At 67.2% G+C, this 45,761-nt stretch carries 40 protein-coding genes and 2 tRNA genes (1 of these 42 cut by a window edge); 26 read left to right on the top strand and 16 right to left on the bottom strand.

Annotation, left to right across the window (positions count from 1 at the left end; all coding sequences use genetic code 11):
- Positions 1-1,795 precede the first annotated feature (1,795 nt).
- The 9 genes from Ahu01nite_RS15865 to rpmH form a co-directional block, all read right to left on the bottom strand.
- Positions 1,796-2,863 carry a ParB/RepB/Spo0J family partition protein gene (locus Ahu01nite_RS15865; RefSeq protein ID WP_203837287.1) on the bottom strand — a complete coding sequence of 356 codons (1,068 nt, stop codon included), beginning with the start codon at positions 2,861-2,863 and terminating at the stop codon, positions 1,796-1,798.
- Positions 2,860-3,990, bottom strand: a complete 1,131-nt coding sequence (locus Ahu01nite_RS15860) for a ParA family protein (RefSeq protein ID WP_275411749.1) — start codon at positions 3,988-3,990, stop codon at positions 2,860-2,862. The genes Ahu01nite_RS15865 and Ahu01nite_RS15860 overlap by 4 nt, the downstream gene beginning before the upstream one ends.
- A gap of 1,272 nt (positions 3,991-5,262) precedes the next feature.
- Complete coding sequence (gene rsmG / locus Ahu01nite_RS15855; protein ID WP_203837286.1) at positions 5,263-6,066, bottom strand: 16S rRNA (guanine(527)-N(7))-methyltransferase RsmG; 804 nt, start codon at positions 6,064-6,066, stop codon at positions 5,263-5,265.
- On the bottom strand, positions 6,045-6,458 hold the full coding sequence (locus Ahu01nite_RS15850) for a hypothetical protein (protein ID WP_203837285.1): 414 nt from the start codon (positions 6,456-6,458) through the stop codon (positions 6,045-6,047). Before Ahu01nite_RS15850 ends, rsmG begins: the two co-directional genes overlap by 22 nt.
- A gap of 469 nt (positions 6,459-6,927) precedes the next feature.
- Entirely contained in the window at positions 6,928-7,491 is a 564-nt protein-coding gene (locus tag Ahu01nite_RS15845) for a Jag family protein (protein WP_203837284.1), read from the bottom strand.
- A 149-nt stretch (positions 7,492-7,640) separates the two neighbouring features.
- The gene (yidC, locus tag Ahu01nite_RS15840) at positions 7,641-8,675 is read right to left on the bottom strand and encodes a membrane protein insertase YidC (RefSeq protein WP_203837283.1); all 1,035 of its coding nucleotides are present in this window, start codon (positions 8,673-8,675) and stop codon (positions 7,641-7,643) included.
- A gap of 1 nt (position 8,676) precedes the next feature.
- On the bottom strand, positions 8,677-8,934 hold the full coding sequence (gene yidD / locus Ahu01nite_RS15835; RefSeq protein WP_203837282.1) for a membrane protein insertion efficiency factor YidD: 258 nt from the start codon (positions 8,932-8,934) through the stop codon (positions 8,677-8,679).
- Positions 8,931-9,287: a ribonuclease P protein component gene (gene rnpA / locus Ahu01nite_RS15830; protein WP_203837281.1), complete on the bottom strand. Its 357-nt coding sequence runs from the start codon at positions 9,285-9,287 to the stop codon at positions 8,931-8,933. Before rnpA ends, yidD begins: the two co-directional genes overlap by 4 nt.
- Positions 9,288-9,322: 35 nt before the next feature.
- Positions 9,323-9,460, bottom strand: a complete 138-nt coding sequence (gene rpmH, locus Ahu01nite_RS15825; RefSeq protein ID WP_203837280.1) for a 50S ribosomal protein L34 — start codon at positions 9,458-9,460, stop codon at positions 9,323-9,325.
- Between the two features lie 623 nt (positions 9,461-10,083).
- Here rpmH and dnaA point away from each other — a divergent pair.
- The 5 genes from dnaA to Ahu01nite_RS15800 all read left to right on the top strand — a co-directional run bounded on the left by dnaA (position 10,084) and on the right by Ahu01nite_RS15800 (position 18,460).
- The gene (gene dnaA / locus Ahu01nite_RS15820) at positions 10,084-11,904 is read left to right on the top strand and encodes a chromosomal replication initiator protein DnaA (protein WP_203837279.1); all 1,821 of its coding nucleotides are present in this window, start codon (positions 10,084-10,086) and stop codon (positions 11,902-11,904) included.
- Between the two features lie 2,827 nt (positions 11,905-14,731).
- On the top strand, positions 14,732-15,865 hold the full coding sequence (gene dnaN, locus Ahu01nite_RS15815) for a DNA polymerase III subunit beta (protein WP_203837278.1): 1,134 nt from the start codon (positions 14,732-14,734) through the stop codon (positions 15,863-15,865).
- A 38-nt stretch (positions 15,866-15,903) separates the two neighbouring features.
- Positions 15,904-16,776 (top strand): phosphogluconate dehydrogenase (NAD(+)-dependent, decarboxylating), encoded by an 873-nt coding sequence (gnd, locus tag Ahu01nite_RS15810; RefSeq protein WP_203837277.1) that lies wholly within the window; start codon positions 15,904-15,906, stop codon positions 16,774-16,776.
- Positions 16,777-16,779: 3 nt separating this feature from the next.
- Positions 16,780-17,907 (top strand): DNA replication/repair protein RecF, encoded by a 1,128-nt coding sequence (recF, locus tag Ahu01nite_RS15805; protein WP_203837276.1) that lies wholly within the window; start codon positions 16,780-16,782, stop codon positions 17,905-17,907.
- Positions 17,900-18,460, top strand: a complete 561-nt coding sequence (locus Ahu01nite_RS15800; RefSeq protein WP_203837275.1) for a DciA family protein — start codon at positions 17,900-17,902, stop codon at positions 18,458-18,460. Before recF ends, Ahu01nite_RS15800 begins: the two co-directional genes overlap by 8 nt.
- A 137-nt stretch (positions 18,461-18,597) precedes the next feature.
- Here the strand turns inward: Ahu01nite_RS15800 and Ahu01nite_RS15795 are convergent, their stop codons facing one another.
- Positions 18,598-19,164, bottom strand: a complete 567-nt coding sequence (locus tag Ahu01nite_RS15795; RefSeq protein ID WP_203837274.1) for a hypothetical protein — start codon at positions 19,162-19,164, stop codon at positions 18,598-18,600.
- 647 nt (positions 19,165-19,811) lie between these two features.
- Here Ahu01nite_RS15795 and gyrB point away from each other — a divergent pair.
- The 6 genes from gyrB to Ahu01nite_RS15770 all read left to right on the top strand — a co-directional run bounded on the left by gyrB (position 19,812) and on the right by Ahu01nite_RS15770 (position 25,889).
- The gene (gene gyrB, locus Ahu01nite_RS15790) at positions 19,812-21,764 is read left to right on the top strand and encodes a DNA topoisomerase (ATP-hydrolyzing) subunit B (protein ID WP_203837273.1); all 1,953 of its coding nucleotides are present in this window, start codon (positions 19,812-19,814) and stop codon (positions 21,762-21,764) included.
- 138 nt (positions 21,765-21,902) lie between these two features.
- Positions 21,903-24,413 (top strand): DNA gyrase subunit A, encoded by a 2,511-nt coding sequence (gene gyrA / locus Ahu01nite_RS15785; protein ID WP_203837272.1) that lies wholly within the window; start codon positions 21,903-21,905, stop codon positions 24,411-24,413.
- Positions 24,414-24,416: 3 nt separating this feature from the next.
- Positions 24,417-25,286, top strand: a complete 870-nt coding sequence (locus Ahu01nite_RS15780) for a DUF3566 domain-containing protein (protein WP_203837271.1) — start codon at positions 24,417-24,419, stop codon at positions 25,284-25,286.
- A gap of 100 nt (positions 25,287-25,386) precedes the next feature.
- A tRNA-Ile gene (locus tag Ahu01nite_RS15775) sits at positions 25,387-25,463 on the top strand.
- 35 nt (positions 25,464-25,498) lie between these two features.
- Positions 25,499-25,627, top strand: a complete 129-nt coding sequence (locus tag Ahu01nite_RS50385; protein WP_239158870.1) for a DLW-39 family protein — start codon at positions 25,499-25,501, stop codon at positions 25,625-25,627.
- A gap of 189 nt (positions 25,628-25,816) precedes the next feature.
- Positions 25,817-25,889, top strand: a tRNA-Ala gene (locus Ahu01nite_RS15770).
- Between the two features lie 640 nt (positions 25,890-26,529).
- Here the strand turns inward: Ahu01nite_RS15770 and Ahu01nite_RS15765 are convergent.
- The gene (locus Ahu01nite_RS15765; protein ID WP_203837270.1) at positions 26,530-27,123 is read right to left on the bottom strand and encodes a TetR/AcrR family transcriptional regulator; all 594 of its coding nucleotides are present in this window, start codon (positions 27,121-27,123) and stop codon (positions 26,530-26,532) included.
- Positions 27,124-27,257: 134 nt separating this feature from the next.
- Here Ahu01nite_RS15765 and Ahu01nite_RS15760 point away from each other — a divergent pair, with 134 nt between their 5' ends.
- From Ahu01nite_RS15760 to Ahu01nite_RS15745, 4 genes are all read left to right on the top strand, one after another.
- Positions 27,258-28,367 (top strand): FAD-dependent monooxygenase, encoded by a 1,110-nt coding sequence (locus tag Ahu01nite_RS15760; protein WP_203837269.1) that lies wholly within the window; start codon positions 27,258-27,260, stop codon positions 28,365-28,367.
- 36 nt (positions 28,368-28,403) lie between these two features.
- On the top strand, positions 28,404-28,955 hold the full coding sequence (locus Ahu01nite_RS15755) for a GNAT family N-acetyltransferase (RefSeq protein ID WP_203837268.1): 552 nt from the start codon (positions 28,404-28,406) through the stop codon (positions 28,953-28,955).
- Positions 28,956-29,204: 249 nt separating this feature from the next.
- The gene (locus tag Ahu01nite_RS15750; RefSeq protein ID WP_239158869.1) at positions 29,205-30,335 is read left to right on the top strand and encodes a class I SAM-dependent methyltransferase; all 1,131 of its coding nucleotides are present in this window, start codon (positions 29,205-29,207) and stop codon (positions 30,333-30,335) included.
- Between the two features lie 65 nt (positions 30,336-30,400).
- Positions 30,401-30,799: an NUDIX domain-containing protein gene (locus Ahu01nite_RS15745; protein WP_203837266.1), complete on the top strand. Its 399-nt coding sequence runs from the start codon at positions 30,401-30,403 to the stop codon at positions 30,797-30,799.
- Between the two features lie 56 nt (positions 30,800-30,855).
- On the opposite strand, the gene Ahu01nite_RS15740 is transcribed toward Ahu01nite_RS15745, so the two are convergent.
- Positions 30,856-31,644 (bottom strand): hypothetical protein, encoded by a 789-nt coding sequence (locus Ahu01nite_RS15740; protein WP_203837265.1) that lies wholly within the window; start codon positions 31,642-31,644, stop codon positions 30,856-30,858.
- Positions 31,645-31,853: 209 nt separating this feature from the next.
- On the opposite strand from Ahu01nite_RS15740, the gene Ahu01nite_RS15735 reads away from it, so the two are divergent.
- Positions 31,854-32,414, top strand: a complete 561-nt coding sequence (locus tag Ahu01nite_RS15735) for a YbaK/EbsC family protein (protein ID WP_203837264.1) — start codon at positions 31,854-31,856, stop codon at positions 32,412-32,414.
- A gap of 46 nt (positions 32,415-32,460) precedes the next feature.
- Complete coding sequence (locus Ahu01nite_RS15730) at positions 32,461-33,015, top strand: GNAT family N-acetyltransferase (protein ID WP_239158868.1); 555 nt, start codon at positions 32,461-32,463, stop codon at positions 33,013-33,015.
- Between the two features lie 32 nt (positions 33,016-33,047).
- Here the strand turns inward: Ahu01nite_RS15730 and Ahu01nite_RS15725 are convergent, their stop codons facing one another.
- The 4 genes from Ahu01nite_RS15725 to Ahu01nite_RS15710 form a co-directional block, all read right to left on the bottom strand.
- Complete coding sequence (locus tag Ahu01nite_RS15725) at positions 33,048-33,683, bottom strand: DsbA family oxidoreductase (RefSeq protein ID WP_203837263.1); 636 nt, start codon at positions 33,681-33,683, stop codon at positions 33,048-33,050.
- Entirely contained in the window at positions 33,680-34,114 is a 435-nt protein-coding gene (locus tag Ahu01nite_RS15720) for a SufE family protein (RefSeq protein ID WP_203837262.1), read from the bottom strand. The genes Ahu01nite_RS15725 and Ahu01nite_RS15720 overlap by 4 nt, the downstream gene beginning before the upstream one ends.
- Positions 34,115-34,123: 9 nt before the next feature.
- Positions 34,124-34,525 (bottom strand): CBS domain-containing protein, encoded by a 402-nt coding sequence (locus tag Ahu01nite_RS15715; protein ID WP_203837261.1) that lies wholly within the window; start codon positions 34,523-34,525, stop codon positions 34,124-34,126.
- Between the two features lie 121 nt (positions 34,526-34,646).
- Complete coding sequence (locus Ahu01nite_RS15710) at positions 34,647-36,371, bottom strand: proline--tRNA ligase (protein ID WP_203837260.1); 1,725 nt, start codon at positions 36,369-36,371, stop codon at positions 34,647-34,649.
- A 147-nt stretch (positions 36,372-36,518) separates the two neighbouring features.
- On the opposite strand from Ahu01nite_RS15710, the gene Ahu01nite_RS15705 reads away from it, so the two are divergent.
- The 9 genes from Ahu01nite_RS15705 to Ahu01nite_RS15665 all read left to right on the top strand — a co-directional run.
- Entirely contained in the window at positions 36,519-37,292 is a 774-nt protein-coding gene (locus tag Ahu01nite_RS15705; RefSeq protein WP_203837259.1) for an SGNH/GDSL hydrolase family protein, read from the top strand.
- Positions 37,293-37,297: 5 nt separating this feature from the next.
- Positions 37,298-38,197: a sulfurtransferase gene (locus Ahu01nite_RS15700; protein WP_203837258.1), complete on the top strand. Its 900-nt coding sequence runs from the start codon at positions 37,298-37,300 to the stop codon at positions 38,195-38,197.
- Positions 38,198-38,338: 141 nt separating this feature from the next.
- A complete protein-coding gene (locus tag Ahu01nite_RS15695) occupies positions 38,339-38,863 on the top strand; it encodes a VanZ family protein (protein WP_203837257.1) in 525 nt (174 codons plus the stop codon).
- A gap of 33 nt (positions 38,864-38,896) precedes the next feature.
- Positions 38,897-39,499, top strand: a complete 603-nt coding sequence (locus Ahu01nite_RS15690) for a TetR/AcrR family transcriptional regulator (protein WP_203837256.1) — start codon at positions 38,897-38,899, stop codon at positions 39,497-39,499.
- A gap of 3 nt (positions 39,500-39,502) precedes the next feature.
- Positions 39,503-40,837: an acetyl-CoA carboxylase biotin carboxylase subunit gene (locus Ahu01nite_RS15685; RefSeq protein WP_203837255.1), complete on the top strand. Its 1,335-nt coding sequence runs from the start codon at positions 39,503-39,505 to the stop codon at positions 40,835-40,837.
- A gap of 4 nt (positions 40,838-40,841) precedes the next feature.
- Complete coding sequence (locus tag Ahu01nite_RS15680; protein ID WP_203837254.1) at positions 40,842-41,720, top strand: hydroxymethylglutaryl-CoA lyase; 879 nt, start codon at positions 40,842-40,844, stop codon at positions 41,718-41,720.
- Between the two features lie 260 nt (positions 41,721-41,980).
- Positions 41,981-43,507: an acyl-CoA carboxylase subunit beta gene (locus tag Ahu01nite_RS15675; RefSeq protein ID WP_203837253.1), complete on the top strand. Its 1,527-nt coding sequence runs from the start codon at positions 41,981-41,983 to the stop codon at positions 43,505-43,507.
- A gap of 12 nt (positions 43,508-43,519) precedes the next feature.
- The gene (locus tag Ahu01nite_RS15670) at positions 43,520-44,677 is read left to right on the top strand and encodes an acyl-CoA dehydrogenase family protein (protein ID WP_203837252.1); all 1,158 of its coding nucleotides are present in this window, start codon (positions 43,520-43,522) and stop codon (positions 44,675-44,677) included.
- 136 nt (positions 44,678-44,813) lie between these two features.
- Positions 44,814-45,761, top strand: the start of a protein-coding gene (locus Ahu01nite_RS15665) for an ATP-binding protein (RefSeq protein WP_203837251.1). The gene runs 1,485 nt beyond the window's last position; 948 of the gene's 2,433 nt are visible here — the first part of the coding sequence; the start codon lies at positions 44,814-44,816; its stop codon lies beyond the right edge, outside the window.

Here is a 45,761-nt window from a genome sequence, read left to right as displayed (position 1 = left end):
GGGGCTCCGGGCTCCGGGCTCCGGGCTCCGGGCTCCGGGCTCCGGGCTCCGGGCTCCGGGCTCCGGGCTCCGGGCTCCGGGCTCCGGGCTCCGGGCAATTATCGGCGCATCCGTTTCACGTGAAACGAAGCGTGGGCCTACCCCCCAAGCAGCGACACAAACTCGCGCACGAAGAGGTCGCAGAAGGACCCGATCTCCGCATCTTCAAACGCCGGCAGGACTGGACTTCGCCACGTGCCGACCCAGACAAGCGGATTTGTACTCCGATGGCAAAACCTTGGCGAGCACCGACCGACCAAGCCGCCCGCATCGTATGCATCACCCAACGCACCCCACTACCTGAGTGACCTAGACAGGAATATCGACAAGCTCGGCCAGCGCAGCGCAATGCCGAACCCACGACGCGGGCTCCGTTAGAGGAGAAACCGTCCGTGCGTCAGCCCCAGCTGTCGACGCGAGTAGCAGGGTCCTTCGGTGACTCGGTGAGGAATTCCAAGCAGCCGACAAATGCGCACGGTGCCAAGACCCGCCACGCGAGCCCATGACGACAGGGAGCCCGCCCGAGAGAGCCCGCCAAAGGCGGCTAATAGGAGAGACGCAGTGCGGGCCTGAGCCCACGGGCAACGGAAGGCTGCGCACCAAGAAGGTTCAGACAACGGCTGAGCGCCACAACTGCCAAAGGTGCTCTTACGTAACGCAAGGCTTCGTGGCACCTGAGCTCGCCCACTGAACGGATCGCCTCGGGAGTGATAGCCGGCATTGCGCGAAGTCTCTCAGAGCTAAGCCACTCCGCGGCGAGAAGCTTTCTGCGCAAAGCGACCCACCGGATGGCAGGCGTCGAAAGATCTCGCCGTGTACAGGACCGACCCGCGATCACGTAGACCGTGTCAGACAACGACCGCCGACCACAAAGACCGCCGAGAAATCACGACCCTCAACATCGACGTATTGAGCGGGAAGCCGCGCGGCTGCAACAGAGATGCGCAGGGACCCGATCAGCGCGCGCAACGGGAATGCCGTCTAACACAGCGGCGCCCGAAGACGCGACACACCGATGCTCAAGCGGCGTTCATGGTGGATCCTCGGCGTTAGGTTCTGGGCGTTACCAGCGCACCATACCTTCAGGTCTACCTAGCAAGGGCTCATTGTTCCAATGCCTCTAAGTAACAACGAGAGTCGACCGGAATTCATGTTTTGACCGACAGAAGGCGTCCACAAGAACCTGGAACCCAAAAACTGGGCAAATCGGGCGTCAGATTTGGCCCGGTTCGGCAGAAGGGGAAGATCGGAAATCCCAGGAGAATCGTTCTGACAGAACCGGATTTGGTGGATCGAGCGCCTCTCGCCCCAGCCAAGTCGATCACCGATGTCCACTCCGGCAACCAAGTTCAGGCGAACACAATCTCCGGCCTTTCCCAACCGATCAAAGCTCAGTGCGCCGAAGGAGCGCGAGAGCGGACACCGCCACACCCGCACCCTGCTGTGGAAGACCTCAACTGCACGACGAAGCTCCAACCCCATGACGCTCGCGGGATAAAGGAAGTGACCGCGAAGGAAGAACACCAAAGCGAAGTCGACAAGCACCGTACAACTCGGAGGGCTCATGCCAACCTCGCAAGAGGACCGCCATGCGAGCACGCCAACCCACGCCGATCACCGGGGCCGGCCAATCAACTGAACTTAGGCAAGGTGGTGGCCACATCAGACCCCGGACATGAAGAAGGCACGTGATCCGCCGAATCACGTGCCCGTCGTCTCCTTCAGATAGCGACCCCGCCGCCGCCACCCGTACCGCTCACTCTGCTGTAGAGCCCGCGCCTTCTTCCTCCACGCCGATCATTCCGACGATCCGTTCGAGGTCATCCACCGTGGCGAACTCGATCGTGATCTTGCCCTTGTTACGGCCGATGTCGACCTTTACCCGGGTGTCGAAACGGTCCGAGAGGCGGTCGGCCAAGTCGTTAAGGGCCGGCGCGTGGACCTTGGCACGGCGGGCCGGCGTGGACTTCTTGGCCGGACCGTCCGCGATTGCCAGGGAGACGAGCTCCTCGGTTGAGCGTACGGAGAGGCCTTCGGCCACGATGCGCTTTGCGAGGTCTTCCTGGGTGTCGCTGTCGTCCAAGCTGAGGAGCGCTCGGGCGTGGCCTGCCGAAATCACGCCCGCGGCGACCCGGCGCTGGACCGGGGCCGGCAGGTTGAGGAGCCTTATTGTGTTCGAGATCTGCGGGCGGCTACGGCCTATGCGGCGCGCCAGCTCCTCGTGCGTTGCGCCGAACTCCTCGAGCAACTGCTGGTACGCGGCCGCCTCTTCCAACGGGTTCAGGTTCGCCCGGTGGATGTTTTCGAGGAGGGCGTCGCGCAGCATCGCGTCGTCGCGGGTTTCACGGATGATGGCCGGGATGGAATCCTTGCCGACCGCCTGTGCCGCGCGCCAACGACGTTCGCCCATGACCAGCTCGTACGTGCCGTCGCCGATGTCCCGGACAACGATGGGCTGGAGGAAGCCAACTTCCTGGATCGAGGTTTTGAGCTCGTCCAGGGCCTCGTCGTCGAAGACGTGGCGCGGCTGCTTCGGGTTGGGCACGATCGACGTGACCGCAAGCTCCGCAAAGCGCGCACCCGGCACCGGTGCGAGGCTGACCCCGTCGTCAACAGGGGGAGCGACGGGCTCTGCTGCCGGCGCGGAAACGGGCGGCCCCGAAACGGGCGCGCCGGATACAGGCGGTGCCGAGACCGGAACCTCGGACGGCGCTGAATACTGCGGGGGAGGAGTCGTAGCGGCAGGTGGCGCCTCCGCCGGCGGCGCTGTGGGAATCAGCGCGCCCAGGCCGCGGCCGAGGCCACCCCGTGGACGGTTCTTCATGCCGTGCCTCCCGTGTTGACCCCGCGGTTCGCAATCTCCAGAGCCGCCTCGAAGTAGCTCGTGGCGCCCCGCGATCCCGGATCGTAGGTCATCACCGATTGGCCGTAGCTGGGAGCCTCCGACACTCGGACGTTGCGAGGAATCACCGCCTCGAGCACCTTCGATCCGAAGTGGTTCCGCACGTCCTGCTCAACGGCGTCGGCGAGGCGGGTGCGACGGTCGTACATGGTCAACAGGATCGTGGAGACATCCAGCGTCGGGTTGAGGTGCTGGCGTACCAAATTGATGTTGTTGATCAGTTGGTTGAGGCCTTCCAGCGCGTAGTACTCGCACTGGATCGGGATCAGCACCTCCTGCGCCGCGCAGAGTGCGTTGACCGTGAGCAGGCCAAGCGAGGGCGGGCAGTCGATGAAGACATAGTCGAACTTCTCGGGGTGGGCGCTGATCGCCCGGGCGAGGCGGGACTCGCGCGCGACGACCGAGACGAGTTCGATCTCCGCGCCGGCCAGGTCGATTGTGGCCGGAACACAGAACAGGTTCGGGATGCCCTCAACCGCCTGCGCAACCTCCGCAAGCGGCACGTTGTCGATTAGGCAGTCATAAACGTCGGGAACGCCCGCGTGGTGCGGCACGTTCAGGCCGGTCGAGGCGTTCCCCTGTGGGTCCAGGTCCACCACCAGGACACGGTTACCGTGCAGCGCGAGCGCCACAGCAAGGTTGACCGTCGTAGTGGTTTTGCCGACGCCGCCCTTCTGGTTCGCGACGGCGAGCACCCGGGGATGAGCGGGCCGCGGCATCGTGATCTCGCCGCTCGGGTTGAGGATCTGCACAGCTCGCAACGCTTCCATGGCAAGGGGCGGATCGTCCTCATCCGGGGTCGGCGTTTCACGTGAAACATGCTCGGCTGCTTCCTGGGGAGCAGCCGGCGGGGCCGAAACCGGCGGGGCCGAGGTGGGATGTGTTGCATAGACAGCGGCACCCGAGGTGGGCTCGGGCGCAAGACCGGCCGCGCCCGATGTGGGCTGCACGGCGAAACCGGCAGCACCCGAGGTCGACTGCGAGGCAAAGCCTTCATGGGGATGAGTAGCGTATTCGCCAGTCGGCGAGGAGGACAGCTCGCTGGGCACAGACGCCGAGCCCGAGGCTGATACGCCAGCCGGGACAGCAGCAGGGGGCGCCGAACGCGGTGCCGGAGCGGAACGTCGGGAGTCGGACGGAGTTGGTTCGGGGGCGCTAACCGGGGTGCCGTACACCTGTCCCTGGCCCGCACGTGGCTGCGGGACGCCCTGGTCTCCACTGTTGAAAGTCACGGTCAAGCTCACACTCCGATCGGGCTCGGCGTTAGGCTCGGTTTCACGTGAAACACCGTCCCAGCCGGGGTCGCCGTCGGGCCCCCTGCCATACTCATGCACCGTTTTATCCCTGCCTGGTTGGATGGAGTCGGCACCGCGAGCGTGCGGTCCGGCAGGAAGCGGCGGCGCGTCTACTACGCCAGCCGTCCGGTCCACACTATCGACGCGCGGCCAGCCTACGGCCGTCGGGCGACGCGTGCCACGCCTGTCCGTCTGATGAGTCGAGACCGATAGATTCGCGGCCGCCTCGAAAACCACAAATCCGGCAACGCGCCGCAACTTCCCCCCGTACAAACGCACACTTCCACAGGGCCACCCCAACCCCGAAAACCTCATATATGTACGCGCTGGGAGCCCCGCAACCGCAACCCCGACGCGGGCAGAATCTCCCGCCCCGCCCCGCATCCCCCCAAGCCCAACGCCCGTACCAGCCCGCGCCGACTCCCCGGTCTTCGGATCAGCCCCCTGAATCCGTGGCGAACCAAAACCGTCGCTCCCCGAAACAGACGCATCGCCACGCGAACCAGCCGACCCGACCACGTCCGAAACGCCGACCTCGGCCGTACGCAGGCTCACCATCGAAGTAGCCGCCCCAAAAGCGACCAACGTCCCATGTTCCAGCACACGGTCAGCCATCGATCCGACATCCGACAAACCAATGCCAGTCAGCTCACCTGACGCCGCCCCCGCCGAGGAACTACCAACCTCGTCGGAACGGGCCGACCTAGAGCTGACCGGCCTGGAGCTAACCGGGCTGAAGCTGACCTCGCTAGAGCTGACTTCACTGAAGCTGCCCTGCCTAGAGCTGACCTCGCTGGAGCTGACCGAGCTGGAACTGCGGCGAACGGCGACCGAACGGCGACCAACAGCATCAACAGCGACCGGGTCCGCAGCGCCAACCCGCATCGACTCAAGGAGCCCCGCCTCGGACAACCCGGAGTCAAATCCGAAGTCAGGGGAGCGCGAATCCGAATGCTGATGCTGTCCAGGCGGGGGCGTAGGTCTTGGGATCTTTCCTGTTTTCTTTCGCGCGCCCCGCCTGGCCATTTAACCCCTCCGCGATCTCCTCTTCCCGGGGCTGCGGCCACCGGCGGCGCCGGAGGAACGGCCCTGGGCGGCCGTCCGCTGGGACGACCTTGGCCCTGGTGCCACGACGGGTCGCTCGCGCACGATCTCGACAACCGTGGCCGGCGGATCGATCAGTCCTGCCCCGCAGAGCCGGACGGTCGGTTCGCCGCCGCCCAGGCGCGCGATCTCGTCGCGGTGCTCCGCTATCTCCTCCTCGGCCGAGGCACCCTTGAGCGCCAGAAGCCGGCCACCGATGGCGGCGAGCGGAAGGCACCAGCCGGCAAGCCGGTCCAGTGGCGCTACCGCCCGGGCGGTGACAACGTCGGCGGGGGCGGGGGGTCCACCAGCAACGTCTTCCGCCCGGCCTCTCAGGACCGTGACGGTCGAGTCGAGGCCGAGCGCTGTCACCGCTTCGGAGAGGAAAGCGGTTCGTCGTGCCAGCGGCTCAACCAGCGTGATCGTGAGATCAGGCCGAGCCACTGCCAGCACGATACCGGGCAAACCGGCACCAGACCCCACGTCAATCACCGAAGCGCCGAGCGGGATCATCTCGGACATAACACCACAGTTGATCAGATGCCGTTCCCACACCCGCGGCGCCTCCCGCGGCCCGATCAACCCTCGAACAACGCCCTCGGTCACAAGCAGCTCAGCAAACCGCCCCGCCAACTCCAACCGATCCCCGAAAACCCGCCCCGCAGCCGCCAGATGCTCAACAGGCGGCCTGAGAACATCCCCACCAGAAGAACCCGCAGAGGCCGCTACAACACCACCAGAGCCCACCCCAGACACAGAGCCCGAGCCCTCCACAGCGCCAGACTCAGTCCCACGCCCCCCAACAGACCCAAGGTCCGACCCGCCAGCAGAGGCAGGGTCACGCCTCGCGGCAGACGCAAGGTCAGACACGGGATCAGGTCCACCAGCAAACGCAGAGTCCGCCTCAGAGCCAACGGCAGGCGCAAGGTCAGGTTCAACGCCAGGACCAGCCGCAGAACCAGGAGCAGCGGCCCGATCAGAGGCAGCGGCTGGGACAACGGCAGCGGCCCGACGAACAGAATCAGCGTCAGGTCCGGCAACAGGTGCAGCATCAGGTCCGGCAACAGGTGCAGCATCAGGTCCGGCAACAGGTGCAGTGGCAGAAGCGCCGACAGAATCAAGGCCAGACGCGGAGTCATCGGAAGCAGGACCCGAGGCAACCGAAGGCACCGGCTCAGCGACAGGACCAGCGTCAGCGGCCGGCTTCCGAACGGTCGAGCCAGCCGTCCGTCCAGGAAACCCCCGAACCGGAACCCGCCGCGAAGAAGACGCCTGCCGCGACGACCCCGACCTCGACTCCGAGGACAGCGAAGACGGCGAAGACCCCGACGAAGACGCAGACCCCGAAGACGACGAAGACCCCGTCAAGGGCGAAAATCCCGACGAACGCGCGGCCGCGAAAGCAGGCCCAGACGCAGACGCAGGCCCAGGCCCAGGCCCAGACGCAGGCTCAGGCACGGACGCAAGCTCAGGCACGGACGCAGGGGAGAGTTCGGGATTGGTGGGCTCGGGGCGTACTGAAATAGGGGCGGGAGAAGAAGACGGCCCGGGCGGAGAACCCGGGCCGTGCTTTCCCGCGCCGGAGCGTGGGTCTGTCATGAGATCAGATCAGCCGGCCGCGCTGATAACGATGCGCCGGTTGGGCTCGACGCCCTCGGACTCGCTCTCGACGCCCGAGATCGCGTTGACGACGTCGTGGACGCACTTGCGCTCGAAGGCCGACATCGGCTCGAGGCGGACATCGTCGCCGTGTTCCTTGACCTTCTCGACGGCGTTGCGGGCGACGGCTGCGAGCTCCTTGCGCCGCGTGGCGCGGTAGCCGCCGATGTCGAGGAGGAGGCGGCTGGGGGAGCCGGTGGCTCGGAAGATCGCGAGGCGGGTGAGTTCCTGGAGGGCTTCCAGGGTGGCGCCGCGCTGGCCGACCAGGGACTGGAGGCCGCCGCCGACGACCTCGACCATGGGGCGGCCGGCGGATACGAGCTCGTCGATGTCACCGTCGGCGTCGAGGACGTCGAGGAGGCCTTCGATGTAGTCGGCGGCGACCTCGCTCTGCTTGAACAGATCCGAGTCGGTCGTCACGTTCTCCGACTTCTTGGGCTCCTCGGTACCGGCCGGCTCCGTGGTGACGGCTGCCGTCGTCTCCTCGGTGCTGGGAGTGCTGGTGTCGGTCACGGTCTCATCTCCGTACTCTCGGGCCGGACCTGCTCGGTCCGCTGTTTCCCGCTCCGGCGGAGTCCATCGCCGACGCGGGGAGGTCTGTGTCGCCGCACCTCACCAGGGTCGCGCGCGGCCCGGCCTGATGTGGCCGGGCCGTCGCTGCGTCATCCCTTGGGTTTGGTGGCGGGCCGCGTGCCCTTCTTCGGGTTCATCGGCTTGGCGCCCGGCTTGGGCGCGAGGGCCTTCGTGTCGACGACCGGGGTCGCCGCTTCGGGCTCTGCCTGCTTGCGGCCGAAGAGGCCACGGCCGGCGGACTGCACCGGGCTCTTGGAACCGTTCTTCGCCACGGTCGTGCTGCTCGCGGGGCGGGCCGATGAGGTGCCGGCCTTCGCGTTGGCCATGGCCGGCGGCGGGAACTTGCGGAGCACCCACTGCTGCTGGGCGAGGCTGAACAGGTTGTTCGTGACCCAGTAGATGACCACGCCGATCGGGAACAGCGAACCGGAGACGAGCAGCGACAGCGGGATGCCGTACAGCATCAGGCGCTGGATCATCTTCTGCTGCGGGTCCTCGGCCCAGCCGGTCTTGAGGATCATCTGACGGCTGGTCAGGTAGGTGGTCGCCATCATCGTCAGCACCAGGATGCCGGCGATGATCTTCACCGTGACGCCGGCGCCCGTGTAGCCCAGCTGGGTCAGCTCGGCCGCTGAGGAGCCGAACTTGGCCGGGAGCGGAACCGTGAACAGCGCCGAGTGGGTCGCGTCACGGAACTGGTCGGCCGTCCAGCCGTACAGAGTGGGTCGCGGGTTGTCCGGGTTGAGCCGGCGCAACACGTGGAACAGGCCCAGGAAGACCGGGATCTGCAGGAACATCGGGAGGCAACCCATGAGCGGGTTGGCCTTCTCGACCTTGTAGAGCTCCATCATTTCTTTCTGGAGCGTCTCCCGGTCACCCTTGTGCTTCTCCTGCAGCTCCTTGACCTTGGGCTGCAATGCCTGCATGGCCCGCTGGGACTTGATCTGCTTGACGAAGACGGGGAAGAGGATGACGCGCAGCGTCACCACCAGGAAGACGATCGAGAGGATCCAGGCCCAGTTGGTGCCCAGTACCCGACCGTCGGAGATGCCGATCGCGTCCCAGAGTGCATGCCAGCGCAGGAGGATCCACGAAATGGCGTAGTAGATCCAGTCGAGACTCAATTCATGCTCCAGTCACATCGGCAGGACGGTGACGGATCGGGTCGGGCACGGGGTCGTACCCACCGGGGTGGAAGGGGTGACACCGCAACAGCCGCCAGATCGCGAGGCCGGTTCCGTGGAGCGCGCCGTGCTTCGCGAGCGCCTCCTGGGCGTACGCGCTGCACGAGGGGTAGAACCGACAGCGGGCCGGCAGCGCCGGGCTTATATACCGACGGTACGCGACGATCGGCGCGGTCAGCAGGCGGGCAACGGGTGTCATCGCCGCCGCCTGGGCGACCGAGCAGCGGCAATCGCCGCGTCCAGGTCGGTGCCGAGCGTCTCGAAGGACGCTGCGGCCGAGGAAGGTAAGGCCCGCACGACCAGCGAGGCGCCCTCGGGCAACTCGCCGAGCCGGGGTCGGACAAGGTGACGCAACCGTCGGCGGACCTTGTTACGGACCACTGCGTTGCCCACTGCTTTGGATACGACAAAGCCGGCGCGCGCCTCGGAGGCTTGCGCCGGCTCGTCGAGAAGCAGGTGGACGACCACGGTGCCACGGCCGGCACGGCGGCCATTACGGACCGCTGCGGCGAAGTCGCTGCTACGCCGCAGTCGTTGCGCTGCGGCCAGCACGACTACCTGGGCATCCGGCCCGTCAGCTGTCGGCTCTAGGCCGACAGCTTGGCGCGGCCCTTGGTGCGACGCGTCGAAAGGATGGCGCGGCCGGCACGGGTGCGCATGCGCAGCCGGAAGCCGTGGGTCTTGGCACGCCGGCGGTTGTTCGGCTGATAGGTGCGCTTGCTCACGTCAGAACTCCGTCTTCGTACTACGTCCAGGGGGCATCAAGCTGCAAGACGCCACTTTAGCAGAGCGCGGCGGAGCAACCGCCCGAGACTACGCAGGGCCGATGTCGCGGTCAACTGTTTCGACCGCGAACGCGGCGCGTGCGGTACCGTCCGTCACCCAGGTCGGTGGCGGCGCGCACGGAGTGAATCTTTTCGTGCCAAGCCTGCCCCGGGGTGGGTACCGCCGGTTGATGCAGGGGTGGCAGCGCTGTTAGCGTGCCCGTTTGCTGGTCTTCAGCGCCGCCGGTCGCACCGGCCTCATCAGTGACACCGATCTCATCGGTGGCACCCGAGGCAGGAACCGGACGAGGCGGTGAATCGTTCGGCACGGTGAGCCTGTTTTCCCGCGCCAGCACAGGCTCCGGGAAGTCTGCCGACCATCCGGCCGGGGAGCGAATACCGACGAGTGCACAGGTTGTGGATAACCTGTGGACAAGCCGGTGCGCCGTGCACGTTCAGCACGTTGGATGTGCTGGCTTGGGGGGTCAAGCCGGTCCGTCGCCCACAAGGGTGACGTAGCGGCAGAGGCGGAAGCCGAACAAGGCCACCGGGTAATTCCGGTTGGCGATGGGGGTGGCGCGGCGGTGGCCGACACGGTCGACCTTGGCGGGGTCTGGGCTGCGGCTACGGACGAGTTGGCGGACGAGATCGCGTCCGCTCAGCAGCGCGCCTACCTGCGGCTTACCCGTCTACGCGCCATCGTCGAGGACACTGCGCTCCTCTCGGTCCCGGACACGTACACCCGCGACGTGATCGAGTCGCGGCTGCGTCTCGCGATCACCGAAGCTCTCTCCCGGCGACTCGGCCGGCCCATCCAGGTGGCCGTCACGGTCCGCCCGCCGGAGGACGGTTCGGGACGTCCCGGCACGGTCTACGGCACCCCGCCGCCGGAGCCGCCCACGCAGCCTCCGGCGCATTACGCGGACCCTCAGCCCCCGGCGTACCCGGATCGTTATCCACAGCCTTCGGCCTATGACGCGCAGGCCTACGACGACGGCCCGACCGGCTCTGCCCAGGTGCCCTTCGCCCACGGTGTGCCGCAGGCGCGCGACGGCCAGGAGGCCCTCTTCGCCGCGCCGCTGCCCATGGGCCAGCCGGAGCAGGCCAAAAACACCCTCGCCGAGGAAAAGCCGAAGGCCGACCCTCCGCGTCAGGTCCCGCACTACCAGGACAGCCAGAACGACGCCGTCGGCCACCGGATGGCCGGCGAGCAGTCCCAGCTGCGTGACAACCAGCGCCGCTCCGACGACCGCATGGGAATGCAGGGTCAGGACCGCCGCGACGACACCCTGCAGATGCGTCACGGCGGCGACAACGGTCCCGGCCGCTCGCCGCTCGGCAACCAGCAGGGCGGTCAGCGCCCCGGCGGCAACGACGGCAACCGGCTCAACCCGAAGTACATGTTCGAGACGTTCGTCATCGGCTCGTCCAACCGTTTCGCCCACGCGGCGGCGGTCGCGGTCGCGGAGTCGCCGGCGAAGGCGTACAACCCGCTCTTCATCTATGGCAGCTCCGGCCTGGGGAAAACCCACCTGCTGCACGCCATCGGTCACTACGCCACGACGCTCGGTCACGCCCGCAGCGTCCGCTACGTCTCGACCGAGGAATTCACCAACGACTTCATCAACAGCCTGCGCGACGACAAAACGCAGGCCTTCCAGCGCCGCTACCGCGACGTCGACATCCTGCTGATCGACGACATCCAGTTCCTGGAAAACCGCGAGCGCACCCAGGAAGAGTTCTTCCACACTTTCAACACGCTCCACAACGCGAACAAGCAGATCGTGATCAGCTCGGACCGCTCCCCGCGCCAGCTGGCCACCCTCGAAGACCGCATGCGAACCCGTTTCGAATGGGGCCTGCTCGCGGACATCCAGCCCCCCGACCTGGAAACCCGCATCGCAATCCTGCAGAAAAAGGCCGCCCAGGAGCGCATGTACGCGCCCGACGACGTCCTCGAATTCATCGCCTCCCGGGTCTCGAGCTCCATCCGCGAACTCGAAGGCGCCCTCATCCGGGTAACAGCTTTCGCCAGCCTCACCCGTTCCACGGTGCAACTCTCCCTGGCCGAAGAAGTCCTCCGCGACTTCATGCCCGACGGCGGCGGCCCAGAAATCACCGCGGACCAGATCATGGTCTCCACAGCGGACTATTTCGGCGTGAGCCTCGAAGACCTCCGAGGCCACTCCCGCTCAAGAGTCCTGGTCAACGCCCGCCAGGTCGCCATGTACCTGTGCCGAGAACTCACCGACCTCTCCCTGCCAAGAATCGGCCAAGCCTTCGGCGGCCGAGACCACACCACAGTCATGCACGCCGACCGCAAAATCCGCCAGCACATGGCCGAACGCCGTTCCCTCTACAACCAGATCGCAGAACTAACAAACCGCATCAAACAAAACACCTGACACCTATAAGTACGCCCAACGACACCCCCAACCGCACCCCCACGAACCCACATCCCGGCCCAGGCCGTAACCACTCCATGCCGTCCCCCGCCGCCGGGCATCCCTGCAACACCGTCTCGCCTGCAACAAGGCCTCACCTGCAGCGCCGTCGTGACTAGAGCGCCGTCGTGCCTACAGCTCCGCTCCACCAGGCTGCCCACTCAGCACCCACGCCATCCGCGCGAGCAAATAGGCTGACGGCCGCCAATTGATCGTGTCCTGCCCCGATCTGGATGACGCCCCTGTTAGCACTCGCCCAGGCGAATCCCCGTGTCAATAAAGTCGACACTCATCCACATTGGTACTAAATCACCACTACACATCCACGCACGGCGCTGCCACTCACCGACGCCCCTGTGCACAACCGGCCCAAGCCACCACCCCCGCGTCGCCAGCACTTGATCCAGCGAACCCCTTGGCCTCGCGCTCCGTTCAGCACACCTAGCGTCACGCTCCGAACAGCACACCGGCATCGCAGTCCAGCCAGCATCACAACAAAATGCCTATCCCTAGCCGGAATGCCTGCTATCCCTAGCCGGTCGGTCCCCAGCCCAAAGCCCCCGCCACGCAGCCAACGGTTGCCGACCACAGCCACAACCAGCGCCGCGAAGGCTCAAACCAGCGGTATTGGCCAAAGTGATGCAAACCAACGGCAGCACAAGGGTCCCGGTCCCACCCAAAGCTAAAGACCGCATCGAGTTCGCAACCGTCCGACGGTTTCAGCTCCCCGGCGAGGATCCGCAGCAGAGTGGTCTTCCCCTCCGCCACTCGCTCCCAACGTAAGCAGCACCACAACCCAAACCAGCCAAATGCGAGCCACCGCACCGAACCACCCCCGGTCCAACCCGGCCATCGCGCTTCCAAGGCCAACAGATTGACGGCCTAACAACCTGCCGAGCCAAGAAACTGCCGAGCAGGGGGCGTGTGACAGGCCAGGGGGCGTGTGACAGGCCAGGGAACTTGCTGGCCGTGGGCCTGGCTGGCCGAGGGGCTGACAGGACGAGGGGCTGACGAGCTGACCGGCTCCCACCAGGCCGGCTTACCGTGGCGGGCAGCAACCACCGCACCACCGCACCACCGCGCCGCCGACACCGCCGACACCGCCGACAGGAGACTGCCGGGCCAAGGGGTTGACCGCCCGGAAACTGCCGGGCCGAGAAGTTGACCGGCCGGAGAATGCCGGGCCGACGAGCCAACAAGCTGCCCAGCCGACGGGTACTACGTCCTTGATGGTCTGAAGCCTGAGCATCTACGCGCCAACCTGCGCGCAACCGCCAGTCCGAAATCCACACCACCCGCGCCCCGCAGCAAAGCTCACCCCACCACCGCTCGCACCACCACCACGCGCTCACCAATTACTCGCGCACACCATCGCGCTCAACTCACTACCGCGCACACCACCACGCGCAACTCGCTACGGCGCGTTCCCCGTGGCAAGCAACACCGCCGCGCGTTCCCCGTAACAAAGCAACCACCACCGCGCGCTCACTCTCTACCGCGCGTTCCCGCAGTAAGCGCCCACCACTCCCGCGCTCACCCACCACCCGCGCACTCACTCACCACCGCGTGTTCCCCCCGCGGCAACCCGACGCCCCAGGCACTCGCCGCAGCATTAACACAAGGCCGCCCCCATGACCGCCACCCCGCCACAACGGCCAACCCGCCGGCCAGTAACCCCACGCCGGATCCCCGACCACTTCCACAGCCGCCCCGTCACCCCGCCGCGCTCCGCGCAACCCCGGCCCGCAACCCCGGCCCGTCGCCCCGGCCCGTCGCCCGGCCCGCAACCAAGAACGCGTCACCCAATCCCCGCCCCCAGCCGGCTCAGTCCAAAGCGGACCCACCCACAACAACGCCCCTCCGGCATCCCCAGGCAGCAAATCGGCCACCCACCGCCGAAATCCGCAGTCCTTCCCCTCCTCGCCAGAAAATTCCCCTCCCGCCGCCCTCAGCCGCCCTGGGGACAAAGGCCGGCATCGGCCTGAACTGCGCAGACGCAAAGTTGTGCACCGGTTATCCACATCCCGGTCCACAGCGGTGGCCGAAATGTCTGTCCAAGGGGGAGGTTCGCCGAGCCGTCGGAAGGGCTGGTCACAGGCACTTTGATCCTGGTTTTGTCAACGGTAGGACGGGACCGTTTCGTGCCAACGTTATCCACACTAATTCACAGGCATCCACAGGTTGTTGTCCCCAACGGTGGATAACTTTGGGGCCGGTTACCCACAGATGTGGACCGACCCTGGGGAAATCGATGTGGATAATCACTGAGCGTCACAAAGTTTTCCACCTACCCCCACTGGATGTGGAAACCCTGTTGAAGGTTCTGTGGACGACGTGTCGGTAGCGTCCCGGCGTCATCCACAGGTCGGGGGACAAACCCGGTGGATATCCGGTGGATAACCGGTGGACAACGGTGGACAACTTCGGTCGGGTCGCCGACTGTGGACAACCAGCTCGGTTCGTACCCTGGTTACCCACATGTGAATCACCGGTGGATAACTCTCTGACCTGCGACAACACGAGATATCCACACTATGCACAGGACCGATGATTACGACTGTTCTCTCTCCCGGAAAATTTGAAGATCAATCATCAAGGCTGGGGAAGGTGTGGATGAGTTGCTTGAGGCTCGATCCGGGCTCGGGTCAACTTCTCAGCACCGGGGGGCGGGCGGACGCATGACCACCGCTCGCCATAGAGTCAGAGGGCTCCATCAGCACATCCGAAGCTGGCTCGTTGAGCAGACGAGCAGTCAGAGAAGTCAAGAAAGTGACGCGGAGGGCATGGCATGAAGTTCCGGGTGGAGCGTGACGTACTCGCCGACGCCGTGGCGTGGACGGCTAAGAGCCTCCCCAGCCGACCGTCGGTGCCGGTTCTGGCGGGCGTCATGCTCCGCGTGACCGACGGCAAGCTGCAGGTCTCCGGCTTCGATTACGAGGTCTCGAGTCAGGTCTCCGTGGAGGTGCAGGCCGACGCCGACGGCGCCGCCCTCGTCTCCGGTCGCCTGCTCGCCGAAATCACCAAGGCACTGCCGGCCAAGCCGGTGGACATCGCGGCGGTCGGCTCCCACCTGGAGCTCGTCTGCGGCAGTGCCCGCTTCACCCTCCCGGTGATGCCTGTGGAGGATTACCCGTCGCTGCCGGACATGCCCTCCAGCGCGGGCACGGTCGACGCGCAGACGTTCGCTGTCGCCGTTGCCCAGGTCGCCATCGCGGCCGGTCGGGACGAGACGCTGCCGATGCTCACGGGTGTGCGGGTCGAGCTCGACGGTTCGACGATGACGATGCTCGCCACCGACCGTTACCGGCTGGCCATGCGCGAGCTCGAGTGGAACCCGGACGACCCCGAGATCAGCCTCAACGCGCTCATCCCGGCGAAGACGCTGAATGACACCGCGAAGGCCATGGGTCCCGTCGGTGGCGCTGTGACGCTCGCCCTATCTCAGGGCAACGCCGGGGAGGGCATGGTCGGCTTCGCCGGCGGCGCACGGCGCACCACGAGCCGCTTGCTGGACGGAGCCAACTACCCGCCGGTGCGCTCGATCTTCCCGTCGACGCAGAACGCGCACGCGAACGTCAGCGTCGCCGGTCTCGTCGAGGTAGTTCGCCGGGTCGCCCTGGTGGCCGAGCGCACGACCCCTGTGCTGCTGAGTTTCAGCGAGGATGGCCTGGTCGTCGAGGCTGGTGGCACCGAGGAAGCACGGGCCAGCGAGGCCATGGAGGCAGCCTTCACCGGTGAGCCGCTGACCATCGGCTTCAACCCGCAGTACCTGATCGACGGTTTGCAGAACCTCGGCGCGTCGACCGCCGTACTCTCATTTGTCGACGCTTTCAAGCCCGCTGTGATCTCCCCCGCAGATGAAGACGGCGAAATCAAGCCCGGATACCGCTATCTGATCATGCCTATTCGGGTAACTCGCTGATACTGGGCCTGAAGAAACACTCACCTAGGGGGAACACCATGCAGCTCGGCCTAATCGGGCTCGGCCGGATGGGCGGCAACATGCGCGATCGCCTGCGCGCCGCCGGCCACGAAGTGGTCGGCTTCGACCACCACCCGGATGTCACTGACGTCGCGAGCCTCGAGGAGCTTGTCAGCAAGCTCGCCGCGCCGCGCGTCGTCTGGACGATGGTTCCGGCCGGTCAGATCACCGAAGACACGATCAACGAGCTCGCGGGCCTGCTGTCCGAGGGCGACGTGATCGTCGACGGTGGCAACTCGAAGTTCACCGATGACGGCCCGCGTGCCGAGCGTCTCGCCGTCAAGGGCATCGGCTACCTGGACTGCGGCGTCTCCGGTGGCGTGTGGGGCGCGACCAACGGTTACGCACTGATGGTCGGCGGCGACGCCGACAACGTCGCGAAGGCGCAGCCGATCTTCGACGCGCTCAAGCCGGCCGGCCCGTACGGCTTCGCGCACGCCGGTCAGGTCGGTTCCGGCCACTACTCGAAGATGATCCACAACGGCATCGAGTACGCGATGATGCAGTCGTACGCCGAGGGTTACGAGATCCTCAAGGCGGCCGAGCTCGTCGACGACGTACCCGCCGTCATCAAGAGCTGGCGGGAGGGCAGCGTCGTCAAGTCGTGGCTGCTCGACCTGCTGGACCGGGCCCTCGACGAGGACCCGGAGCTGGCGAACATCCGCGGCTACGCGGAGGACACCGGTGAGGGCCGCTGGACCGTCGACGAGGCCGTGCGTCTCGCCGTGCCGGCCAACGCCATCGCGGCGTCGCTGTTCGCCCGGTTCCAGTCGCGCCAGGAGGACTCGCCGGCAATGAAGGCGATCGCCGCTCTGCGCAACCAGTTCGGCGGCCACGCCGTCAAGCGCTGATCCATGTACGTGCGCCGGGTCGAGCTCACCGACTTTCGTTCGTACGAGCGGGTGGCGGTCGATCTCGACCCCGGCGTCGCCGTTCTGGTTGGCCAGAACGGCATGGGTAAGACGAACCTGATCGAGGCCCTCGGGTATGTGGCCACCTTGGACAGTCACCGGGTGGCCACCGACGCGCCGCTGGTCCGGGCGGGCGCGACCTCGGCCGTGATCCGGTGCGAGATCGTCCACGATGGACGTCAGCTCCTGGTGGAGCTCGAGATCGTGCCGGGCAGGGCCAACAGGGCAAGGCTCAACAGATCGCCGGTACGCCGTTCGCGCGAGATCATCGGCGCCCTGCGCATGGTGCTTTTCGCCCCGGAGGACCTCGAGCTCGTCCGCGGTGACCCCTCGGAGCGCCGCCGCTACCTAGACGACCTGCTCGTCGCACGTCAGCCCCGCTACGCCGGGGTGCGCGCCGACTACGACCGTGTCGTGAAGCAACGTAACGCGCTGCTGCGGACCGCGTACCTCACTCGCAAGGTCGGTGGGACGCGCGGGCAGGACCTCTCGACGCTCGCCGTCTGGGACCAGCACCTCGCCCAGCACGGTGCGGAGCTGCTGGCCGGCCGGATCGAGCTGGTGGCGGCGCTCGGCCCGCATCTGACCAAGGCGTACGACGCGGTCGCGGCCGGACGAACGTCAGCTTCCATCGCGTACACCTCAAGGTTGGGTGACGGCCTGGCGCCGGACCGCCCGGCCCTGCAGGAAGCCATCCTCGCCTCGCTCGAAGAGCGACGCTCCGCGGAGATCGAGCGGGGGGTCACCCTGGTCGGACCGCACCGCGACGATCTCACCCTGGCCCTGGGAGAACTTCCGGCCAAGGGGTACGCGAGCCACGGCGAATCCTGGTCGTTCGCGCTCGGCCTGCGACTGGCGGCGTACGACCTCCTGCGCACCGACGGCATCGAACCGGTCCTGATCCTCGACGACGTCTTCGCCGAGTTGGACGCCGGTCGCCGGGAACGCCTTGCGGCCCTGGTCGCGGACGCCGCACAGTTGCTGGTGACGTGCGCGGTGCCGGAGGATGTGCCGGCGACCCTCCAGGGGGCCCGCTACGACGTCGGACCAGGAACGGTGACCCGTGTCTGAGGAGAGCGGCAAAAAGCCACCAGCGGCCGCCACAGAGGGCGCGGAGGCCCCCAAGGTCGCCGGGCCTGAGCTTGCGCGCGCCGTGCTGGACGCCGCGCTCGCCAAGCGGCGGGTGTCACAGCAGCACCGCCGGCGTACAGAAATCGATCAAGCCAGCGGCAAACGCCTGCGCGGCTACTCAGGTCCGGGCCCCGACCCCCGCGACCCGCAGCTCTTCGGCTCGGTCCTGGCAAACATCATGAAACAGCGAGGCTGGCAAAAGCCGGCCGCAGAAGCCACAGTCTTCGGCGCCTGGGAAAAGGTCGTCGGCGAGGACATCGCCAAACACAGCCGCCCCCTGAAACTCGAGGACGGCATCCTGGAGGTCGAGGCCGAGTCCACAGCCTGGGCCACCCAACTGCGCCTACTAACGGCCCGCCTGCTCAAGAGCATCGCCGCAGAAGTCGGCCACAACGTCGTAAAACGCCTCAACATCCACGGCCCAGCAGCCCCCTCCTGGAACAAGGGCCCCCGCCGAGTCCAAGGCCGAGGCCCCCGCGACACCTACGGCTGAGGCACCCCACGGCTCCTGTTGGTGAGGAGCGAATTGCCGCGCTGATGAGTTCGGGCCCAAAATCGGCCAGGCGAAGCCGACGTCGATTTTGGGCCCGAACTCATCAGCTCCCAGCGGCGCATGAGCGATCGAACTAATTAATAGTCAGCGAATACCGCGTAGCCTCGGTCGGCGCAGCGGCGGTAGAAGCCGGAGAGGATTGCCAGCTCGGTGCGGGCGAAACTCCAGTGGGGGGCATTTCCCGCTTCGTCGCGCAAGGCGGTCAGGCGCTGGTCGAGCCAGCGCAGTTGCTGCTCGGCGAGCCGGCCGCCGGCGACGGCCTCGCGCATGACGGTGGCGACGCTGTCGAAGGTGACGAGGTCGCCGTAGGGCTGGTGGCCCTCGACGAAGCGCTCGACGCCGCCCGCGATCCAGGCGCAGCCGTCCGGGTCGATGACCGGGTCCTCGTCCTCAGCCGCGGCGTCAGTGGCGTAGAGCACACCTTCAAGCCCGAACAGAAGATCAACTAGCTCTGTGTACGCGGTAGCGCGCACCGTGCCGGTCTTGGCGATGTGCAACGCCAGGGCGGCAGTGGGCGCGGCGATGTCCGGTGCGTCCGCGACGGCGCCGAAGTCGACGAACTCCGCCGGGGCCACCGGGTCGTAGAACCGGTTTGTCCGTGGCCAGAGCACAGCCACGTTGTCCAGCCCCTTGTCGTGCGCCATGGGGCCCCACCCTTCCTCGACCTGCCGGCTGTGACCGCCCGGAGGGAACCTACCCACCGGTTTGCGGGCCGTCCGGCCTTGCCCCCGGCCCGCGCGGGCGAGGTTACGACACTGCCGTACGCCTTCGCGAGGCAGTGTCGAGGACGACTGACTGTCGTCAAGCAGTGTCGCAGCGCGTGGCGTTCGGCCGCGGCAGGCGCGCCCCGGCCGCCGTCTGCCCGATGGTTCGCCGTTGCGGAGGGGCCGCAATCCGTGTAGGGGGACCCGTGGGAGCGGCCCTTCTCCGCGCTACGGCAATCTGAGGTGCCCGCACGAGGGTGCCGGACCCCCAATAGCTGGCCCCGACGGAGTAGAATCGACGGAGACCGGGAAAGTCACTCCCGTGTCGGAGATTCCATGTCGATAAACCCGGCGTCTATGTCGGCAAACCCGGCTCGGGCAACCTTCGTCACGCTACGCGATTTTTCCAGCCGATCACGATCCGCGGGACGTCCGCGGCGACCGGCGCGCTCGGCTCCACCGGTGGTCCGCCTGCTCTCCGCGGCTCGCTCGACTGTGGCAAGCCCTGCCCGCCGGCTCTCCGCCGGCCGCTCCGCCAACCCCGTGACCGGGCCCTTCAGGGGACCGGTGCGAGAAAGTGGCCGAGGGTGGCAGAGAACAAGCAGGAATACGGTGCCGGTTCCATCACCGTGCTCGAGGGTCTCGAGGCGGTCCGCAAGCGCCCCGGTATGTACATCGGATCGACGGGCGAGCGTGGCCTGCACCACCTGGTCTGGGAAGTCGTGGACAACGCCGTCGACGAGGCGCTCGCGGGCTACTGCGACACCATCGACGTGCGGCTGCTGGCCGACGGTGGTGTCTCGGTCACCGACAACGGCCGCGGTTTCCCGGTCGACCTGCACCCGAAGCTGAAGAAGCCCGGTGTCGAGGTCGCGCTGACCGTCCTGCACGCCGGTGGCAAGTTCGACGGCAAGGCGTATGCCGTCTCCGGTGGTCTGCACGGTGTCGGTGTCTCCGTGGTCAACGCGCTGTCCACGAAGATGTTCCTGGAGATCAACAAGTCGGGCAACGTCTACCGGCAGCACTACACCGCGTCCAAGCCGGGCCCGCTGGAGAAGGGCGAGGCGACCGACAAGACCGGTTCGATGGTGCAGTTCTGGCCCGACCCGACGATCTTCGAGACCATCGAGTTCGACTGGCAGACGATCTACCGCCGCATCCAGGAATACGCGTTCCTCAACAAGCGGCTGACGATCCACCTGGCCGACGAGCGCACCGACCACCTGGACGAGAACGGCAAGGGCCGCGAGGTCACCTTCATGTACGAGAACGGCATCGCCGACTTCGTACGTCACCTGAACGCCACCAAGACCCCGATCCACAAGTCCGTGATCGAGTTCGAGGCCGAGGCGAACGACGAGGGCATGGCTCTCGAGATCGCCATGCAGTGGAACGAGTCGTACGGCGAGTCGGTCTACACGTTCGCCAACACGATCAACACCCACGAGGGTGGCACCCACGAGGAGGGCTTCCGGGCCGCGCTGACGAGCATCGTCAACCGTTACGGCGTGGAGAAGAAGTTCCTCAAGGGTGACGAGAAGCTCTCCGGCGAGGACATCCGCGAGGGTCTCGCCGCGATCATCTCGGTGAAGCTGGCGAACCCGCAGTTCGAGGGTCAGACGAAGACGAAGCTCGGCAACACCGACATGAAGAGCTTCGTGCAGAAGATCGCCAACGAGCGGATCGCCGACTGGTTCGACCGCAACCCGGCCGACGCGAAGCAGATCATCACCAAGGCCTCGCAGGCGGCCCGCGCGCGGATCGCCGCCCAGCAGGCCCGCAAGCTGGCCCGGCGCAAGTCGCTGCTCGAGTCCGGCTCGATGCCGGGCAAGCTGGCCGACTGCCAGTCGACCGACCCGCGGGTGTCGGAGCTGTTCATCGTCGAGGGCGACTCGGCCGGCGGTTCGGCCAAGCAGGGCCGCGACAGCCAGATCCAGGCGATCCTGCCGATCCGCGGAAAGATCCTCAACGTGGAGAAGGCCCGGATCGACCGGGTCCTGAAGAACAACGAGGTCCAGGCGCTGATCACCGCACTGGGCACCGGCATCCACGAGGAATTCGACGTCGCCAAGCTGCGCTACCACAAGGTCGTGCTGATGGCGGACGCCGACGTCGACGGCCAGCACATCCAGACGCTGCTGCTGACCCTGCTGTTCCGCTTCATGCGGCCGCTGGTCGAGCTGGGCCACGTCTACCTGGCAGCCCCGCCGCTCTACAAGATCAAGTGGAACAAGCGCGGAGACGACGCCCAGTACGCGTATTCCGACGCCGAGCGCGACGGACTGATCGCCCTGCGTCAGCAGAAGAAGGCGAACGCCAAGCCGGACGACATCCAGCGGTTCAAGGGTCTCGGCGAGATGAACTTCCACGAGCTGTGGGACACGACGATGGACCCGTCGACCCGCACGCTGCGTCAGGTGACTCTCGACGACGCTGCAACGGCGGACGAGTTGTTCAGCGTCCTTATGGGTGAGGACGTCGAAGCCCGCCGCTCATTCATCCAGCGCAACGCCAAGGATGTTCGCTTCCTGGACATCTGATCCTGGAGTGAGCGGCGTCTCACGACGTCGCTCACCTCGGGTTATGCACAGCGTTTCACTGATTTCCACAGCGTTATCCACAGCGAGATGCGTGTTTCAAGCCCGTTTGTCGGGTTTGACCGTGAGTAAGGGTTAACTGTGACGGATACTCCCGAGAACCCCGCCGAGGAACCACAGGACGTCGTCGGCGGCGGTGTCGGCCAGCGGGTCGAGCCGGTCGGCCTCGAGGTCGAGATGCAGCGCTCGTACCTCGACTACGCCATGAGCGTCATCGTCGGGCGCGCGTTGCCGGACGTCCGCGACGGACTCAAACCGGTGCACCGCAAGATCCTGTTCGCGATGTACGACTCCGGGTTCCGCCCGGACCGCGGCTACGTCAAGTGCGCGCGTGTCGTCGGCGACGTGATGGGCAACTACCACCCGCACGGTGACTCGTCGATCTACGACGCACTCGTCCGGATGGGCCAGCCCTGGTCCCTGCGGTACCCGCTGATCGACGGCAACGGCAACTTCGGCTCGGCGGGTAACGACCCGCCGGCCGCCATGCGCTACACCGAGTCGAAGCTCTCGCCGCTCGCCATGGAGATGCTGCGGGATATCGACGAGGACACCGTCGACATGCAGGACAACTACGACGGCCGGGCCAAGGAGCCCACGATCCTGCCGGCGCGGTTCCCCAACCTGCTCGTCAACGGCTCCGAGGGCATCGCGGTCGGCATGGCCACCAAGATCCCGCCGCACAACCTGCGCGAGATCGCCGCGGCCGTGCAGTGGCGCCTCGACAACCCCGAGACCGACGAGGCCACGACGCTCGAAGCGCTGCTGGAGATCGTCAAGGGTCCCGACTTCCCGACCAAGGGCCTGATCGTCGGTCAGCAGGCGATTCAGGACGCCTACCGCACGGGTCGCGGGTCGATCCGGATGCGCGCGGTGGTCGAGGTCGAGGAGGACGCCCGGGGCCGGCCGTGCCTGGTCGTCACCGAGCTGCCCTACCAGGTCAACCCGGACAACCTCGCCGAGCGGGTCGCCGAGCTGGTCAAGGAGGGCAAGCTCACCGGGATCGCGGACATCCGGGACGAGTCGTCCGGGCGTACGGGCATGCGGTTGATCCTGGTCCTGAAGCGCGACGCGGTCGCCAAGGTGGTCCTCAACAACCTGTACAAGCACACGCAGCTGCAGGAGACGTTCGGCGCCAACATGCTGGCGCTGGTCGACGGTGTGCCGCGCACGCTCAACCTCGCGCAGTTCATCACGTACTACGTGGACCACCAGATCGAGGTCATCCGCCGGCGGACCGCATACCGCCTGCGCAAGGCCGAGGAGCGCGCGCACATCCTGCGCGGCCTGGTCAAGGCGCTGGACATGCTCGACGAGGTCATCGCCCTGATCCGGCGCTCGCCGACGGTCGACGACTCGCGCCAGGGCCTGATGCAGCTGCTCGAGGTCGACGAGATCCAGGCCAACGCCATCCTGGACATGCAGCTTCGCCGGCTGGCCGCTCTCGAGCGCCAGAAGATCGTCGACGAGCTCGGCCGCATCGAGCTGGAGATCGCGGATCTGCAGGACATCCTCGCCAAGCCGGAGCGGCAGCGGGCGATCGTCTCCGAGGAGCTCGCCGAGATCGTCAACCGGTTCGGCGACGACCGCAAGACCCAGATCATCCCGTTCGACGGCGAGGTCTCGATGGAGGACCTCATCGCGCGCGAGGACGTTGTGGTGACGATCACACGGACCGGTTATGCGAAGCGTACGAAGGTCGACCTCTACCGGTCGCAGAAGCGCGGCGGCAAGGGCGTGAGCGGCGCAACCCTGCGCCAGGACGACATCGTCAGCCACTTCTTCGTCATCTCGACGCACTCCTGGATCCTGTTCTTCACGAACAAGGGCCGGGTTTACCGGGCGAAGGCGTACGAACTGCCCGAAGCCAACCGGACGGCGAAGGGTCAGCACGTCGCCAACCTGCTCGCCTTCCTGCCGGACGAGCACATCGCGCAGATCATCCAGATCCCGAATTACCAGGTCGAGCCGTACCTTGTGCTCGCCACCAAGAATGGCCTCGTGAAGAAGACCCGACTCGAGGAATTTGACTCCAACCGCAGCGGTGGCATCATCGCCGTGAACCTGCGGGAGGATGACGAGTTGGTGGGCGCTGCACTGGCGGCACCGGAGAACGATCTTCTCCTGGTGTCCAAGAAAGCCCAGGCCATCCGCTTCAACGCGACCGACGAGGCGCTGCGGCCGATGGGACGGGCGACGTCCGGTGTCATCGGCATGCGCTTCGGCGACAACGACGAGCTACTCGCGATGGAGGTGGTTCGTGATGGCATGGACGTTTTGGTCGCCACCAATGGCGGGTATGCCAAGCGGACGCCGATCGAGGAGTATCCCGTGCAGGGACGGGGCGGCAAGGGCGTGCTGACCGCCAAGATCACAGAGCGTCGTGGTGGTCTGGTCGGAGCGCTCGTGATCGATCCTGAGGATGAATTGTTTGCCATCACCAGCAATGGTGGTGTCATCCGGACTCCCGTGAAGCCTGTACGGCGCACACGGGATCGGAACACAATGGGGGTCAAGCTGATGGACCTCCCAGAAGGTGTAACCATCGTGGCGCTTGCTCGCAATGCCGACGAGCCTGACGAACAGGACTAGTTGATGCCGGAGACACAGGCGAAGTCGGGGGGTCCGGGGTCCTCGGCGACACCCGGCGATGCGGAGCCGAAGAAAGACGGCGCCGCATCGAGCGGGCGCGCGACGGTCCCCGCGGACCCTTCGTCCACGCCGAAGTTCACTCGCGCCCCGGGGATGCCCCCGCCGCCGGGTGAACCTGCCGCCGACAGCGAAAGCCCGGCCGATGGCAAACGGCCGGGCGGCCCTGCGGGTGCGAAAGGATCGGCCAGTGTGCCGATCGTCACCAAGGGCAAGAGCGGCGGCACCGGAACGCAGGGCACCCAGCCCGGACGCGCGTCGGTAACCCCGCCCCCCGCCCAGCCCGCAACGGCCCCGCAGCGACCCGGAGAGGCCCCCAAACGCCCCTCCGGCGCGGCAACGGTCAGCGCCGGCGGTGGTGCTGGTGCCGTGGGCGCCGCCCGGGTGTCCGAGGCTGTCCGCTCGGCCCGCTCGACGGTCTCCTCGGCCGCCGCCCGCGGGCCCCGCCGGGCCCGCCTGAACCTCAAACGGATCGACCCCTGGTCCGTCATGAAGTTCGCCTTCGCCGTCTCCGTCGTCCTGTTCATCGTCGTGGTCGTGGCCACCTCGGTGCTCTACCTGGCCCTCGACGCCATGGGTGTCTGGGGCGAGGTCAACACCAGCCTCGAATCCCTCGTCAACGCCAGCGGCGGCACCGACGCGGCAACCGGCGGCGGCTTCCGCATCACCGCCTGGGGCGTCATCGGCACCTCGATGCTCATCGGCGCGGTCAATGTGGTCCTCTTCACCGCACTGGCCACGCTCGGCGCGTTCATCTACAACGTCTGCGCCGACCTGGTCGGCGGCGTCGAGCTCACGCTCGCCGAACGCGACTAAAGCCGCAGGTCAAACGGGTAGCGGTCGCCGCCTTCGCGCGGCGGCCGCCCCCGATTTGGGTACGGCGAGGCGGTTACGGTAATCTTCGTATCGCTGTTGAGGGGCTATAGCTCAGTCGGTTAGAGCGCAGAGCTGATAACTCTGAGGTCGATGGTTCGATTCCATCTAGCCCCACCACACAGTCCTCCACCGCACAGCCAAGGGGACCGGCCATGCTGAAGAAGCTCTTGATCGTCGCCGGCGTTATCGGCGCGACGGCCCTGGTCGTCAAGAAGGCCAAGGCCTCCAGCGACGAGCGAGCCCTCTGGCATGAAGCCACCACGGCACCCGACCTGCGATAAGGCCACCTCGGTCGGGCCAGCTTCGACAGGGCAGATATTGTCGGAGCCAGCTGGGGTGACGTCAGCCTGGGTGAAGTCAGCCTGGGTCAGGCCAGCCCCACCGGGTCAGCCTAATTGCGCCAGCTCGGCGAGGTCGGCGCAGTCAGGATGAGGGCGAACGGTCTTCACTGACAAAGAGCAGCACAACTTGGGGCCCTAGCTCAATTGGCAGAGCACCGCCTTTGCAAGGCGGGGGTTAGGAGTTCGATTCTCCTGGGCTCCACGAGACATCCTGGCATCCCTCTACCCGCTGAGTTCGCGGGTGGGGGGATGTCTCGTTTTGTCTGCTACCGGGGGCCGAGCCCCCGGACGCCCCCACGGTGCGGTGGTGCTGCCTGGTGGGTTGCTTGCGCTTCAGCCCGCGGACTTAGCGGGTTGCTTGCGCTTCAGCCCGCGGACTTAGCGGTTGCTTGCGCTTGGGATCGCGGACTTGGCGGTTGCTTGCGCTTGGGATCGCGGTGGTGACGTCGTTCTCGACTCCTGGCGGGCAACTTCGGCCAACCGGCTGGGTGGGATCGTGGCCGTTCACGGCATTCTCACTTTGATCTAGAGCCTTGCCGATTTAGCAGGTCTTGCCGCGCGACTCCGCCTGACCGTGTCGCGCTGACCGTGTCGCGCTGACCGTGTCGCGCCGGCCGTGTCGCGCTGACCGACCGGGCGCGGCCTTTAGAGGCTGCGGGTGAGCGGTGCCTGTTGCCCTCGTTGGTGCCGCACGTGATGACGGGTGTCACATTCTTCCGCGATAAGAAACTTTGCGTATCTTATGAGCGCTCAGTAGGCTGGCTTTAGATACGAAAAGTTTCTTAGTGAGGGTGCGGTTCGTGGTTCTTGGGGCGCAGGCACCGGGCGGCTGAGCGGCTGGGTCAGGTGGGTTGGCTGGTGGCTAGGGGGAGGAAGATTGTGTCGACGATCTCGATGATGTCCTCGTCGGGTACGGCCTGCGACGTCATGAGGAGTTCGTGCCGGAAGAGATCCTCCGGAAGTCGAACGATGCGCCAGGTGAGTTTTGCCGGGTTGACCTCGCCGCGGGCGACGGCTCGGGCGACGATTTCCTCCATCGCGGATCGTTGGCCGGTCGTCAGGGATGTGCGCAGGTCGTCGATGGTGGTGCCGGTCGCGCGGTGGAGGTCGCTGAGTTGGGCGATCAGGGCCGAGGCGAGGGCGACGCGACGTGTGTTGACTTGGCGCAGCAGCGCGATGACGTCGTCGCGCAGACCGCCGGTGTCCGGGGCGGTGATCGGGTCTCGTCCGGCGATGTGCAGCAGTGCTGCACGCACCAGGTCGCCCTTGGTCGGCCAGCGGCGGTAGACCACGGATTTGCTGGTCCCCGCCCGCTCGGCGACGCTCTCCGGGCTGAGGAGCTCATAGCCGCGATCCGTCAGCTCTGCCCAGGTTGCGTCGAGTAGTGCGTCGTCGAGCGCGGCACCTCGCCGGCGTCTCGCTGGTGTGGGTTCCATCGCGAGCCTCCGCCTCACCGTCAGCGCGGCGAATCGTACCGACGTCTGAAAAAGATACTTCCAGTTTCTTACAGCTGCGACGGTGGAGCACGTCGATCGCGAGTGACCACCATCCGTACCGAAAGAGGCATGTCATGCGCATCCTCGTCTCCGGAGCCGGAATGGCCGGGCTTGCCGCCGGTATCAACCTCGGCGCCACCGGCAACGACGTCACCATCGTCGAGCGCGCCGGCCACCTGCGGGTCAACGGCTCACCCGTCGACGTGCGCGGCGACGCTCTCGGCATCGCCCGCTCGATGGGCATCCTTGAGCAGATCCACGCCCGCCGGGTGACCATGACCGAGCGGGCCCAATTCATCGACGCTTCCGGGGATGTGGTCGCCGAACTGCCCGTCAGCGAGATCAGCGACTCCGACCAGGACATCGAGATCCCTCGTGAGGACCTCGCCCACGTTCTGCATGAGGCGCTGACCGGCACGACGTCGCTCATATTCGCCGAATCCATCGCCGAGCTTCATGACGACGGCGCCGGCGTCGAGGTCACCTTCACCTCCGGCAAACGGGACCGCTTCGACCTGGTCGTCGGCGCCGACGGACTGCACTCGCTGACCCGGCGGCTCACCTTCGGGCCTGAGTGCGACTTCCTCAAACACCTCGGCTTCTACGTCGCCCTCACCGAGCTGCCCAGCCAGCAGGACAGCGGTCGTACCAGCCCGTTCCTCTCCTGGCCCGGTCACCTGATCGGCATCGCCCACTACAACGACACCGCGCTCGGCGTCCTGAACTTCCGCTCCGACTGGATCGAGTACGACTACCGCGACCTCGACGCTCAGAAACGCATCCTGCTCGACGCCTTCGCCGGGCACGAGGAATGGCGCGTACCCGAGATCCTTGATGCCGTGCGCAGCGACCCGGAACTGTATTTCGACTCCGTCAGCCAGATTCACATGCCGACCTGGCACAAGGGCCGCGTCGTGCTGGTCGGCGACGCCGCGCACTGCGCCTCCAACCTGTCCGGCCGCGGTGCCTCCCTGGCGATCACGGGCACCTGGCTGCTCGCTCAGGCTCTGCTCAAACACCCGGAAAACCTCAAAGCGGCATTCGACGAGTACGAGCACAGCCAGCGTCCCTACGTCACCCGCGCCCAGGACAGCGCCGGGCCCGGCGGCGACCTCCTCATGCCCGCCACCCAGCAGGCGCTGGACGAACGCAACGAACGACTCCGTGCCATGACTCGAGGATGAACTGCTGCCGGAGGCCGGGGCTCGTAGGGTGTGGGGATGTTTTTTGTTGATCTGGGGGGTGGGGGCGAGCTTCGTCCCCTGGAGCCTTGGCAGGGCGCGGAGTTTCTGGCTCACATGGATCGGGCTCGGGAGAGTGTTGATCCTTGGATTCCCTGGGCCTCGCTGAGCCACGATCTTGAGTCGGCGACGGCGCGGTTGCAGCGGTATGCGGATCTGGCTGCCCGGGATGCTGGGCGGCTGTACGGGATCTGGCTCGACGGGGTGCTGGTGGGCGGGACGATGTTTGTGTCGTTCGATGTGGCCAACGGGGTTTGTGAGGTCGGGTGCTGGACCGAGCCTGCGGGGAGTGGGCGGGGGCTGGTGACCAGGGCTGTGCGGGTGCTGATCGAGTGGGCGTTCGTGGAGCGCGGGATGTACCGCGTGGAGTGGCACTGCCGGCCCGACAACACGGCGAGCAGTGCGGTGGCTCGGCGGGTGGGGATGACCCTGGACGGCGTTATCAGACAGAACTATCCGTATCGCGGTGTTCGGTACGACAGCGAAGTTTGGTCGGTTCTGGCTCCTGAGTGGAAGTCGGGGGCGGTCTGAGGCGAGTCCTCGATCACAAAGCGGGATTCAGGTCTTCTGCAGAGAAGGTTGCCGGGTGGATATTTAGCAGGTCTAACCATTCGGGGAGGTGCGATGTCTACTTCCACCGCGACCAAGCTTCTTGGCCTGCTTGAGAGCCTGCTGCAGGCCCCGCTACCCGTCCGGCTCCGTGCCTGGGACGGCTCTGAGGCGGGACCGCCAGAGGCACCAGTTCTGATCGTTCGGCACCGTCGGGCACTGCGTCGATTGATGTGGCAGCCCAACGAACTCGGGCTCGCCCGGGCGTACGTGTCGGGGGATCTTGATGTAGAGGGTGACCTCTATGACGCGCTTCACCGGCTTGCGTCCCTGATCTGGGGGTCTGCTCCGGAGCCGCGATCCCTGCCGAAGGCCGAGGTCGCCGCTGACCTGCTGCGCCTGGGAATTGTCGGGCCGCAGCCCAAGCCGCCCGCCGAAGAGATCGCGATGCAGGGCACCCGGCACAGCAAACGTCGCGACCGGCAGGCGATCAGTCATCACTACGACGTCGGCAACAATTTCTACGAGATCGTGCTGGGCGAGAGCATGGTCTACTCCTGCGCCTACTGGACCGGTGATTCGCCCGATTACGGCCTGGCCGATGCGCAGCGCGACAAACTCGATCTGATCTGTCGCAAGCTTGAGCTCAAACCCGGGATGCGGCTGTTGGATGTCGGCTGCGGCTGGGGAAGTCTCGCCCTGCACGCTGCCCTGGAGTACGGCGTTGATGTGGTCGGCGTCACCCTCTCGACCGAGCAGGCCGAATACGCCCGCAAGCAGATCGCCGAAGCCGGGCTGACCGCGCACGTCGAGATCCGGGTGCAGGACTACCGGGACATCGAGGACGGACCTTTCGACGCCATCTCCAGCGTGGGGATGGCCGAGCACGTCGGAACCGGACCGTACGCGGAGTACGCCGGGATTCTCTACCGCCTGCTCAAGTCCGGTGGGCGGCTCCTCAATCACCAGATCGCCGCACTGCACCCGGATCCCGAGCCGGCATCGGGGCGCAAACAGCGGAGCTTCATCGACGCGTACGTTTTCCCTGATGGCGAGCTGGCACCGGTAGGCACCACGGTCAGCCTTCTGGAGAATGCCGGCTTTGAGGTACGCGATCTGCAGGCACTCCGCGAGCACTATGCCCGGACCCTGCGCGCATGGGTCGCGAACCTAGAAGCCGAGTGGTCCACGGCTGTGAACCTGACCACGCCTGGACGGACGCGGGTGTGGCGGCTCTACATGGCAGCGTCGGCGATCGCGTTCGAGCAGGGCCACATCGGCGTGAACCAAGTTTTGTGTGTCAAGTCACTCCGAGATGGCACAAGTGGCATGGCTGCGACGCGAGCGGGGTGGCTGGCATGATTTCTTCGCGTCTGCGTACCCGTTCCGTTACGCACCGGCCCGGTTGACGTGAGTAGCCTTCACTCGTGAGTGGACGGAAACGTGCCGCTGCCATCATCGTGCGGGACCGGCGGGTGTTGATGGTGCATGAGCGGAGCCGGCGTGAAGGACTTCGGGAGTGGTGGACACTGCCCGGAGGTGGGATCGATCCGGGCGAGACGGCGGAGGACGCCGTGCGCCGGGAGGTGCTGGAGGAGGTAGGTCTGGTCGTCAAAGAGGCCAGATATTTGCAGGACGTGCCGTACCCGTCGGGAATGACCTCGATTTTCGCCTGCACCGTCGCGGACGGTGAACCGGAACTCGGCCCGCACATCGACGGCCCGGAACCGATCGGCCTGCAGTGGGTCCCGCTGCCCGACGTGCAACCGAGCGACAGCGGCCTGCTGCCCGTGCCCCCGATGATCGTTGCGCTTCCGCTCGACTGAGCCGGCCGGGTCGACGTTGCCGCGTCCGACCCGGCCGCTTGGCTGACTGCTGAGGGTCAGACCGGCTCGGCGGGGGCTTCCTGGCGGTGCGGAACGGCCTGGATCTGGGGCGCAGCGTCGTGCGGGCGCAGATCTGGGACGTCCGGCTTCGGCGTGGTGTCGTGCGGGCGCGGATCTGGGACGTCCGGCTTCGGCGTGGTGTCGGTGGCGCGCAAGCTGTCCGGGTTGTCGAGCTGGTAGTCGTGCGCGCGTTCCGTGCCTGGCGTGGTGTCGCGCGTGTGTGGACCCGTGACGGGGGCCGGCTTCGGCGTGGTGTTGTGCTGACGTGAGCTGGTGGCGTCCGTGCGGGGGTCTGTGACGTTCGGGTTCCGGGCTGGGTCTGGGTGCGCTGGTGTCGCGAGCTCAGTCGTTTCTGCTGGCGCTCTGGTGGGCGCGGTTGCTGGGTCGGTGGTGGCTGGGTCGGGCGGGTCCGAGATGGTTCTGTAGCGCTCTGCGACGAAGTAGGCGCAGCTGAGGGCGTACCCGAGAGCTAGCAGAAGACCGACGGCTCGGACTGTTGTAGGGGCGACGGCCAGGAGGGTTGCGCTCAGCGCGCCGCCCGCCCAGCTTGCGAGCAGGACGGTGTTGACCGTGTCCTGCGGCGCCCAGCCGTCAACGTTGCGCCGGCGTGCCTGACGTTGGAGTTCGGTGAGAAGGGCGTGGCCCATGCCGACAGCGAGCATGCCGAGCAGCACGGTGGCGAAGACGGAATGTGCACCGCCGGCGACGGCGGCTACAGCTGTGCCGCCGGCTAGCAGGGCGAGGCCACTTACGGTCCCGACCCGGGCGCTACGTCTCTCCTTCACATCCAGTGACAGTCGGCAAGATCTGGCCGGGTCTTAGGTCGGCGCAGCCTGTTCCCGGTCGGCGGGACGGGGTTGCGGCAGGCGATTTCATGCGGGCCGCCGGCGTGGTGGGTCGGCTGAGGCCATGGGGTTTGGTGGGTTGGGGTGCGAGGTGCGGGCCGCGTGGGGTGGGGTGACTCGGGTGGCTTGTGGGGGCTGGGCGGGGGAGGATGGCGGGCGTGATCGGATCACTGAAACTTGAGCCCGCGATCTCCCGGCTTGACCTGCTCGCGCCCCCTGTGGCGGCGGCGTTGGAGGTCTGGCCGGTTGATGCGCCCATCGATGGCGATCAGGTGCTGGTTGCGCCGATCGATGCTTCGCTGGCCGACACCGCGGCGTTCTGTGAGGCGTACGGGGTGACGCTCGAGGAGTCCGCCAACTGCGTGATCGTTGCTGGGCGGCGTGGAGAAGTCACCCGGTATGCGGCCTGTGTCGTGCTGGCGACCACGCGGGCTGATGTCAACGGGATCGTGCGGCGGCATCTGGATGCGCGGAAGGCGAGTTTTGCGCCAATGGACGACGCGGTGCAGCTGACCGGGATGGAGTACGGCGGGATCACTCCGATCGGGCTGCCGAAGGACTGGCCGGTGCTTGTTGACTCGCGGGTTGTGGCTATGCCGCATGTGATCATTGGGTCCGGGGTTCGGCACAGCAAGATCTCCATCGCGGGGCCGGCCCTGGGTGCGTTGCCCGGCGCCGAGGTGATCGAGGGCCTCGCGCGGGAGGCCTGAGCTCCGGGTGGGGACGGCTTAAATCGCTGGACGCGGTTGGGCTTGGTTGGTTCGCTTCGGTGTGCGAATTCGGGGCTTGCGGGTTTCTGATCTTGAGTTGATCCGGGCGATTGAGGTTCGGGCCGGGGCGTTGTTTCACGCGGTGGGAAAGTCGGACATCGCGGAGCATCCGGTGCCGGCCGCTGAGGAGTTGGCCCGGTTCGTGCGTTCCGGGATGAGCTGGGTTGCCGTCGGGGACGACGATGCGCTGATGGGATTTGTGCTCGTTGATGTCGTGGACGGGCTTGCGCATGTCGAGCAGGTCAGCATCGACCCCCCGTACGCCCGCCGTGGCATCGGCAGCGCCCTGATCGATCACGTCGGGTCCTGGGCGGCCGGCCGCGGTATGGAGGCGTTGACCTTGACGACGTTTCGGGGTGTGCCGTGGAACGGGCCGTACTATGCCCGTCTCGGGTTCAAGGAGTTGAGTGATGCCGAGTGGGGGCCCGAGCTGACCGAGTTGATGGCCGACGAGGCGCGGCATGGACTGGACCCCGCCGAGCGGGTTGCCATGCGGCGGGAAGTGGCCGGCGATCGCCCCGCTGCCAGACTCAAGGCCTAAAAATCAGGGTCGATGTTGTTTCACGTGAAACGTCACAGGGGAGCAAAACCGCGCCGGGCGATCTCTTCCAGCGCCGAGCGCAGGACCGAGCTTTCCTGCGCTCCCTGAATGGCGAACTTACGGTCGACGACGAGGTTCGGCACGCTGGTGATGTCGAGCTCGCGTGCTTCGGCGAGGTCGGCGTTGACCGCGTCGGTGCCGGCTGGGGACTCGAGGTAGGCCAGGGCTGCCTGTTCGTCGAGGCCGATCGCTCCGGCGAGCCGGGCCAGCTCGGGATGGGAGCCCAGGTCGATGCCGTTCTCGAAGTGGGCCTGTTGCAGGGTGTCGATCATCATGAGCTGGAGGTCCTGGGTGGCTGCCCAGGCGACCAGGCGGTGGGCGTCGAACGTGTTGGCCAGGATTGCCCGGTCGAAGTTGATGTTCAGGCCTTCGGCGGCGGCGAGTGCGGCGACGCCGGCGAACATCTGGTCGACTCGTTCGGGGTCGCCGAGTTTTGCGGCCATGGCCTGCTTGACCGGGATCGGCTGCGGCACTGGTGACGGGTCGAGCTGGAAGGCCCTGAAGGTGAGCGTCACGTCGCTGGGGAACTCGTGCAGGACCGATTCCAGCCGATGCTTGCCCAGGTAGCACCAGGGGCAGACGAGATCGGACCAGACCTCGATGTTCACGATAGGGGGACCTGCGAGCGGATTTGGGCCTTGAGCCGCCCGAGGATCGCCGTGCCACCACGGATGCGCAGCGGGCTGATCGCCGTGGCGAGGCCCATCCGTGCGTACAGATCGTCGGGGACAGCGAGGATCGCCGCGGTGGACGCTCCCGCCAGGCCTTCCGCGAGGATGCCGGCGAAGGCCCGCGTGGTCGGGGCCTCGGGCGGGCAGTCGAACCAGGTCTGAACCGTGTCGTCGGCCTGGACCTCGGCGCGCAGGAAGAACTGGGTCTGGCACTCCGGGACCTGCTCCATGCCCTCGTGACCGCTGAGCTCGGCCGGCAGGGGCGGGACCTCGTCGGAGAACTCGATCAGCATCTCGAGAACGAGCTCGCGCGGTGCGGAGGCGAACTCGTCGACGATCTCGGCCAGTTTCGGGGGCATGTCGCTCACGGTCGAACCCTACGTCGCGGTGGTCGGGGTGGAGGCTGTCAGGAGGGCCACATCGCTGAGGCTGAGGATGCCGACGACCTTGCGGTCGGCGTCGCAGACCAGCAGGCGGCGGACGTTGCGCTCGCGCATGGCGGTGACCGCGTCCTCCACGGTGGCCGACTGCTCCACCATGATGAGCTCGTGGGATGCGATCGTCGCCAGGGTGGTGGCCTTGGGCGGGAGGCCCTCGGCGATCGCGCGCACGACGATGTCGCGATCGGTGACCAGGCCGGCGATCGTCGGGCCGTTGGTCACCACGACGTCGCCGATGCTCTGGTCGCGCATGGCCTGCGCCGCTTCGTCGAGGGTTGTGTCGCCGGGCAGGTAGACCACCCGCCTGGTCATCACGTCGGACACCGCCGCTCTAGCCATGGGTGTTCCTCCCCGTAACCGCTGCCGCCCGATAGGCGACTGCTGTCGCCCGATAGTTGAGCGGGTTCTCGACCGTCTCACCGATTACACCCCGTACGTCCGGTTGTGGAACACCCCTCGGTTACCCGGCCAGCGTTTGCGCAACCTCCGTCAGTGGCACGTCGCGGCGTTCACCCGTTTGGCGGTCGCGCATTTCCACCCAGCCCTCGGCGAGCCGGCGCCCGACGACCACGATGCGGCGGATGCCGATCAGCTCGCTGTCGGTGAACTTGACCCCGGCGGAGAGCTGCGGGCGGTCGTCGACCAGGACGCGCAGGCCGTGGGTCTCGAGGTCGGTTGCCAGGTGCAGTGCCGCCTCGATCTGGCCGTCCTTGCCGGCGCCGATGACGTGCACGTCGGCCGGTGCCACTGCGTCGGGCCAGAGGATGCCGCGGTCATCGTGGTGCTGCTCGGCGATCGCCGCGACGGCTCGCGAGACGCCGATGCCGTAGGAACCCATCGTGGGCCGGACCGGTTTGCCGTTGGCGCTGAGGACGTCGACCTTGAACGCGTCGGTGTATTTGCGGCCGAGCTGGAAGATGTGTGCGAGCTCGATGCCGCGCCGGATCGTGAGCTCGCCCTCGCCGCAATGCGCGCAGGGGTCGCCCGCGCGGACCTCGGCGGCCTCGATGGTGCCGTCGGGCGTGAAGTCGCGGCCGGCGACCACCGAGGTGGCGTGGCAGCCCGCCTCGTTGGCTCCGGTCAGCCAGGCGGTGCCGGGTGCCACGCGCGGGTCGGCGACGTAGCGGATGGCCAGGCTCTGCGGGCCGATGTAGCCGCGAACCAGGTCGGGCCGGGCCGCGAAGTCGTCGAACATGGTCGCGGTGGCCGGGGCGAGCGCCGCGTCGAGCCGTTTGAGGTCGACCTCGCGATCGCCGGGCACGCCGATGACCAGCAACTCGTCATCCTTGCCGGGGTGGTGCACGGTCACGACGACGTTCTTGAGGGTGTCGGCGGCGGTCCAGTCGGTGCGGCCCTCGAGTGCACGGGAGTTGGCGAGCTCGACGAGCGACGCGATCGTGGGCGTCGCGGGGGTGTCGTGCACGGTGAGCGGCCCATGTGGGCGACCGTCGCTGCTCGGCACGGGTGTGACCACCGCTTCGGTGTTGGCGGCGTAGTCGCACTTCGTGCAGCCGACGAACGTGTCCTCGCCGACCTCGGCCGCGGCCAGGAACTCCTCGGACGCGGAGCCACCCATGGCTCCTGACATGGCGGCCACGATGGTGTGCTCCAGGCCGAGCCGTTCAAAAATCTTCTGGTACGCCAGGCGGTGCTGGGCGTACGCCTCGGCGAGCCCCTCGTCGGTGAGGTCGAACGAGTAGGAGTCCTTCATCAGGAACTCGCGACCGCGCAGCAGCCCTGCACGGGGACGGGCCTCGTCGCGATACTTCGTCTGCACCTGGAACAGGACCAGCGGATAGTCCCTGTACGAGCTCGTCATGTCCTGCACGAGCAGGGCGAACAGCTCCTCGTGCGTGGGGGCGAGCAGGAAATCCGAGCCGCGGCGGTCCTTCAGCTTGAACAGGTCGTCGCCGTACTCCGACCAGCGACCGCTGATGTCGTAGACCTCACGGGGGAGCAGCGCGGGAAACGCGACCTCCTGGCCGCCGATCGCGGCCATCTCCTCGCGGACGATCTGCGTCACGCGGTCGAGCACCAGCTTGCCGAGCGGCAGCCACGTATATCCGCCCGGCGCCGCACGACGGATGTAACCGGCCCTCAGCAGGAGCCGATGACTCGGCACCTCCGCCTCGGCCGGCTCCTCGCGCAGTGTCTTGAGCAGCATCGTGGACATTCGCATCGCCATGCCCCGGAAGCGTAGAGACCTCCACCGACAGAAACACCCGGTTATCCACAGGGCGCTCAGTGTCGCCATCGTCACGCTCCCGCTGACGGCCGTACGGTGCCAAACTTTGCTGGTAGCTACAGGTAAGGGGACGTTAAGGGGGCGGCCGTGCGCTGGACGAACTTTGTGGCGATGGGAGACAGCTTTACCGAGGGCATGAACGACGCCTATCCCGACGGCAGTTATCGCGGGTGGGCCGATCTGGTCGCCGCGCGGCTGGCCGTGGAGGCGGGACCCGAATTCGGCTATGCGAACCTCGCAGTCCGCGGCAAACTGCTCGATCAGGTCGTCGCCGACCAGCTCGAACCCGCTCTGGCGATGCAGCCGAGCCTGGTGAGTTTCGCGGCGGGCGGCAACGACATCCTGCGGCGCAAGGTCGAGCCGCGGAGCCTGGTGGAAAGGATCGACCCGGTGGTCGGCCGGCTGCGCGAGGCGGGTGCCGATGTGATCCTCTTCCGTTTCGCCGACGTCACCGCCCACCTGCCCGGGCAGCGCTTCATGAGCCCCCGGGCCGCGGTTCTCAACAACGGCGCCGACGAGCTCGCCGCCAAGCACGGCGCCCACGTGATCGACCTGTTCGCCGACGGTGTCTTCCACCACCCGGTGATGTGGAGTCCCGATCGGCTGCACATGTCCCCGGCGGGGCATCGCCGTGTCGCCGCTCACGTTCTCAACGCTCTCGGCGTCGGCGTGGAAGAGGACTGGCTGCTGGTGCCGCCGGCCCCCGCGCCCACCCCGTGGCTGCTGGCGCGCAGTGCCGACCTGCGCTGGGCCGGTCAGCACCTCGCACCCTGGATCCGGCGCCGTCTCGCCGGGGCCTCGTCCGGCGACCTCGTCACGGCGAAGCGTCCCGAGCTGGGCCCGATAGACGCGCTAGCGTGAGTGGCATGTCCGTTGCGAACGACCCAGCGCCGTCACTGCAGGCGTACGCGCACCCCGACAAGCTCGTCACCACCGAGTGGCTTGCCGCCAACCTAGACACCCCCGGCCTCGTCGTCGTCGAGTCGGACGAGGACGTGCTGCTCTACGACACGGGCCACATCCCGGGCGCGGTCAAGGTCGACTGGCACCTCGAACTCAACGACCAGCTCACCCGCGACTACCTCGACCCCGAGCAGTTCGCGGCGTTGTGCGCGGCCAAGGGCATCGGCCGGGACGACACGATCGTCTTCTACGGCGACAACAACAACTGGTGGGCGGCGTACGCCCTCTGGGTCTTCACGCTCTTCGGGCATCGCGACGTGCGTCTGCTCGACGGCGGCCGGCAGAAGTGGGCCGCCGAGGGTCGTGAGCTGACCCGCGACAAGACGGCCCGCGCCGAGGCGAAATACCCGGTGCCGGTTCGCGATGACAGTGGCATTCGCGCGTTCCGCGACGAGGTTCAGGGGCACATCGCCAACGGGTTGCCGCTGGTCGACGTCCGCTCGCCGCAGGAATACACGGGCGAGCTGACCCACATGGCGGCGTACCCGCAGGAGGGTGCCCTGCGTGGTGGCCACATCCCGGGCGCGCTGAGCAAGCCGTGGAAGTCCGCGGCCAACGACGACGGCACGTTCAAGTCGGCCGATGAGCTCGCGAAGATCTACCGCGACGAGCTGGGCCTGGACACCGGCGACGACATCATCGCCTACTGCCGGATCGGTGAGCGGTCGAGCCACACCTGGTTCGTCCTGCAGCACCTGCTCGGCTACCCGCAGGTCCGCAACTACGACGGCTCGTGGACCGAGTGGGGCAACCTGGTCAAGGCCCCGATCGCCCGCGGCACCGAACCGGGCGGGCTGGCCTGAGAGCCCGATAGCTGATCCGGGTGGGCGCCGGCCTGAGAGCCCGATAGCTGATCCGGGTGAGCCGGCCTGAGAGCTCGATAGGAGACGCCGTCCGATTTGTCGGGCGGCGTTCTACCGTCACACACGGGAGACTGTCGGGCCATGGGGGCTGCCTGGCACGCGTACGGAACGATCATGGTGGTGGCGGTCCTGCTGTTGCCACCGCTGGGACTGCTCGCCTATCAGTGGCGCGGGAAGCCGGCGCTCGCTGAGGCAGGGATCGTGGCCGGGTCGCTGCCGTGGGCGCTCATGCTCTTCACGAGGCAGGATGCTCCTCGGGACGTGGAACTCGTACCGCTGCAGGATCTGTCGTCCTGGATCCCCGCGCAGGTCGTCGGCAATCTGCTGGTGCTTGCGGCGTTCGGCTTCTTCCTGCCCATGCGGTTCGGCTGGGCCGCGTCGCTGAGCAGGGTTTTCGGCCTCGCACTCGTTACCTCGACCCTCATCGAGGTGTTGCAATGGGTGAGCGCGATCGGGCGGGTGTCCAGCGTCGACGACGTCATCGTCAACACCGTCGGTGCGGTTGCCGCGGCCGCTTTGTCGCGGCGTTGGTGGACCGGTCGGGCGTCTGTCGTGACACCGGAAATGGTATTTCCCGATGGGCGAGATCAGCTGAACGGCCGTTAAGGTCTCGGCTTGACAGCGGGTTAGAGTTGCCGGGTGACGGTAGATCAGCAGCAACGTCCCGGTGCGCCCGCCCCGCGGCGGCGTTCTCGGCGGGACGAGATTCTCGAGATCGCGGTGGGGCTCTTCGCCTCGCGTGGATATCACGGCGTGTCGATGGATGACATCGGCTCCGCCGCCGGCGTGACCGGGCCGGCGCTCTATCACCACTTCGCCGGCAAGGAAGCCATGCTGGTCGCCGCGCTGATCCCGGTCAGCGAGGGGCTGTTGCACGGCGGCAAGGAGCGGGTCGGTCGCCACCCCGAGGACGCGCAGGCCGCCCTCACCGACCTGATCGAGTTCCACGTGGAGTTCGCCCTGGCCAATCCGGCAGTGATCGCGTTGCACCTGCACGAGCTCGACCGCCTCCCGGAGGAGCCGAAGCGGCAGATCCGCAAGCTGCAGCGGCTCTACGTCGAGGAGTGGGTCGTCGTGCTCGGCACGCTGCGCCCCGAGCTCGAGGCGGGGGAGGCGCGGGTGCTCGCGCACTCGGCGTTCGGCCTGATGAATTCCACCCCGTTCCTCGGCGGCGAGGTCGACCGCCGCCGTCGCGCGGCACTGCTTCGTGAAGCGACGGTCCACGCCCTCATTGGCAGGTAAAAGATGATCGAGTCGTTGCTCGTTGCCAACCGGGGCGAGATCGCCCGCCGGATCATCCGCACGGCCAAACGGCTGGGAATCCGGTCGATCGCCGTCTACTCCGAGGCCGACGCGGGAATGCCGTTTGTCGTCGAGGCCGACGAATCGGTGTGCGTGGGCCCGGCCAATCCGGCGGAGAGCTATCGGAACACCGAGGCCATCCTCGCCGCGGCGAAGTCGACGGGGGCTCAGGCGATTCACCCCGGCTATGGCTTTCTGAGTGAGAATGCGGACTTCGCGCGTACGGTCGAAACGAACGGCCTGGTGTGGATCGGACCCGGCGCCGAGGCGATCACCGCGATGGGCGACAAGATCAATGCCCGGAACCTGATGGCGGAGGCCGGGGTCCCGGTGGCTCCCGGCACGCACGATCCCGCGGAATCCGTCGAGGCCGCGATCGAGGCGGCGAAAACGATCGGCTATCCGGTGATGGTCAAGGCCGCGGCCGGCGGTGGCGGAATGGGCATGGCCGTCGCCGACGACGAAACCGCGCTGCGCAAGGAATACGACAAGGTCACGGCGTTCGCCGAGCGGATGTTCGGCGACGGCTCGGTGCTCATCGAGCGTTACTTCCCCCGGGTCCGGCACGTCGAGGTGCAGATTCTCGGTCTCGCCGATGGCCGGGTGATCGCGTTGAGCGAGCGGGAATGCTCGGTGCAGCGACGAAATCAGAAACTCGTCGAGGAAGCCCCGAGCCCGGCGGTCAGCCCCGAGCTGCGCGCGCGTTTCCTGGCCGCGGCGGTCAAGGCCGGCGAGGCCGTGGGTTATCGCAACGCGGGCACGGTCGAATGCCTGCTCGACCCGGCGACCGGTGAGTTCTTCTTTCTCGAGATGAACACCCGGCTGCAGGTCGAGCACCCGATCACCGAGCTGATCCACGGCACCGACCTGGTCGAGCAGCAGCTGCGGATCGCCTCCGGTCTCGAGCCGAACTTCGACGTCGAACGCCCCACCAGCGGGCACGCGATCGAGTTCCGGGTCAATGCCGAGGATCCCAAGCGTTTCTTCCCTGGCCCCGGCAAAATCACGACGTGGATGGAACCGGCCGGCGACGGTGTGCGGGTCGACTCGGGATATGGGCCGGACACCACGGTCACCCAGTTCTACGACTCGCTCATGGCGAAACTGATCGTGTTCGGTGTGGACCGGGCGGCCGCGATCGCCAAAGCGCGTGCCGCGGTGGCCGGTTTCCAGGTGGCCGGTCCCAAGAACAACCTGCCTTTCTTCGCTGAGCTGTTGGAGAACGACGAGTTCCTGTCGGGCGACTACGACACGGGCATCGTGGCCCGGATGAGGTGAGGACATGACCGCCGTCTCGATCCGTGAGGTCGCTCCCCGCGACGGCCTGCAGAACGAGGAGCCCATTGCGGCCGACGACAAGGTGCGGCTGATCGACGCGCTTTCCGGCACGGGGGTGCGGCGGATCGAGGCGGTTTCGTTCGTCCACCCGAAAGCCATTCCGCAGATGGCCGACGCGGACGAGGTCTGGGCCCGCGCCTGGCACAACCCCGACGTTCGCTATTCGGCGCTGATCCCCAACAAACGCGGGGCCGAGCGCGCCATCGCGGCGGGTTTCGGCGAGATCGAGGTTGTCGTCTCGGCCAGCGACACCCACAACCGGCGCAATCTCAACCGTTCCACCGCCGAGACGCTCGACGAGATCACCGCGCTTATTCCGCTGGTCCATGCGTCCGGCGCGACGCTCGAGGTGATCGTCGCGACCAGTTTCGGCTGCCCGTTCGAGGGCGACATCGATCCGGACCGCGTGGCGTCCATCGTGGAACGGGTCCGTGCCGACGGCGCCGACCGGACGGCCTTCGGCGACACCACGGGCATGGCGACTCCCCGCCGGGTCCGTGATCTTCTTTCATCGGTACGCCCGGAGCTGCTGCACTTTCACAACACGCGCGGCACGGGGCTGGCGAACGTCCTGACAGCGCTCGAGCTCGGCATCCGTGAGTTCGACGCCAGCGTCGGCGGGATCGGTGGCTGCCCCTACGCGCCCGGCGCCTCCGGCAACATCGCCACCGAGGAGCTGGTGCACATGCTCGAGGACATGGGCATCACCACGGGCGTCGACCTGGAATCGCTGCTCGACGTCGCGTCGATGGCCGAGAAGATGCTCGGCCGCACGCTGCCGTCGGGGGTTCTGCGCGCGGGACCGCGTACCCGCCTGGTCTGAAGCGTGTCCCCGGCTGGTCCGCTTCGTTATCAATACCGGCAGCTTTCAAGACCCGGATCACGCCGGTCCCGGGCGTGACCCGAGCGGCGCTGTCAAGCGCCGGGTACGAAAAAAGATGCCGATGCTCCTCCACGGCGTCGGCATCGAAGAACGGGAGCCCCCGCGGCCTGCGGGGGCTCCCGTTTGCGTCTTTCCCCCCACGTGCAATTGCGCTAACCTAACGATCGTTCAGGGCGGAACGAGCGGCGGGAGGGGGCCACGTGGCTTTCGACGTGGAAGCGTTGGCGCAGGCGCACAAGCGGGCGGTCGCCGGCGGCGCGGAGAAATACCACGCCGCGAACGCCGCGAAGGGCAAGCTGTTCGCCCGTGAACGCATCGCGCTGCTGGTCGACGACGGCTCCTTCGTCGAGGACGGCCTCTACGCCAACAGTCTTGCCGACGGGCTCCCAGCGGACGGCGTGATCACCGGAACAGCGCGGATCGACGGGCGCGGTGTGTGCGTGATGGCCAACGACTCCACCGTGAAGGCGGGGTCGTGGGGCGCGCGTACGGTCGAGAAGATCATCAGAATCATCGAGCGGGCATACGCGACGGGCGTACCCATGGTGTATCTCGTGGATTCCGCGGGCGCGCGCATCACCGACCAGGTCGACCTCTTCCCGGGCCCCCGCGGAGCGGGAAAGATCTTCCACACCCAGGTCCGCGCGTCCGGGTCGATCCCGCAGGTCTGCGCGTTGTTCGGGCCGTCCGCAGCCGGCGGGGCCTACATCCCGGCGTTCTGCGACGTGGTCGCGATGGTCGAGGGCAACGCCAGTATGTATCTCGGTTCCGACCGCATGGTCGAGATGGTCACCGGGGAGCGCACCACGCTGGAGGCGATGGGCGGCGCCCGGGTGCACTGCGCGGAGTCCGGCGTCGGGCATTTCCTCTGCAAGACCGAGCAGGACGCCCTCGACGTAGTCCGCTCCTACCTCTCCTACCTGCCGTCCAACTACACCCAGGAGCCGCCGGTCGCCGAGCCGGTGGAATCGGCTGCGGTTGACCTCGGCGCTCTCGTGCCGGTCAGCGAGCGGCAGGCGTTCGACATGCGCCGCTACATCAAGGGCATCGTCGACCAGGGCTCGTTCTTCGAGATCCACGCGCTCTGGGCCCGCGAGCTGGCGGTCGGCTTCGCGCGCCTCGACGGCCAGGTCGTCGGGGTGCTCGGCAACAACTCGATGTTCAAGGGCGGCGTGCTCTTCGTCGACTCGGCCGACAAGGCGAGCCGGTTCGTGCAGCTCTGCGACGCCTTCAATGTGCCGCTGATCTTCCTCTCCGACGTTCCGGGCTTCATGGTCGGCTCGGCGGTGGAGAAGCAGGGCATCATCCGGCACGGCGCCAAGATGATCACCGCGATCTCCGAGGCCACCGTCGCGAAGATCTGCGTGGTGGTGCGCAAGGCCTACGGCGCCGGTCTGTACGCGATGGCGGGCCCGGGCTTCGACCCCGAGGCGACGATCGCCCTGCCCACGGCCAAGATCGCGGTGATGGGGGCGGAGGCGGCCGTCAATGCCGTCTACGCCAACAAGATCGCCGCGCTGCCCGAGGGCGAGCGCGAGGGTTTCATCGCCGAGCGCCGCGCCGAGTACGAGCGCGACATCGACGTCATGCGGCTCGCCAGCGAGCTGGTCATCGACACCGTGATCGAGCCCGGCGACCTGCGCGGCGAGCTGATCCGCCGCTTCGCCGCAGCCCGAGGCAAGGACCGTTCCTTCTCCCGCCGTCGCCACGGCGTCACTCCCGTCTAGAGAGGATCCGCCATGGTCGACTTCCGGCTCAGCGAGGAGCAGGAGGCGCTGCGCGAGAGCGTGCGAGATTTCGCTCGTGAGCAGGTGGCGCCGGTGATCGCCGAGCACTACGAGCGCAAGACGTTTCCGTACGACCTGGTCCGCCAGATGGGCAAGATGGGCCTGTTCGGTCTGCCCTTCTCCGAGGAGCACGGTGGCATGGGCGGCGACTACTTCGCGCTGTGCCTGGCCCTGGAGGAGCTGGCCAGGATCGACAGCAGCGTCGCGATCACCCTGGAGGCGGCGGTCTCGCTGGGAGTCATGCCGATCTATCTGTTTGGTACGCCCGAACAGAAGGAACACTGGCTACCCCGGCTGACCAGCGGCGAGGCCCTGGCAGCGTTCGGGCTGACCGAGCCGGGGGCGGGTTCCGACGCCGGCGGCACGACGACCCGCGCGGTGCTCGACGAGGCGACGGGCGAATGGGTCATCAACGGCTCGAAGGCGTTCATCACGAACTCGGGCACCGACATCACCTGCCTGGTCACGGTCATGGCGGTCACCGGCACGAAGCCCGACGGCCGCAAGGAACTCTCCACGATCATCGTGCCGTCGGGGACCCCCGGGTTCACCGTCGCACCCGCGTATTCCAAGGTCGGCTGGTGCGCCTCCGACACCCACGAGCTGGCCTTCGACGACGTGCGAGTGCCGGCCGCGAACCTGCTCGGCGAGCGCGGCCGTGGTTACGCGCAGTTCCTGCGGATCCTCGACGAGGGCCGGATCGCGATCGCCGCGCTCTCCACCGGCCTGGCTCAGGGCTGTGTCGACGAGTCGCTCAAATACGCCCGTGAACGGCAGGCGTTCGGCAGCGCGATCGGCGGCTACCAGGCGATCCAGTTCATGATCGCGGACATGGAGATGCGCGCCCACATGTCCAGAGTGTCCTATTACGATGCTGCGGCCCGGATGCTCGCCGGGGCCGACTTCAAGCATCAGGCCGCCCTCGCGAAGCTCTACGCGAGCGAGGCGGCGGTGGAGAACGCCCGCTACGCGACCCAGGTTCACGGCGGCTACGGCTTCATGAACGAGTCGGCGGTCGGTCGTTTCTACCGCGACGCCAAGATCCTGGAGATCGGGGAGGGGACCTCGGAGGTCCAGCGGATGATCGTCGCCCGCGGTCTGGGTTTGTAGCGTTCACGCCGTTGAACAGGCGATCTTGGACTCCCGGGCAGGTTTGGCGGCAAATCCGGCGGCCTTTGCGTCGGTTAGTCGACAAACTGCCGCCTCAGGTCGGCATTCATCGACATGTCTGCCTAGGTTCATAACCATGACGTCCGATCACGGGGCGGACCAGGAGGGTCCGGGATTCGACGCCGTGCTGCGCAGTTACCGGCTGCGGGCGAAGCTGACGCAAGAGGAGCTCGCTGTCCGCGCGGCGGTCGGGGTGCGTACGGTCCGCGATCTTGAGCGCGGCCGCGCATCGCGCCCGCAGCGGACCACGGTTGAGCTGCTGGCCGCGGCGCTCGGCCTGACCGGCGCCGACCGGCTTGCCTTTCTCGCCGCCGCTCGCGGCCAGCCCTCCAGCTCGCCGATGCCGGCCCGCTTCATCCGGTTGCCACCGGCAAGCGATCTGATCGGCCGCGACGGCGACGTCACCGAGCTGGTCACCCGGCTCTCCCAGCCGATGGCGGAAGGCCCGCGCGGCATCACGCTGGTCGGCCTGGCCGGGGTCGGCAAGACCAGCCTCGCGCTCACCGTTGCCCATCGGGTCGCCGAAGCGCACCCCGGCGGGGTTGCCGGCATCGTGATCACCGACGGCTCGACCGCCGGTGAGGTGCTGGGCGGTGTCGCCGCGGTCTTCGGCGTGGGCCGGCCCGACGACCTGGCCCCCCGATTCGCCGGGCGTGCCGCACTGCTGCTGATCGACGCGGTCGAACGCTCGCCCGAGTCGATCGCCGAGGTGCTCGGCGCCCTGCTTGCCCAGCACCCGACCCTGCGTTTCCTGGCCACCGGCCGGCACCCCGTCGGCCTGCCCACCGAGCGGGTCTGGCCGGTCGCACCCCTGGTCGCGCCGCCTGCCGGAGTGGGCACGACGCTCGCGGACGTCGCCGGCTATCCGGCCGTCGCGCTCTTCCTCGATCGCCTGGCCAAGGTGCGCGGAGCACCCGTCGAGCCCGAAGAGGTGCCGTCTCTGGCCGCGCTGGTCCGGCGCCTCGGAGGCCTGCCCATCGCCCTTGAGCTGGCGGCCGCCCGCGGGCGGGTCCTGACGGTCGAA

Origin of the sequence: Winogradskya humida (genome assembly GCF_016862215.1) — a bacterium.
Taxonomy (GTDB): domain Bacteria; phylum Actinomycetota; class Actinomycetes; order Mycobacteriales; family Micromonosporaceae; genus Actinoplanes; species Actinoplanes humidus.
Note: the sequence above shows the minus strand (reverse complement) of the source record. Positions and strands in the feature narration are given on the sequence as shown.

Bases quoted from the DNA above. Each gene is read 5' to 3' on its own strand.
- Ahu01nite_RS15750 (WP_239158869.1), top strand. From the start codon at position 29,205: ATGTGGCAGCCCAACGAACTCGGGCTCGCCCGGGCGTACGTGTCGGGG.
- Ahu01nite_RS15685 (WP_203837255.1), top strand. From the start codon at position 39,503: ATGATCGAGTCGTTGCTCGTTGCCAACCGGGGCGAGATCGCCCGCCGG.
- Ahu01nite_RS15755 (WP_203837268.1), top strand. From the start codon at position 28,404: ATGTTTTTTGTTGATCTGGGGGGTGGGGGCGAGCTTCGTCCCCTGGAG.
- Ahu01nite_RS15715 (WP_203837261.1), bottom strand. From the start codon at position 34,525: ATGGCTAGAGCGGCGGTGTCCGACGTGATGACCAGGCGGGTGGTCTAC.
- recF (WP_203837276.1), top strand. From the start codon at position 16,780: ATGTACGTGCGCCGGGTCGAGCTCACCGACTTTCGTTCGTACGAGCGG.
- Ahu01nite_RS15760 (WP_203837269.1), top strand. From the start codon at position 27,258: ATGCGCATCCTCGTCTCCGGAGCCGGAATGGCCGGGCTTGCCGCCGGT.
- Ahu01nite_RS15700 (WP_203837258.1), top strand. From the start codon at position 37,298: ATGTCCGTTGCGAACGACCCAGCGCCGTCACTGCAGGCGTACGCGCAC.
- Ahu01nite_RS15865 (WP_203837287.1), bottom strand. From the start codon at position 2,863: ATGAAGAACCGTCCACGGGGTGGCCTCGGCCGCGGCCTGGGCGCGCTG.
- Ahu01nite_RS15780 (WP_203837271.1), top strand. From the start codon at position 24,417: ATGCCGGAGACACAGGCGAAGTCGGGGGGTCCGGGGTCCTCGGCGACA.
- Ahu01nite_RS15680 (WP_203837254.1), top strand. From the start codon at position 40,842: ATGACCGCCGTCTCGATCCGTGAGGTCGCTCCCCGCGACGGCCTGCAG.
- Ahu01nite_RS15735 (WP_203837264.1), top strand. From the start codon at position 31,854: ATGGCGGGCGTGATCGGATCACTGAAACTTGAGCCCGCGATCTCCCGG.
- dnaN (WP_203837278.1), top strand. From the start codon at position 14,732: ATGAAGTTCCGGGTGGAGCGTGACGTACTCGCCGACGCCGTGGCGTGG.
- Ahu01nite_RS15710 (WP_203837260.1), bottom strand. From the start codon at position 36,371: ATGGCGATGCGAATGTCCACGATGCTGCTCAAGACACTGCGCGAGGAG.
- Ahu01nite_RS15795 (WP_203837274.1), bottom strand. From the start codon at position 19,164: ATGGCGCACGACAAGGGGCTGGACAACGTGGCTGTGCTCTGGCCACGG.
- Ahu01nite_RS50385 (WP_239158870.1), top strand. From the start codon at position 25,499: ATGCTGAAGAAGCTCTTGATCGTCGCCGGCGTTATCGGCGCGACGGCC.
- yidD (WP_203837282.1), bottom strand. From the start codon at position 8,934: ATGACACCCGTTGCCCGCCTGCTGACCGCGCCGATCGTCGCGTACCGT.
- Ahu01nite_RS15670 (WP_203837252.1), top strand. From the start codon at position 43,520: ATGGTCGACTTCCGGCTCAGCGAGGAGCAGGAGGCGCTGCGCGAGAGC.
- Ahu01nite_RS15765 (WP_203837270.1), bottom strand. From the start codon at position 27,123: ATGGAACCCACACCAGCGAGACGCCGGCGAGGTGCCGCGCTCGACGAC.
- Ahu01nite_RS15850 (WP_203837285.1), bottom strand. From the start codon at position 6,458: ATGACTCCGCGTCTGGCCTTGATTCTGTCGGCGCTTCTGCCACTGCAC.
- gnd (WP_203837277.1), top strand. From the start codon at position 15,904: ATGCAGCTCGGCCTAATCGGGCTCGGCCGGATGGGCGGCAACATGCGC.
- Ahu01nite_RS15695 (WP_203837257.1), top strand. From the start codon at position 38,339: ATGGGGGCTGCCTGGCACGCGTACGGAACGATCATGGTGGTGGCGGTC.